This is a genomic window from Bacillus luti (genome assembly GCF_009739945.1).
Classification (GTDB): Bacteria; Bacillota; Bacilli; order Bacillales; family Bacillaceae_G; genus Bacillus_A; species Bacillus_A luti.
The window spans coordinates 490,001-547,671 of the sequence record NZ_CP040336.1; the positions used below are offsets into that span (position 1 = coordinate 490,001).

The window sequence follows — 57,671 nt, forward strand, 5'->3', positions numbered from 1 at the left end:
GTGAATAGGCCCAAGCGACTGTTTAGCAAAAACACAGCTCTCTGCGAAGCCGTAAGGCGAAGTATAGGGGGTGACACCTGCCCGGTGCTGGAAGGTTAAGGAGAGGGGTTAGCGTAAGCGAAGCTCTGAACTGAAGCCCCAGTAAACGGCGGCCGTAACTATAACGGTCCTAAGGTAGCGAAATTCCTTGTCGGGTAAGTTCCGACCCGCACGAAAGGTGTAACGATTTGGGCACTGTCTCAACCAGAGACTCGGTGAAATTATAGTACCTGTGAAGATGCAGGTTACCCGCGACAGGACGGAAAGACCCCGTGGAGCTTTACTGTAGCCTGATATTGAATTTTGGTACAGTTTGTACAGGATAGGCGGGAGCCATTGAAACCGGAGCGCTAGCTTCGGTGGAGGCGCTGGTGGGATACCGCCCTGACTGTATTGAAATTCTAACCTACGGGTCTTATCGACCCGGGAGACAGTGTCAGGTGGGCAGTTTGACTGGGGCGGTCGCCTCCTAAAGTGTAACGGAGGCGCCCAAAGGTTCCCTCAGAATGGTTGGAAATCATTCGTAGAGTGCAAAGGCATAAGGGAGCTTGACTGCGAGACCTACAAGTCGAGCAGGGACGAAAGTCGGGCTTAGTGATCCGGTGGTTCCGCATGGAAGGGCCATCGCTCAACGGATAAAAGCTACCCCGGGGATAACAGGCTTATCTCCCCCAAGAGTCCACATCGACGGGGAGGTTTGGCACCTCGATGTCGGCTCATCGCATCCTGGGGCTGTAGTCGGTCCCAAGGGTTGGGCTGTTCGCCCATTAAAGCGGTACGCGAGCTGGGTTCAGAACGTCGTGAGACAGTTCGGTCCCTATCCGTCGTGGGCGTAGGAAATTTGAGAGGAGCTGTCCTTAGTACGAGAGGACCGGGATGGACGCACCGCTGGTGTACCAGTTGTTCTGCCAAGGGCATAGCTGGGTAGCTATGTGCGGAAGGGATAAGTGCTGAAAGCATCTAAGCATGAAGCCCCCCTCAAGATGAGATTTCCCATAGCGTAAGCTAGTAAGATCCCTGAAAGATGATCAGGTTGATAGGTTCGAGGTGGAAGCATGGTGACATGTGGAGCTGACGAATACTAATAGATCGAGGACTTAACCATATAATATGAAGCAATGTTATCTAGTTTTGAAAGAATATAAAAAACTTGTTGACTTTAAAAGTTAAATAAGTTACAATAATTCTTGTCTTAAATGAATACAGTCTGGTAATGATGGCAGAGAGGCCACACCCGTTCCCATACCGAACACGGAAGTTAAGCTCTCTAGCGCCGATGGTAGTTGGGACCTTGTCCCTGTGAGAGTAGGACGTTGCCAGGCAAATGGAGGATTAGCTCAGCTGGGAGAGCACCTGCCTTACAAGCAGGGGGTCGGCGGTTCGATCCCGTCATCCTCCACCATTTAGCCGACTTAGCTCAATTGGTAGAGCAACTGACTTGTAATCAGTAGGTTGGGGGTTCAAGTCCTCTAGTCGGCACCAGAAATCATGGCGGTTGTGGCGAAGTGGTTAACGCACCGGATTGTGGCTCCGGCATTCGTGGGTTCGATTCCCATCAGTCGCCCCATTTTTTCTTGAAATATTAATATGCGGGTGTGGCGGAATTGGCAGACGCACTAGACTTAGGATCTAGCGCCTTTGGCGTGGGGGTTCGACTCCCTTCACCCGCACTTTTAATTAAATAACTCATACATGTCTTGCGGAAGTAGTTCAGTGGTAGAATACAACCTTGCCAAGGTTGGGGTCGCGGGTTCGAATCCCGTCTTCCGCTCCAATTTTCAATATGACATGCCGGGGTGGCGGAACAGGCAGACGCACAGGACTTAAAATCCTGCGGTGGGTGACCACCGTGCGGGTTCGACCCCCGCCCTCGGCACCATATGCGCCCGTAGCTCAATTGGATAGAGCGTTTGACTACGGATCAAGAGGTTAGGGGTTCGACTCCTCTCGGGCGCGCTTTTATTAACGGGAAGTGGCTCAGCTTGGTAGAGCACCTGGTTTGGGACCAGGGGGTCGCAGGTTCAAATCCTGTCTTCCCGATATTCCCAAAAATATGGGGCCTTAGCTCAGCTGGGAGAGCGCCTGCCTTGCACGCAGGAGGTCAGCGGTTCGATCCCGCTAGGCTCCACTTATTTTAATATCATTTATGGCGGTGTAGCTCAGCTGGCTAGAGCGTACGGTTCATACCCGTGAGGTCGGGGGTTCGATCCCCTCCGCCGCTACCATAAAGGACCTTTAGCTCAGCTGGTTAGAGCAGACGGCTCATAACCGTCCGGTCGTAGGTTCGAGTCCTACAAGGTCCACCATTAGACGTTTATATCTCGGAGGTATACCCAAGTTCGGCTGAAGGGATCGGTCTTGAAAACCGACAGGCGGCGAGAGTCGCGCGGGGGTTCGAATCCCTCTACCTCCTCCATTTTTTTCTAAAGTAAATATTTTATCATCGCGGGGTGGAGCAGCACGGTAGCTCGTCGGGCTCATAACCCGAAGGTCGCAGGTTCAAATCCTGTCCCCGCAACCAAATGGTCCCGTGGTGTAGTGGTTAACATGCCTGCCTGTCACGCAGGAGATCGCCGGTTCGACCCCGGTCGGGACCGCCATTTTAATAAGGCTCGGTAGCTCAGTCGGTAGAGCAGAGGACTGAAAATCCTCGTGTCGGCGGTTCGATTCCGTCCCGAGCCACCATTTTGAAGTCGCAAGCCGACTTAGCTCAATTGGTAGAGCAACTGACTTGTAATCAGTAGGTTGGGGGTTCAAGTCCTCTAGTCGGCACCACTTTCAAAATGAGCCATTAGCTCAGTTGGTAGAGCATCTGACTTTTAATCAGAGGGTCGAAGGTTCGAGTCCTTCATGGCTCACCATTTACAATTTAATGCGGGTGTAGTTTAGTGGTAAAACAAGAGCCTTCCAAGCTCTGGTCGAGAGTTCGATTCTCTTCACCCGCTTTTCAATTATGGGCCTATAGCTCAGCTGGTTAGAGCGCACGCCTGATAAGCGTGAGGTCGATGGTTCGAGTCCATTTAGGCCCACCATAATTGTTCCGCAGTAGCTCAGTGGTAGAGCTATCGGCTGTTAACCGATCGGTCGTAGGTTCGAGTCCTACCTGCGGAGCCATATTATAGAGAAGTACCCAAGTGGCTCAAGGGGCTCCCCTGCTAAGGGAGTAGATCGCTAACGCGGTGCGAGGGTTCGAATCCCTTCTTCTCTGCCAGTAACTGGCCCGTTGGTCAAGTGGTTAAGACACCGCCCTTTCACGGCGGTAACACGGGTTCGAATCCCGTACGGGTCATACTAAAAGAGATAGCATAATCTGCTATCTCTTTTTTGTTGTGTAAAAGTGGACTTTGGATAGTCTGCTTTTTTTTTTTATGGATTTCTTGTATACTTTTTTCTATTTGAATTTCGGGTATCTTTTCTTTAATGCTGTATTTAATCATTGCAATAAATTGTAGAAGATTTATATATATGCACTTATTTTTGCAACCTTTTTATTCTCTCATTCGACTATATTAGTAAAGGGAGGAAGAAATAAAAATGGACATAGCCTATCTAGTAAAACAAGCAACAAGGGGAAATGATCAAGCATTTGAACAACTCATTACTTTTGTTCGTCCGAAATTATATCGAACAGCCTATTCTTATGTAAGAAATGAACAAGATGCACTGGATATATACCAAGAAACAATTTATGAAGCGTATCTTTCATTGAAAAAATTAAAAAAGCCCGAGAAATTTCAAAGTTGGATTACTAAAATTCTTGTTTTTAAATCCATTGATTTTGTAAGAAAATCCTCTAGACAATTTGTTGCGAATGATGAAATGTTTTCTAATTTATGTACGGAAGAGAGCATGAATAAATTAGAACAATCTTTGGATTTAATCGAGGCATTTAATTTTTTAGATCCTACTTACAAAACTATTATTTTATTAAGGTATTATCACGATTTATCTATTAAGGAAATTGCTGAGGTTCTTAATTCTCCAGAAGGAACGGTAAAATCTCAATTACATCGAGCAAAGCAAGCTTTACGCCCCATTTTAAAGGAGGGATATAGTTATGAATAAAGAAGAATTTAATCACCATATCAATGATATTCCTATACCAGAAGATCGGTTAATTCAAAGAGAAAAAACAGCCATGCTTCAAGCTAAGAAAAATGGATACCGTAGAAAAAAAACAATCAAGTATTCTAGTCTTGTTGCTTGTGGAATATGTGTTTCTCTCTTAGGTTTTGGATTCATTTCTCCTACTATGGCAAAGACATTATCGAGTGTTCCAGTTATAGGCCCCATTTATGCACAATTTAATGATATTGCTGCTGATAAAATCGAAAAGGATGAGCTGGCTACATCAATTGAGAGACAAGATAACCATAGTGGTTTAACGATGAAGGTGAAAGAAGCTGTTTACGATGGTGGACGTTTAGTGATCACGGTGGAATACAAAGGAGAAAATACTATTTCAAATAGCAATGAAGAGAAAGCTGGATTTAGTTATGTAACCATTAATGGGAAAGAGGTCAGAGCTGCAATTAGTTCTACTTCACAGAAGCCAAAAGGACGAAACAGCATTATTGAGCAGCATGAATTCACTCTGGCTAATTACGGTGAATTTGGTGATAAAATTGATGTTTCCGTCCATGGGAAAAATTTATTTGGACAAACAGGAACATGGAACGTAGCATTTCCTCTTACAAAAGTTGAAGATGAGATTCGTAAATTCACTCCTAATATAAAAACATTAACGAAAGATAATCTGTATGCATTAACAGTAAATCAAGTAACCTTTTCTTCACTTTCAACGAGGGTTGATTTGACCTTTGATTATCCAAAAGAAATGGAAGTTAATGATAGCTGGCCAGCACTTGATTATACTGTCACTGATGATAAAGGAAAAATTTACGAAGGAGTCAGCTTACAAGTTGGTAGCACGGGACTATACGGACACCATATTGTTTTAGCCCTTCCACCAATGGATAATCCTCCAAAATCCTTAACAATTGAACCTTCGTATCTTAGTGGTCTAAATGATACATTAAAAAATGGGGGTGCTCTAGATTTGAAAACGACTGTGTTGCTACAATAATTGAAGAGCTTTGCTAGGTTATTGACTGTTATTAAGTGATGGTATGTTAATTTGACGTGTATGAAAAAATATCGCTATCCAACTAAGATAAATTTGTATCCATATAATCAAAAAAGGCTATTCTTTTTGTAGAAATATACAGAAAGGATGGCGTTTTTTATGCTGTCATTATTGTTGAGTTATGTTGGTAAGTGGATATATTGCAAACATCGCCGATATAATTTCACTTACTGATAAAATCCCTTTCACAATCTAAAGAAAACGCCTCCATTGAAATGGATTCCACACCTATTCCAACAACTTTACACTCTATGTGAAAAAGTTCACAAATAGGTCATAATTTGTGAAGTAATTCACAATAATACGTGCTACAATATGAATGTAAAGAAGTTAAACAACATTAAATTAGTATTTTAATTAATTACTTAAACAATTATAAAAAAAATATATGTAAACAATTGAGAGGGGAAATTACCATGAAAAAAGGTATCAATCGCGTAGTATTAGTAGGAACAGGAGCTGTAGGTTGTAGTTACGCTTACTCAATGATCAATCAAGGTGTAGCTGAAGAATTCGTATTAGTAGATGTTAATGAAGCAAAAGCAGAAGGGGAAGCAATGGACTTAAGCCATGCGGTACCATTCTCTCCAGCAGCAACAAAAGTTTGGAGCGGTAGTTATGCAGATTGTAAAGATGCAGATTTAGTTGTTATCACTGCTGGATTACCACAAAAGCCAGGCGAAACTCGTTTAGACTTAGTTGAGAAAAATACAAAAATCTTTAAACAAATCGTTCGCGGTATTATGGATAGCGGATTCGATGGAATCTTCTTAATCGCAACAAACCCAGTTGACATTTTAACTTACGTAACTTGGAAAGAATCTGGTTTACCAAAAGAGCGCGTAATCGGTTCTGGTACTACTTTAGACTCTGCTCGTTTCCGTTACATGTTAGGTGACTACTTAGATGTAGATCCACGTAACGTTCATGCTTACATCGTTGGTGAGCACGGTGACACTGAACTTCCAGTATGGAGCCATGCTACTGTAGGTGTACAAAAACTAGAAACAATTTTAGCTAACAACGAACAGTACAAACAAGAAGACTTAGATAAAATCTTCGAAAATGTACGTGACGCAGCTTACCATATCATCGAGCGTAAAGGCGCAACTTACTACGGAATCGGTATGTCACTACTTCGTGTAACTAAAGCGATCTTAAGCAACGAGAACAGCGTATTAACTGTATCTGCATACCTTGAAGGTCAATATGGTGAGAAAGATGCTTACGTAGGTGTTCCAGCTGTTATTAACCGCCAAGGTGTACGTGAAATCGTAGAACTTGAGCTAAATGAAGAAGAAAAAGCGAAATTCGCTCATTCTGTAAAAGTGTTAAAAGAAACAATGGCACCAGTACTATAATAATTGCTAAATAATTCAGAGGCGGGAAACTGCTTCCTACCTCTGAGTTTTTATATAATTTAAATATAAATTCCTTTTCCGGTTTCCCTTGTATATCCCCAATATACCCCTTTTGCTGGATAAGGGTCGTTTATAGAAAAGAGCACTCTACGTAAAGTAGAGTGCTCTTTATTATTATTTTTTAGGCGTTAATCCTAATTTCTTTAAAATATCTGCAAGTGTACCGCTTTTTGATTTTTCAACAGGTGTTTGTGATTTAGATGCATCAGGACCTTTTTTCAAGAAGTTCTTTTCAACGAAGCGAATATCTTTTTCGTCAACAATGCCATCTTTGTTAAGGTCACCGTCTTTTACAGATAGTCCTTTTTTACCGTAGTTGCCAGCGATAATTTCTGCATCTTTAATATCAATTACTTTATCGCCATTTACATCACCTGCAAGGTTTTCATCAAAGCGTGCATAATAATATTGGCCGAGCAGTTTACCATCTTTTTCAGTACCTAGTTTCGTAGTTAGGCGGCTTGTTAAGTGCCCTGGTACTTCTACATATAAGTTGTAGTCGCGTTTATTAACAGGAAGTCCATTTAGCTTGAAGTATCCGTATTTATCAAGTGAACCTTCAAACTTATGACGGTAAGAATCAGTTGCATATACTTTTACGCCAAGTTTCGTATAATCGAACTTTTCATCTAAATAGCCACGTTCATTTACGAATGCGCCAGGTTTAATATTGCCTTCTACTAGTGAGTTTAAGGACATAACTGAGAATGTTTGATCTTGAAGGACACGCATTCTATTTGGCTCTGATTCACCTTGTTTCCAGTAAGCAAACACTGATAAATCTAACTGGGCGTTTGTTTCATAAAACTCATCATTTTCTACTTTGAAAGTTACATCAATGAATGGGAAATCACCATCTAATCCAGCGAAGTTTTTGTCATCAATAGCTCCGCCAACTGTAACAGAACCCTCTTCTAATTTCGGCTCGTTCACTTTTGCAGTTACACCTTTTTCAGAAAGGAGTTTTTCAAAAGCAGGATTGAATTTCGCATTTGCAAATTTGAAGTTCTTCTCTAGGAATTTCACGTTAAATTCCCCAGAAACAAACTGTTTTACGTGTTTCGCGTTTAGTGTTACAGTAAGTTCATCATTTTTGTATACTTCTTTTTTATCATAACTAGTTTTCGCATATTGGGCTCCTTGTGGGATAAACCAATAGTTATTTACCCCGTTTGGATAGTCAGGTCCCGCAGTTGCATAATCGAAAATATATACCCCTGTATTCATTGGACCTTCCACTTTAAAGGATTCAGGAGTAATACCAACTTTAAAGTCACCATTTGCATTAATAGGTAAAAACTTATGCAAGTATGGGGAATAGTCATAGTACATAACTCCGTTCGCTTCTTGCGTAATGTTTAACCCTTTTCCTTTTAAGTAGTCAACGTTTGAATCGTACACATTACCTTTAATCCATAACGCTTTTTTACCATCTTCTACTGTATAATTCTCTTCATTTAATTCATAAATACCAGGTTGTAATCCAGTTAATTTCACTTCTGGTGGTGTATTATCGATTACGACATAATCACCTTTTACACGTGCTTTTCCAGCTTTATCGTAGCCAACAAACTCAATTGTGTAGTCTCCTTCTGGCAAGTTGATTTTCTCATCACCAATTGGTTTTGCAGGATCATTTGTAAAAGGATATACTTTTCCGTTAAAGAATGAATCTAAGTAGTAATACACATCCGTCTTTAGGCCACTCGTGTTTAATGTTCCAATGAAGCCGAGTGCTTTATTTGTTTTGGAATCTTTCACGATAAGATCTAACGTTTCAAGTTCGCTGTTTAATTGGAACGCTCCGTGAACATATGATTCACCGTATGGATTAAATTTAGATGTATCAGTTGAAATTGCTTTTCTTGATAGTATCGCATTTTCAATACCAGGCTCTGATACACGAATAGAGAACGGAATTTGATATGTTTCTTCTTTATTTTTCGTGTTCGTAATATGAATATATCCTTCATATCGGCCTTGTTTCACACCGGCTGGAACATTAATTTTTGCTTCAATTTCATCCGTCTTTCCAGCATCAAGAGTAATTGTTTCTGGAACAGAGACTTTTACACCGTTTGCGGTAGCATCGTTAATAGTAGAAGAAGCTGGTGTATAAGAAATTTCTGTTTTAAATTCTTTTTTCTCTTGTTTATTATGGTTGGCTACTTTTATATTTCGTTTTTGTTCAAGAGCTTCACCGTCTTTTTGATAAAACTTACCGAATGCAATAGATCCAGTTTCCTCGGGTACTTCAATTACTTCATTATTCACAACAGTTTTTGTCGTATCTAATACTTTAAAGCTTGCTTCTGTATGAACGGCGTTGTACGCATCTACTCGCCCAGCTCCAACTTCATATACAGAATACTTTTCTTTTAAATCATCAGCCGTGTTCATAAGAGATGCTTTCACATCAAACGGAGAGTATTCTGGGTGTTCTTGTAAAATAAGAGCAGCAACGCCCGCAATATGAGGAGAAGCCATAGATGTTCCTTGCATACGTTCGTAGGAAACACCATAGTTTTCGCCTTCTTGTGGATCGTTAATATATTCAGGTACTGTTGAAAGTACAGCAACACCAGGCGCTGTAATATCAGGTTTAATATCATCATTTGATGTAACAGGGCCACGTGAGCTAAAGTCTGCAAGATGATCACCTTCTGTTTGAACGTAACTAAGTTCGTCAAAAGTAAAGGATGTATTACCTTGTTCGATTTGAGCTTTTAGTTTTTCACCGTCTTCTTTTGTTAGGCGGAATGTTGGAATGTATTTTGTGCTTTCGCCAACGTAGTAAGGAATTTCTCCATCTACATTGTTATAAATAATAACGGCTTTCGCACCAGCTTGTTTCGCATTCGCGATTTTTTCATCAAATGACAGTGTGCCACGTGCAACGAGAGCGATTTTACCTTTGACATCTTTTTTACTAAACTCGTCAGGAGTACCGATTCCTACAAATTCAATAGGAAGAGATTGTCCTTTGAAATCTTCTATTTTATCAGTGAAGTTTTTGCCGAATAAAATCAAGTTAGGAAATTGTACTGCTCCAGCATGACCTGATAGTTTTGGTAAGGAAATAGAGCTATCGCTTGCCCCAACTGTAATAGCAAATGGAGAAGCGCCTGGTGATCCGAGTGTTGCTGGATTTGGTCCAGAGTTCCCAGCAGCAACGACTGTAACAACGCCGGAAAGCATCGCATTATTGACAGCAATAGATGTTGGATCAAGCGGATTGTTACTATCATCACCTAACGATAAGTTAATAACGTTCATACCGTCAGAAATAGATTTATCAATTGCGGCGATAATACCTGAACTATCGCCGCTTCCGTATGGACCAAGTACACGATAGTTATATAGTTCGATGTCAGGTGCAACACCTTTTACTGCTGAATCGGATTGGTTTTTCTTTTGAGCAGAAACGATACCTGCTACGTGAGTACCATGCGCTGTGTAGAAGGAAGAACCACGGTCATCAAATTCAGGAGCGCCAGATTGCTGCCATTCTGAATACGTTGTTTCCATCGGGTCTGCATCGTTATTAATAAAGTCCCAACCTTTTACGGAGTTTGGGTCTACCTTAGTAGAATCTTCGCCAGGTTTTGCACGATAGCCTTTATACACGTCTTTTAAGTCAGGGTGATTGTAGTCAATACCTGTATCTAATACCCCAACTTTAATTCCTTTTCCGGTAATGCCCTCATTATGTAACTTATCCACACCAATTTGCGGAATGCTATCTGTTAGTTTTTGAGGTGCTTTTTGCTCAGCTTGTTTCGGTAAATTTAATTTCACCTCATAATCTTTCCAAATACGTTTTACAACACCGATTCGTAACAATTCTTCAACTGTATTTGCCGGTAATGTCAGTGCAACTCCATTTATCGCATGCTTATAAGAACGTTTAATTTGTACAGACTGGAAATTTCCAGACTTCACGGATGGGCTGAATTGACGTAGATTTTTTAGACCTTTTTGGAATTCTTCATGCTCTTGATCAATGCGTGCCTTTACATTTTCAGGTGCAGCTTGCAACCCTTTTGCTTTTTGTTTTAATTCATTAATCTTTACTGGTGCTGTTTGAAATTCTACAATGATATTTACAGGCTCTGAACTACTTGTATTAATATCTGGCGAAATCGTAAAACCAGGATTGGCATCTAACGTTTGCAATGCTTGGCGTTGTTCTTTAGAAAGTTTTGATAGTAAAGACTGGGCGTTTGAAGAGTCAATTTGGTTAATAGGGTTTTCAGCAAGTACATTGAACGGAAGGGCAGTTGAAAATAGAACGCCAGCCGTTACAATTCCGGTAATGAAATGATTTTTCTTTTTCATGTATAGGCCTCCGATAATTTATATTTTAAAAATTATTTCTCCACGCCTGGTGTTTGCTCTGCATGGAATGTCCAGTTTAGCTGTAAGGAATCACCCTGGAATTTATTTTGATCTTGTTCGTTTTCTTCAAAGGAGAAGAGCACGTGTAAAGAATCTGTTTCACCAGATTTAATACCGTCTATTAAGTTATGACGTTCTAGAGATGTAGCTACATCTTCTGGTTTCATAGTTTTTAATTCTGATAGTTTTGTTTCCCACAAAATTTCATGATCATCGTTTGGATTAGATGGCTGTCCGTCATTTACTAGAAACTGGACGACAATGTGATCGCCTAAATCTTCACCGTCATTATTTTGCTTTGCATCTGTAACTTCATAGGATGTTTCAAGCGCTACCTTTGCGATATCCAATGTTCCTTTATTTTCAAGCTTGAAATTCTTTTCAATAAAATCACCTGGTTTTAAATCTTTCACATCAACAATTACACTTGGGTTAATAGAAAGATCTAGTGTACCAGCTTGAAATGAGTTACTAGATGTTTCAGAATCACTGAAATAGGCGAATACACCGCCGAATGTAAGGGATAAACCAAGTGAAGCTGTGACAACTCCCATTCCAACCTTTTGTTTTAATGACATAAGAAAGCCTCCTAGTGAAAAATTTTTATCGAACTTTCGCATGAAGTATAGATAGGGTAAACAGAGTAGTTCAGTATGAATTATATTTACGAAGGTTCGATGTTCTTTATTGAGAACAAGTATATGCCTATGAATTTTTCAATTCAATAAAATTGTGACAAAAAATGTTGAGAAACATTTTTTTATGACAGATTATTTCGCGCCGTTTTTGGGTGAAAGTAGCATGGAAAATAGGATAAATCTAATAAAATAAGGGTTGAGAAATAAATAAGAGTATGAAAAGTGAAGCGTTTTCAATGAATATTCGTCAAAATTCGATATTTTATATGGAAATGTGGAAAAATTTAAACATTTTTAAGAAAAAAACGTATATTTTTTAGAAATTAACAAGGATATTTCAGTTTTTTGCAGAAATAGTTAAAGTATAAAAAATTCTGTCATCTTAGTGAGGTGAGCATATTGAGTGTAATAAATTGTGAAGAAGTGAAACGAGATGAGTTTCATACAGAAAAGTACTATGAGAGCTATAACATCTTTGGCGCACATGTTGTGACGGAAGATGAGATGCGAGGGGTACGATTTACAGTATGGGCTCCTCATGCGAAAGCAATGAGTGTTGTTGGAGATTTTAATGAGTGGGATTATGAGCAACATAAGATGCTACAAGTGACAGAAGAGGGAATTTGGTCTTTGTTTATACCGCATATTGAAGAAAAAGAAATATATAAATATGCGATTGAAACGATGACAGGTGACGTCATTTTAAAGGCAGATCCGTATGCCGTATATGCCGAAGTAAGACCAAATACGGCATCTGTAGTTTTTGATATAGAGGGATATGAATGGAATGATAAAAACTGGAATCGTAAGAAAAAGAAAAAATCGGTTTATAAAGAAGCGATGACAGTTTATGAATTGCATTTCGGCTCTTGGAAAAAGAAAGAAGATGGAGCCCTGTACTCTTACAGGGAAATGGCAGAAGAACTCATTCCGTATGTGGTGGAACATCAATTTACACATATTGAAATTATGCCGCTTGTTGAGCATCCATATGATCGTTCCTGGGGGTATCAAGGAACGGGATATTATGCAGCGACGAGTAGATTCGGCACGCCACATGATTTGATGTATTTTGTCGATGAATGTCATAAATATGGAATCGGTGTCATTTTAGATTGGGTGCCGGGGCATTTTTGTAAAGATGCTCACGGTTTATATTTGTTTGATGGGACACCGACCTATGAATATAAAGATAAAGATGTACAAGAAAACTCAGTATGGGGAACTGTCAATTTTGATTTAGGAAAGAGAGAAGTACGTAATTTCTTAATTTCAAATGCGTTATTTTGGATGAGGTATTTCCATATTGATGGTTTCAGGGTAGATGCGGTTGCAAATATGTTGTTCTGGAATAAAGAAGGACAGGAGCAAAGTAATGAGCATGCTGTTTCATTTTTACGAGAGTTAAATGAGGCGGTGTTTGCAGAAGATGAAGACTTTCTTATGACAGCAGAAGATTCAACAGCTTGGCCACTTGTAACAGCTCCAACGTATGAAGGTGGGCTTGGGTTCAATTACAAATGGAATATGGGCTGGATGAATGACGTGCTGAAATATATGGAGTGTGCACCTGAATATAGGAAACACATTCATGAAAAAATGACGTTTTCTTTACTATATGCTTACTCCGAAAACTTCATATTACCGCTTTCTCATGATGAAGTCGTTCATGGGAAAAAGTCATTATTAAATAAAATGCCAGGAGATTACTGGGATAAGTTTGCTCAACTTCGTTTATTATATGGATATTTCTTTACTCACCCAGGAAAGAAGTTACTTTTCATGGGAGGAGAATTTGGGCAGTTTGATGAGTGGAAAGATCTCGAAGATTTAGATTGGAATTTACATGATTTTGAAATGCATCGTTATATGCATGATTACTTTAAAGAGCTCATAGCATTGTATAAGCGCTCAAAACCACTTTGGCAGCTTGATCATTCGCCTGAAGGTTTTCAGTGGATTGATGCTAATAATAATGAGCAAAGTATTTTCACATTTATCCGCCAAGGGGATAAGAAAGAAGATGCGTTAGTTGTCGTATGTAATTTTACAAAAGCTACATATGAAAACTATAAAGTAGGTGTACCAGATTTTGAGCATTATAACGAGATTTTAAATAGTGATGCCGAGCAATATGGCGGTTCGGGTCAAGTGAATAAGAAACGTCTCAAGACGATTCTAGAACCGTATCATAATCAAGCGGCACATGTAGAAATTACAATTCCACCATTTGGCGTATCCATATTACGACCAGTGAAGACAAGAAAGGGGAGCAAAAAACAAGATGGCTCAAAAACAAAAGTGCGTAGCAATGTTACTAGCAGGGGGAAAAGGTAGTCGTTTAAGTGCATTAACAAAAAATTTAGCCAAGCCAGCTGTTCCATTTGGTGGTAAATATCGCATTATTGATTTTACGTTAAGTAACTGTGCGAATTCTGGTATTGAAACAGTTGGGATTTTGACGCAATATCAACCACTCGAACTTCATAACTATATTGGAATCGGAAATGCATGGGATTTAGATCGAGTAAGCGGCGGAGTCACAGTGTTACCTCCTTATGCGGAGTCTTCAGGTGTGAAGTGGTATACAGGTACGGCAAGTGCCATTTATCAAAACTTAAACTATTTAAGTCAGTATGAACCGGAATATGTCCTTATTTTATCAGGCGATCATATTTATAAAATGGATTACAGTAAAATGCTAGATTACCATATTGAAAAAGAATCAGATGTTTCAATTTCTGTTATTGAAGTGCCTTGGGATGAAGCGAGTCGCTTTGGCATTATGAATACGAATGAAGAGATGGAAATTGTTGAATTTGAAGAGAAACCGCAATTCCCAAGAAGTAATCTTGCATCAATGGGAATTTATATTTTTAACTGGGCAATTTTGAAAGAGTATTTAGAGATGGATGCGAGAAATCCTGAATCTAGTAATGATTTCGGAAAAGATGTACTTCCGCTTCTATTAGATGAAGGGAAGAAGCTGATGGCGTATCCATTCGAAGGATATTGGAAAGATGTTGGGACAGTGAAAAGCTTATGGGAAGCGAACATGGATTTACTTCGTGATGAAACGTCACTGAACTTAAACGACCGTAATTGGCGCATTTATTCCGTCAATCCAAATGAGCCGCCTCAATATATTGCACAGCAGGCAAAAGTGGAAGAATCACTTATTAACGAAGGGTGCGTCATTGAAGGGGACGTGAAGCATTCTGTCTTATTCCAAGGAGTAACGGTGGAAGAAGGTAGTATGGTAATTGATTCAGTCGTTATGCCAGGAGCGAAGATTGGTAAAAATGTTGTAATTGAAAGAGCCATCGTTGGATCAGAAATGGTTATTGAAGATGGAACAATCATTCGTCCAGAAAAAAATGTTGACGATGTAGTACTAATTGCTGAAGGGAAATAGAAAAGGGGGATGAAATGAATGGGAGAAAAAATGTTAGGAATTATTAACGCAACGGGAAGTTTTCCTTCCTTAAAGAAAGTAACAGGGCATCGCTCACTAGCGGCGTTACCGTTTGGGGGCCGTTATCGACTCATTGATTTCATGCTTTCAAATATGGTGAATTCTAATATTCATAGTGTGGCGGTTTTTACAAGTCATAAAAACCGTTCATTAATGGACCATGTTGGGTCAGGAAAACAGTGGGATTTAGATAGAAAACGAGACGGATTGTTTTTATTCCCGCCAAATTGCCAATGTGACCAAGATGAGTTTGGGTCATTTGCACACTTTAGAAGACATATTGATTATTTTCTAAGAGCCAGAGAAGAATACGTTGTTATTACGAATAGCCACCTCGTAACAGCATTAGATTTCCAGGCGGTGTTAGAGCGACATATACATACGTCAGCTGATATTACTGAAGTTTGTCATGAAGGGGTTTCGCTTCAAACATACGTGTTAAAGAAACAATTATTATTAGATTTATTTGAGACATATAAAGATGTGGAGCAATATAGTTTATTCGATGTAGTGAGAGAAAAGCGCGGAAAATCACTGCATATTGCTACATATGAGCATACAGGATATGTAGCCATTATTGACTCAATTGAAAGTTACTATAAACATAGCTTAGAAATTTTGAAACCTGCTATTTGGAAACAATTATTTAAGAAAGAAGCACCGATCTTTACGAAAGTAAAAGATGAGCCGCCAACACGTTACGTAAAGGGTGCAGTCGTGAAAAATACAATGATTGCAAACGGCAGTATTATTGAAGGGGAAGTAGAAAATAGTGTGGTTTCCCGTTCTGTTAAAATCGGAAAAGGTTCAATTGTTCGTAATAGCATTATTATGCAAAAGAGCCAAATTGGAGATAACTGTATAATAGACGGTGTTATTATTGATAAAGATGTGAAAATTGGTGACGGTGTCGTGTTAAAAGGAAACATCGATGAGCCATATGTTGTAGAAAAAGGAAGCGTTCAAAACAGTACGATTAAAAGCTATTCTTAAAGTGAAACTGTAATCAGCGGGGATTTTTTCACTGATTATTAGTTCACAAATAGCGGGATGAAGAATCAGTGGGGGAGTTCCTCCACTGATTAAAGTTTTAATTTAAATGAAAACTCGAAGGGAGGAAGCTGCAAGAAGAGTCATATATGCTTTTCGCGCAGTGGGACAACAAGTGAATATATTATTTGCAGTATCAGAATGTGTACCGTTTGTGAAATCTGGAGGATTAGCCGATGTAGCGGGTGCGCTCCCAAAAGAGCTGAAAAAATTAGGTGTGGATGTTCGCGTTATACTTCCGAATTATAGTCTTATTCCGAAAAAATTAAGAGATGGATGCACGCTTCATAAAGTAATTAACGTTCCGCTTGGCTGGAGAAATCAATATTGCGGCATTTTAAAAGGTGAACAAGAAGGGATAACGTATTACTTAATAGATAACGAATATTATTTTAAGAGAGATTCTCTATATGGCCATTATGATGATGGGGAGCGTTTTTCTTATTTTTCGAAAGCAGTTTTAGAGTGTATTCCGCATCTTGATTTTGAAGTAGATGTTCTTCATAGCCATGATTGGCATACAGCTATGGTTAATTTCTTACTTCGTGAAAAGTATCAAGATAACCCGTTATATGAGCATATTAAAACGGTATATACAATTCATAACTTGCAGTTCCAAGGAGTATTTCCTCCTGAAGTGATGTACGACTTGTTAGAGCTTGGTGATGAATATTTGCATAGTGAGCAGCTAGAGTTTTATGGAAATGTGAACTTTATGAAAGGCGGTATTATCGCTTCGGATCAAATTACAGCGGTTAGCCCGACATATAAAGAAGAAATTCAATATGAATTTTTCGGTGAGAAGTTAGATGGATTACTGCGAAAATATAATGATAAGCTTAGTGGCATTGTAAATGGAATTGATACGAGCGTATATAATCCAGCAACGGATTCGTATATTAAGGCTCAGTATGATGCAGAGTCACTAGAGGAAAAGAGTGAAAATAAACGCGCTTTGCAGCGTTATTTTGGTTTGCCAGAAAAAGAAGATACACCAATCATTTCGATGGTAACACGATTAACGAAGCAAAAAGGACTTGATTTAGTACGTACTGTATTCCGCGAAATAATGGAGGAAGATGTACAATGTATTATTTTAGGTTCGGGCGATTCGGAATATGAGCAGTTCTTTGAATGGATGGCATATGAGTATCCAGAAAAGGTGAAGGTGTATATTGGATTTAATGAGGAACTTGCGCATCAAGTGTATGCAGGAAGCGATCTATTTTTAATGCCTTCACTGTTTGAGCCGTGTGGACTTGGACAACTTATTGCATTAGCGTACGGTACGATTCCGATTGTAAGAGAAACAGGTGGATTAAACGATACTGTACAATCTTATGATGAAGAAACCGGAGAAGGAAATGGTTTTAGTTTCACGAATTTCAATGCACATGACATGTTGTATACAGTTCACCGTGCAATTGAGTTGTATCACGATAAACCGGTGTGGGATAGTCTTGTAAAGCAAGCGATGACTGAAGATTATAGCTGGGGGAAATCAGCTCTTGCCTATAAGAAATTGTATAAAAGTCTCATGGAATAACATGTAGGTGGTGAAGAAATGTTTACTCATGTTGAAAGTTTCAAATCAGCTTTTCTAGAAAAGTTAGAGACGATGTACGGAAAAAGTTTCAAAGACTCTACAACTCGTGATCAATATAATACGCTCGGCCATATGGTACGAGAGTATATGAATAGTCAATGGATTGCAACGAATGAAAGTTACCGAGCTGGTGAGCAAAAGCAAATGTATTACTTATCCATTGAATTTTTACTTGGACGTTTGCTTGGAAGTAACATATTGAATTTAGGCATCAGGGATGTATGTGAGCAAGGACTGTCTGAGCTCGGGATTTCTTTACACGATTTAGAAGAGGTGGAAGCAGATGCAGGTCTTGGTAATGGTGGACTTGGACGTTTAGCAGCCTGTTTCCTTGATTCACTCGCTTCTTTAAACTTACCAGGACATGGCTGTGGAATTCGTTACAAACATGGCTTATTTGATCAAAAAATTGTTGATGGTTATCAAGTTGAATTTCCAGAACAGTGGCTTCTTCATGAAAACGTATGGGAAGTAAGAAGATATGATCAAGCCGTAGAAGTAAGTTATTTTGGCAGTGTTGAACCGTTAGACATTGACGGACGTTTAGAGTTCAGACATACGAATGCAGAAGTGATTATGGCAGTGCCATATGATGTTCCAGTAGTAGGTTATGAGACAAGTACTGTAAATACACTTAGACTTTGGAATGCTGAACCAGTTCCTTTCCCGCAAAATTGCAAAGATATTTTGAAATATAAGCGTGAAACAGAGGCTGTATCTGAGTTTTTATATCCAGATGATACGCATGATGAGGGGAAAATACTTCGCCTAAAACAACAGTATTTCCTCGTATCAGCCAGCTTGCAAAATATCGTTCGTATGCATAGAGAAAGATACGGTAGCCTTCGTCAGTTGCATGAAAAAATTGCAATTCATATTAACGATACCCATCCGGTTTTAGCAATTCCTGAACTGATGCGTATTTTATTAGACGAGGAAAAGTTAGCATGGGAAGAAGCTTGGCATATAACGACGCAGACGATTTCTTATACAAATCATACGACGTTATCAGAAGCACTTGAGAAGTGGCCAATTCACATTTTTAAACCGTTATTACCGAGAATATATATGATTATTGAAGAGATTAATGAACGTTTCTGTCATGAGCTTTGGGAACGTTATCCTTATGAATGGCATCGTATTGAAGAGATGGCAATCATTGCGCATGATCTTGTGAAAATGGCTCATTTAGCAATTGTCGGAAGCCATAGCGTCAACGGTGTAGCGAAAATTCATACGGAAATTTTAAAACAGCGTGAAATGCGATTGTTCTATGAGTTTTACCCAGATAAGTTTAATAATAAAACGAATGGAATCGCTCATAGGCGCTGGCTCATGAAGGCGAATCCGCAGCTGACGAATCTTATTTCGGAAGCGATTGGAACAGAGTGGAAGAAAGAACCGATTAAACTGCAAGCATTGCAAACTTTTCAGTACGATGCTAGTTTCCAAGAGAAGCTTGCGGGTGTAAAGCAAGAGCGGAAGATTATTTTAGCGGAGCGCATTCATAACCAAATGGGGATTACGATTGATCCAAATTCTATTTTTGATGTGCAAGTGAAAAGACTGCATGCTTACAAACGACAATTATTAAATGTTCTTCATATTTTATATTTGTATAACCGTTTGAAAGAGGATGCTAGTTTTTCATTTTATCCGCGCACCTTTATTTTCGGAGCAAAAGCATCACCAGGCTATTATTATGCGAAGAAGATTATTAAATTAATTAATGAACTTGCAAGAAAAGTAAATAACGATCCGTACGTAAGTCAATTTATGAAAGTTATCTTTCTAGAAAACTACCGAGTTTCTTTAGCGGAAGATATATTCCCAGCAGCTGATGTAAGTGAGCAAATTTCAACTGCAAGTAAGGAAGCATCAGGAACAGGGAACATGAAATTTATGATGAATGGTGCAATTACGCTCGGAACGTTAGATGGAGCTAATATTGAAATAAAAGACCGGGTCGGTGATGCAGCCTGTTTCATTTTCGGCTTAACGGCGGATGAGGTTCTTCATTACTATCAAAATGGTGGATATCGTGCAAGTGATTATTATCACCACAATATGCACATTAAAAAAGTAGTAGACCAGCTAACGAATGGTTTCTTTACACATGTGGGGGCTGAATTTGAAGCGATTTATGATTCTCTCGTTATTCAAAATGACGAATATTTCGTTCTTCGAGATTTTGGTCCATATGCGGAAAGACAGGAAGCTGTCGGTAGAGCTTATGAGAATCGAACGAAGTGGCTAGAAATGTCGATTTTAAATATTGCACAATCTGGTCATTTCGCGAGCGATCGAACGATCTTGCAGTATAGCAATGAGATTTGGGGTATTGGTAATACCGTTAAACTATATTAAGTGAAAGTCCCTTTTGAAGGGACTTTTCTTTATTATGTTAAGGTTTGGTGAATTGCATATGAAGGATATATATGAACAAGCCGATTTAAAAACAGATAGATTAATTTTAACGAAGATACACCAGTCGCATGTAGACGATTTATTTAAAGTGTATCCTAATTCGAAAACAGCTACCTATGTGCCTCGGGAAGTGCATAAAACGAAAGAGGAAACGCATAGTTTGTTAGGAACTATGCTTGTAACGATAAGCGAAGGTAAGGCTCTTATATGGTCTATTATGCTGAAGGACACTCAAAAAGCGATTGGAACGTGTGGAATATGGCTCATGCCACATAATAGTGCATCGATTGGAGCTGTAATTAGCACGGCGTATTGGGGAGAAGGATTTATTGTTGAAGCTTTCGAACAAATTATTAAAGTTGGTTTTCAAGAATTAAATTTGAATCGCATTGAAGGAAGATGTGATGTGAGAAATATAGCTTCTGAACGTGTAATGCAAAAGTTAAAGATGGTATATGAAGGAACATTGAGGCAAAGTGTACAAATGAATAATACGTATAGTGATGCTAAAGTATATTCACTTTTAAAACAAGAATATAATCGTTTAAAAAACCGAGCTTAATTTCATTAAGCTCGGTTTTTTTACTTTGCTCAAGAAAGAAATGGTGTAGCGGTATATATGATACCTGTTCCACCATATTCTCCTGTCGCAAAGTATGAAAATGTAAAGAAACCTGTAAACGAAAAAATTATAATGAGAAAAAGTGCAAGGATAAATTTTAGCATGTAAGGTCCCCTCATCCAAAGATTATTTCATATATTATTATAGTATAAGGATATTAAATTTCCAATTAATTACTGGTTAAAAATGAGAAGTCAGACATGTTTTGTATGTTGTAATGGAATGATTATTCGTAATAGATTTTGTGTTTTTCGTAAAAGTCATGTTGTGATGAACATGAGCATATTCCCAATCACGATCATTAAAATTTATATTTCGGGGAGGGAGAAGTGGAACGACATCGAATAAGTTGACGAAACGAAAGCTACTAGCTACTTGTAGTTTATAATAATTTCGAAAAGCGATATCTCCTACTTTTGGAGAAGCAAATGTATAAAGTCCATACTGTGCGAAGGCTGTGTTGATTCGTGCATCTAATATGTGTAATGTGGCAAGCGCACCACCTAAACTATGTCCAGTAGCTAATAGTTTTTTGTGTGCTGGTAACGATACGAGCATATCCATAATAGAATCTCGGAAAGATTCGTAAATAGAAAGAAAGCCATTATGGACATTTCCGCTGTTTAAAGCATATGGATATGGTTTTTGGTTGACGAGTGAATCGATAATCCAATCTGTATCTGTTTGTGTGCCTCGAAAAGCTACAATAATGGTATCCTCAGATTCTAATATAAATCCGAACCATTCTGTCGTTTGAATGGCTTTCCCTTGAAAGCCTTGTACATATTGAAAACCATCCGGTATTTTGAAAATCCCATTTTGTTTATATTGTTCATACGTTAGCTCACAACAAGAAGCTAACAGTAGGGCAGTATCTTTATCAAAGGATAAAGGAGTACGCATTAATGGGGCCCTCCTTACGAAAAGGTATAGTTCAATATATGCAGTGAGGGACTTGATTCATTCGTTTTGAAAAAAGGCTTGAACCTACAGTTACGTGAGGAAGAAGAAGAGAAGTGGCTAAATGAAGCGATGGAATACTATATGATCCAAACTGGTTTGTATAGTCCGCCTAAATAAAAAGTGCCCAATAAGGGCACTTTTTACTCTTTTCCATCTAATAAACGACCAAGTCCACCTAAAACACTACCTTCGCCACTGCCTTGAGCTGCTGGGCTTGTAAGGCGTGCTGCTAAGCGGCTAAGTGTTAAGGATTGGATCCAAACTGTTCCAGGTCCTTCTAATGTTGCGAAGAATAAACCTTCGCCGCCAAATAGAGCTGTTTTTACTTTTCCAACGAACTCGACATCATAGTTAATGTCTTTTGTCATGGCAACAAGACAGCCTGTATCAATACGAAGCTTTTCACCAGGTTTCAATTCACGCTTATATACAGTTCCGCCTGCGTGCATGAAAGCAAGTCCGTCACCTTCAAGTTTCTGCATGATGAAGCCTTCACCACCGAAGAAGCCAGTTCCAATTTTCTTTGTAAACTCGATTCCGATAGAAACGCCTTTTGCTGCGCAAAGAAATGCGTCTTTTTGACAAACTACTTTTCCTTGATATTCTGTTAAATCAACAGGAATAATTTTACCAGGATAAGGAGCAGCAAAGGATACGTGGCGTTTGCCGTGACCTGTATTTGTAAATACGGTCATAAACATGCTTTCACCTGTAACGAGACGTTTACCAGCGCCCATTAATTTGCCGAATAAACCGCTAGATGGTCCAGAACCGTCTCCGAAGATTGTTTCCATTTCGATGTAATCTTCCATCATCATCATTGCGCCAGCTTCAGCGATAACGCTTTCTTTTGGATCTAATTCAATTTCAACAAACTGCATATCATCGCCATATAACTTATACTCGATTTCATGTGCTTGCATCTTTTCACCTCATAATTATGTAGTAATTATATTGTACAGAAGTTAAAAGAATTAGAGTACTGTATTTTTGTTAATTTTTGAATAAAAATAGAATGAAAATTTAAGGTTATACTAGTGTTATAAAAAATAATGAAATGAAAGTGTTCTCATTTGACGTTTTTAATATAGCGTGATATAGTGAAATCACTATTGAGCTACATAATGTGGTACGGAAATAAAGCACGTTGAATTAAAGGCTGTAAGCTTGTTATACATTCATGTCCTTTATATCCACCTTTTCATGTGGATTCATAGTTTCATTTTTATTTAGGAGGTACATGACATGCAAACAGGTAAAGTTAAATGGTTTAACGGCGAAAAAGGTTTCGGTTTCATCGAAGTTGAAGGTGGAGACGATGTATTCGTTCACTTCTCAGCTATCCAAGGTGAAGGTTTCAAAACTTTAGAAGAAGGTCAAGAAGTTTCTTTCGAAATCGTTGAAGGCAACCGCGGACCACAAGCAGCTAACGTTACAAAAAACTAATTAGCTAGCGATAAAAAGCATTCCGATTTTCGGAATGCTTTTTTTTATTCTTTGGAACTAGATTCATTTGAAGATAATTCGCCTTTAAAGGTACGTTCTTCAAAGTCATCGAGCATTTGTTCATATTCCTCGTGTTCTTCTGTTGCGAAAACTTGCGGATTTTTCCCATACATATCCGTACCGATAAAGTTTTCGAAATCTTCTACGTATCCTACGTTTTCCTCACTATTTACGTACATACCATTATAGTTTTTGGAATCTTGTCTTTCTAGATCGGACGGTGTTTCGGACGTTCCGTAATTTGCGACATCTTGCCAAGCATCTTCTGCATCGTACTCCACAGAATGGTCTTCATCGTGCTTATGGAAAGAAGGAGATAACACTTCTTCTTCAACTGGACGAGTTTCCATATTTAATTTATTTGTCGCGTGCTGAACGCATGTTGTAGCAGTTGGCATTGCTTCTAATCTTTCAAACGGAATTTCCTCACCAGATACTTCACAAATGCCGTACGTACCACCTTCTATTTTTTGCAGGGCATTTTTCGTATCTTCTAGCTGTTTATGCCAAAGTTCGATGAGTCCAAAATCCTTTTCACGTTCATATAATTCTGTTGCCATATCAGCTGGATGGTTATCATAGCTAGATAATTCTCCAACAGAATCGCGTTCAGATGCACGATCTTCATTTTCATGTGTTTGTATCGTTTGCTCTAGTTCTTGTTGTTGTTTTTCTAAAACGGATTTAAATTGATTTATTTGTTGTGGAGTTAACATAGTCGTCCACCTTCCTACAATTCAGTTTCTTTACATAGTATGAGCGTTGCGAGTAGGAATTATGAGCTGAAATTGGTATATGAAAAAAGAGCCGCGTTAGCAGCTCCTTTCTATAAGAAATATCCAAGCAATAATCCGATTCCCATGAGGAGACCGAAAATTGTATTTGTTTTTGCTGTTGCAATCATCGCAGGTGCCATTTCCATTGGAAGGCTTTTGCCGATGAAACCTTTTGTTGCTTTAAATGCTTTCGGGGCACTTAGAAATACGATGAGCATCCATGGTGATACGATGTTCACAATAATTAAAGCAATTGTCCAAATGTAGGAAACGATGAACATAGAAGCGAGAACACCGATGGCTCTTTCATGTCCAACGAGAATTGCTAGCGTTTTACGACCGTTTTCTTTATCGCCATCCAAGTCACGAATGTTGTTAGCTAGTAAAATGGCACCAATTAAAATGGAGCTTGGGATAGACAGTAAAATGACTTCTGATGTTACAGTTCCAGTTTGGATAAAGAATGAAATACCGATAATAATGACGCCCATAAATAATCCTGCTGTTAGTTCTCCAAATGGTGTATATGCAATTGGAATTGGTCCACCTGTATAAAGGTAAGCAACGGCCATACAAACAAGACCGATTGCAGCAAGCCACCAACTAGAGTTCATACAAATATAAACACCTAATAACATTGCGACACCAAAAAATCCAAATGCTAAGTTCAGTACTGTTTTGGGCTGAATACCATCGCGAACGATAGCGCCGCCGATACCAACTGAACCTTCATGATCTAATCCTCTTTTATAATCAAAGTATTCGTTAAACATGTTCGTTGCTGCTTGAATGAGAAGACAAGCAAGAAGCATCATAAAGAAAAGAGGAAGATGTATTTGATTTATACCGCCGACCTGCATCGCATATGCTGTTCCGATGAAAACAGGAACGAAAGCGGCTGTTAATGTATGGGGACGTAGTAAACTCCACCAAATGCGCCAGCCTGTTTGTTTACTTGGCTTTGGCGCCGTAGGAGAGGAATTCGTTTCGACGTTCATTTCCATGTTGAATCCTCCTTAGGTCACATATTGTACACAATTAAGTGTAGAAAAAGCATCATTTAGTGTCAACGTTTATTTTCTAGGAAGAGAAGGTGAATTTCTCAGAAATGCTAAACGTTGACAGGCCTTTCGTTTGAGGTGTATCTTAAAATCAAGCGTAATTATGACTATTTTTCGCCCATAGGGGGGAGACAATTGTGATTCAAACGAAACAAAAAGGCTTGCAAGAAGTTTTGATTGCAGCCATTAAGCGTACAACTAATGAAAAAACATTAGTTAGTTTTGTAAAACAAATAGACTGGGTGGATCCACTTCTGTTTTATGCAGCAGGAAAAAGGACTTCATTCGAAAATAGATGTTATTTTGCAGACCCAGCTCAGCATGTAATATTTGCAGGACTTGGTTCTGTTTTCACTATAGCCAATTCTTCTCATAAGCGCTTTCAAACTGCTCGTAATGAGTGGGAGAAAGTAAAAGAGAAAGCAATTGTACAAAGGGATAAATATGAATTTGGTACCGGCCCTCTTTTATTTGGTGGATTTTCATTTGATCCAGAAAAAGAGAAAACGGACTTATGGAAAGAATTTAAAAATACGACGTTTTCACTACCAGCATTTTTATTAACTGTAAAAAATGAAAAAGCATGGTTAACGATGAATACATTTGTTTCAGCGACAGATTGTGCAGATACTCTTTATAACGAAATTGTTTCTTTAGAAGAGAAAATTTTGGGGGAGAGTAAATGTGCATTAGAAGGATCGAAATTAACAGTTACTTCTAAAATAGAAGTGGATCCGAAAGGCTGGATGAAGGCCATTGAGAAAGTGCAAGGTGAGATGAAGCAGGGGAACGTACAGAAGGTTGTATTAGCGAGAGAGTTAAAAGTAGAGATGAATCAAAATATTGATTCTGCTCTTGTTTTAGAAGCGCTTCGCATGGGACAACCGGATTGCTACGTATTTTCTTTTGATTATAAAGGAGCATGCTTCTTAGGAGCGACGCCAGAACGATTGATTCGTAAGGAAGATGAGAAATTTACATCGATGTGTCTTGCTGGTTCAATCGGTCATGGTCATTCTATAGAAGAAAGTGAACGAAATGGTAATACGCTTCTTCATGATGAAAAGAATTTAGCTGAACACGGTTATGTTGTGAATATGATCAGGTCGGTATTAAATGAGCATTGCGAATCCGTTAATATTCCGGAAAGTCCTGGCTTATTAACAACGAAAAACTTAATTCATTTATATACGCCTGTAGAGGCAAAAGGCGATGCGAGTCTTTTAACAATGGTAGAAGAATTACATCCAACACCAGCTCTTGGCGGGACACCTCGTTTGGAAGCGATGAAACTGATTCGTGATGTGGAATTGTTAGACAGAGGATTATATGGTGCACCGATTGGCTGGATAGATGATGAAGGAAATGGTGAATTCGCGGTTGCGCTTCGCTGTGGTTTATTAAATGGCAAGAAAGCATCCTTATTTGCCGGTTGCGGGATTGTAATCGATTCAGTACCGCAACTTGAATATGAAGAAACAAGTTTGAAGTTTAGACCGATGCTTGGTGCTTTGGAGGAATTAATGAAATGAACAATCATATAGAAGCATTATCATATTATTTAGGCGCGTTCGTGGATGAACTGACGCGTCTAGATGTATGTGATGTTGTCATTAGTCCAGGCTCACGGTCAACGCCGATTGCTTTACTAATGGAACAACACGAAGGAATGAACACATATTTACATGTGGACGAAAGGTCTGCAGGTTTTTTTGCGCTTGGTATCGCAAAGGCGAAGAAGCGTCCAGTAGCATTATTATGTACGTCAGGAACAGCGGCAGCGAACTATTATCCTGCTGTATGTGAAGCTTTTCATTCACGAGTGCCACTTGTCATCTTAACAGCGGATAGACCACATGAATTAAGAGATGTGGGTGCACCACAAGCGATGAATCAATTCAATTTATACGGCACTTTTGTGAAGCAATTTACAGAGATGGCAATTCCAGAAACGAGTGAAGTGATGTATCATTACGCCCGGATGACAACGCAGCGTGCGATAGCAAATGCTTGTTTAGCGCCGCAAGGACCTGTTCATCTTAATTTTCCAGTTCGTGAACCGCTTATCCCGGACTTTTCATTAGAAAGTTTATGGGATAAAGGACGCGGGGAATATACAGGAGTAGTTCAGCAAGGGAACGTGACGATGCCGAGTGGATATGTAGATTCTCTTGTAGGGCGCCTTTCACATATGGAAAAGGGGCTTATTATTTGTGGGGATGATAGTCATTCAGAAATCGCAGCGTTTGCAACGCAACTAGCTGAGAAAACAGGATATCCAATATTAGCAGATCCACTTTCTAACATCCGTAGTGGACATCACGATAAAACGATGGTAATCGACTGTTACGATACATTTTTACGAAATGAACTGTTAAAAGAAACGTGGAAGCCAGACGTGATTATTCGTTTTGGCGGAATGCCTGTTTCGAAAGCATTAACGCAGTTCATAAAAAAACAAACGAAAGCCGTTCATATCGTTGTTGATGAATCCGGACAATGGAGAGATCCAGCTCTAGTTGCAACAGAAGTTGTACAAGCAAGTGATGTTGCATTCTGTAAGGCACTAATAGAAAAAATGCCAGCTATGAAAAAGAATGATTGGTCTCAAATGTGGAAACATATAAACGAAAAAACGAAGGAAACGCTTCGTGAAATGGAAACATATGAAACGGCATTTGAAGGGAAAGTTATTACGGATATTGTCCGCGTATTACCAGAAGGGGCAACATTATTTGCGAGTAATAGTATGCCAATTCGTGATACAGATTCATTTTTCTTTACGTCGGATAAAAATATTCAAGTAATGGCAAACCGCGGTGTAAATGGGATTGATGGAATCATTTCGACAGCTTTAGGAGCGAGCATTATTTGTGAACCGCTCGTATTAGTGATCGGTGATTTATCATTTTATCACGATTTAAACGGATTATTAGCCGCAAAATTACACGAATTAAACATAACAATTGTCGTTGTAAATAATGACGGTGGCGGTATTTTCTCATTCTTACCACAGTATGAGAAAAAGGAACATTTCGAATCATTATTTGGAACTCCAATTGGTCTTGATTATGAGCATGTTGTCAAAATGTATGGTGGTTCATTTAGCCGTGTAAATGGTTGGGAGCAATTCCGTGAAGAGGTACAAAAAGGAACAAGGGCGAAAGGTTTACATGTTGTAGAAATTTGTACAAATCGTGATGAAAACTTAACATTGCACCGTACGTTATGGGCAAAAACGCAGGACGTAATTACTACATCGTTGCAAGGTGAATCAAAATGAACGTAACGCTGCAAGGTGTATCGTATGAATATGAAGTAATCGGAAGCGGGGAACCACTTCTACTTCTTCATGGTTTTACGGGAAGCATGGAAACGTGGCGTTCCTTCGTTCCTTCTTGGAGCGAGCAGTTTCAAATCATTTTAGTAGACATTGTTGGGCATGGAAAAACGGAAAGTCCTGAAGATGTAACGCATTATGAGATTCGAAATGCAGCGTTGCAAATGAAAGAACTACTAGATTACCTTCATATTGAAAAAGCGCACATACTTGGCTATTCAATGGGCGGTAGACTGGCGATTACGATGGCATGTCTATATCCAGAGTATGTATATTCTCTTTTATTAGAAAATTGTACAGCTGGGCTCAAAAGTGAAGATGAGAGAGAAGAACGCCTGGAAAAAGATGAGCGACTTGCCGATAAAATCGAGCGAGAAGGCATCGAAAGCTTTGTAACGATGTGGGAAAATATTCCGCTGTTTGAAACGCAAAAACGTCTAGCAAAAAACGTACAAGAAGCAGTGCGAAAAGAACGACTTGCTAACGATCCAAAAGGACTTGCAAATAGCTTGCGCGGCATGGGAACAGGGGCTCAGCCTTCATGGTGGAACGAGCTGCAAAACTTAAAAATGCCTGTTCTTTTAATGAACGGGGAGCATGATGAAAAGTTCTTTCGCATATTAAAAAATATCGAAAAATGCGTCTCTGATGCGAAATTTGTCAAAATTGATGGTGCTGGCCATGCAATTCATGTGGAACAACCGGAAAAGTTTGATACAATAGTAAAGGGATTTCTAAAAACTATGCAGTGATGCTTTTTTCATCTAAGAAGGAAGACGCACTTATAGAGGAGATCAGAAATATACAAGGAGGTAGTTGTAATGGCTATTGAATGGGTAAAAGAAGGCAATTACGAAGATATTATTTATTCAACATACAATGGTATCGCAAAGATTTCGATTAACCGCCCTGAAGTACATAACGCATTCCGTCCAAAAACGGTAATGGAGTTAATCAACGCTTTTGCACATGCTCGTGATGATGCAAATGTTGGCGTTATCATTTTAACAGGTGAAGGTGGACGTGCATTCTGTTCTGGCGGCGACCAAAAAGTTCGCGGTCATGGTGGATATGTAGGTGACGACCAAATCCCTCGTCTAAACGTATTAGACTTACAACGTCTAATTCGCGCAATTCCTAAACCAGTTATCGCAATGGTAGCAGGTTATGCAATCGGTGGAGGACACGTACTTCATATCGTATGTGACTTAACAATCGCTGCAGACAACGCTGTATTCGGACAAACAGGTCCTAAAGTAGGAAGCTTTGACGGTGGATACGGAGCTGGTTACCTAGCTCGTATGGTAGGCCACAAGAAAGCTCGTGAAATTTGGTACCTATGCCGTCAATACAATGCACAAGAAGCGCTTGATATGGGCTTAGTAAACACAGTAGTACCATTAGAAGAGCTTGAAGCAGAAACAGTACAATGGGCACAAGAAATCTTAGCAAACAGCCCAATGGCACTTCGTTTCCTAAAAGCTGCATTCAACGCAGACACAGACGGTCTAGCTGGTATTCAACAACTAGCTGGAGATGCAACGTTATTGTACTACACAACTGACGAAGCAAAAGAAGGTCGTGACGCGTTCAAAGAAAAACGCAGTCCGGACTTCGGTCAATTCCCTCGTTTTCCTTGATCAAAAGCGAAAGCAGCTCGTTCAGAATGTGAGGGGGATGGAGCTTCTGACGTAGAGGCGTTTTTTGCCTCGTAGGAAGAAGTGAAGCCACCGAACATTCTAGCTGCTGTAGCTGGATGTTTTAAAAGCGGAGCCGACTGTTTAGCCTCGTAGGCTAAGGTTCTTTCGCACAGAAAGTGTTTTTTACTTTCTCGTGCGGAAGGTTCTTAGACGGAAGGGGCTAGGAGGCGTAGCTGGACGTGATCAAAAGCGGAAGCGGCTCGCCAATAAAGTGAGACGCAACGAAAAGATCAAACCGGAAACAAAACAACTAAGAGACTTGATGTCATATCAAGTCTCTTTCTTTCATGAAAGGAGAATGAATGATGGAGACGATGCCAAATTGGTTAAAGCAGCGTGCATTTTTAACACCAGATCGCACTGCAATTGAAATAGAGGAAGAGAAAGTTACTTTTATGCAGCTGCATGAGAAAGTAGTATTTGTTTGTGAACAGCTTTCACATGTTGGAGTGAGGCAGGGGCAAAAGGTGGCTGTTCTGATGAAAAATGGTATGGAGATGATTACAGTAATTCACGCCCTATCGTACATAGGGGCAGTAGCTGTGCTTTTAAATACGCGTCTTTCAAGAGAAGAGCTACTTTGGCAAATGGATGATGCTGAAGTTGTTTGTTTAGTGACGGATCAAGATTTTGATGCTAAAGATGTTCCCGTTTATTCATTCGCCGAAGTGATGAATGGACCGAAGGCGGAAGCATCTATACAAGAAGAATTCTCTTTAGAAGAAGCGATGACAATTATTTATACGTCTGGGACGACAGGAAAACCGAAAGGCGTTATTTTAACGTACGGCAATCACTGGGCAAGTGCAGTTGGTTCTTCGCTTAATTTAGGCCTTCGTGATGATGATTGCTGGTTAGCTTGTATGCCTATGTTCCATGTTGGCGGATTATCTCTTTTAATGAAAAACATTATGTACGGAATGCGTATTTTACTCGTTCCGAAATACGATGCTGATTTTATTCATAAAGCACTTCAAACGAGAGGCGTAACAATTATTTCTGTCGTTTCTAAAATGTTAACTGATTTATTAGAACGACTTGGAGAAGAGACCTATCCATCTTCTTTACGATGCATGTTACTTGGAGGAGGACCAGCGCCGAAACCACTATTAGAAACGTGTGTAGAAAAAGGAATTCCTGTATATCAAACGTACGGCATGACAGAAACGTCTTCACAAATTTGTACGTTATCCGCAGATTACATGTTAACGAAAGTAGGATCAGCTGGAAAACCACTATTTCAGTGCCAACTTCGTATTGAAAAAGATGGCGTAGTAGTACCGCCATTTGCGGAAGGTGAGATTGTAGTAAAAGGACCAAACGTAACAGGCGGTTACTTTAACCGTGAAGATGCGACGCGTGAAACAATTCAAAACGGATGGCTTCATACTGGCGACCTCGGTTATTTAGATGAAGAAGGATTTTTATACGTATTAGATCGCCGTAGTGATTTAATTATTTCTGGTGGGGAGAATATATATCCAGCTCAAATTGAAGAAGTGTTGCTTTCTCATCCGATGGTAGTGGAAGCAGGTGTTGTCGGTATGACTGATGATAAATGGGGACAAGTACCTGCTGCTTTTGTTGTAAAAAGCGGGGCGGTAACAGAAGAGGAAATTCTTCATTTTTGCGAGGAGAAATTAGCGAAATATAAAGTGCCGAAAAAAGCATGTTTCTTAGAGGAATTACCACGAAACGCTTCGAAAAAATTGTTAAGACGAGAGCTAAGACAATTAGTGGAGGAGAGGTAAGTGGAAATAAAAAAAGCGACACTTCATATAACAGAAATGCCACTCGTAATCCCGTTTGCTGCGAGCTACGGAACGTATGAAAAGCGTGAGAGTATCGTCATTGAATTAGAAGATACGGACGGGTGCATTGGTTTTGGCGAAGTCGTTGCATTCTCTGAACCGTGGTATACGGAAGAAACAGTGAAGACAGCGCTGCATGTACTACAAGACTTTTTATTACCTGATTTATTAAAGGCTGAAATTTCTCATCCGAATGAGGTACCGGGTCTATTTCAACATATAAAAAGAAACCGAATGGCAAAGGCGGGAATTGAAGGGGCTATTTGGGATTTATATGCGAAGCGTCAAAAGAGATCACTTGCGACACTGCTTGGCGGAACGAAGTCTGAAATTGAAGTCGGTGTTGTGATTGGGCTTAATCCGATTCCAGTTATGTTAAAGCAAATCGAGAAGTATGCGGAAGAAGGGTACGAGCGTTTTAAAGTGAAAATAAAGCCAGAGCATGATTACGAGTTATTGAAAGAAATTCGTAAAGAGTTTCCGAATATCCCGTTAATGGCCGATGCGAATTCAGCGTACACGTTAGCTGATGTAGAGAAGTTAAAACGGTTAGATGAATTTCAATTAATGATGATTGAGCAACCGTTAGCGGATTATGATTTTCTTGATCATGCACAATTGCAAAAGAAAATTGAAACGCCAATCTGTTTAGACGAAAGTATTCATAGTTTAGAAGATGCGCGCGTTGCGATTACACTTGGCAGCTGCCAAATCGTTAACATTAAACCAGGCCGAGTGGGTGGATTAACAGAATCAATCCAAATCCATAACTATTGCATGGAGCATAATATACCAGTTTGGTGCGGTGGGATGGTGGAAATGGGAATTTCACGCGCACAAAATGTCGCCCTCGCTTCTTTGCCGAACTTTACGATTCCTGGAGATATATCAGCTTCTAGTAGACATTGGGAGAAGGATATTATTTCGCCGGAAGTGACGCTTGAGGGCGGGAAAGTGATGGTACCGCAAAGTGTTGATGCTGAGTATGAGGTAGATCGCGGGAGACTGGCGGAAATCACGAAGCAGCGGATTGTGTTTGAAAGATGAAATAACAAAGGTTACTCTTATGAGTAGCCTTTTCGTATTGTACAAATTGGATAGACTAGTTTAAAATCGAGCGTATAAAGGGGGAGTAAAATGAAGCGCATTTCAATTTTAATAGCGGATGATGAGGCAGAAATTGCTGATTTAATTGAGATACATTTAGAAAAAGAAGGGTACCACGTCGTGAAAGCAGCGGACGGGGAAGCGGCAATTCATATTATTGAAACGCAGCCAATCGACTTAGTGGTTTTAGATATTATGATGCCAAAAATGGATGGGTATGAAGTGACGCGCCAAATTCGCGCGAAGCACCATATGCCAATCATTTTCTTAAGTGCAAAAACGTCTGATTTTGATAAGGTGACAGGTCTTGTATTAGGTGCAGATGATTATATGACGAAGCCGTTCACGCCGATTGAATTAGTCGCGCGCGTAAATGCACAATTACGCCGATTTCTTACGTTAAATCAGCCGAAAGTAGCGGAGAATAAATCAGCTTTAGAGGTAGGTGGAGTCGTTATTGATCCGGAGCGAAGAACAGTAAATGTGTACGGAGAACAAGTTGAATTAACGCCGAAAGAGTTTGATATTTTATATTTATTAGCGAGTCATCCGAAGAAAGTATACAATGTGGAAAATATTTTTCAACACGTATGGGCAGATGATTATTATGAAGGCGGAAATACAGTAATGGTACATATCCGCACATTGCGTAAAAAACTTGGGGAAGATAAAAGAAAGGATAAATTAATAAAAACAGTGTGGGGAGTAGGGTATACTTTCAATGGCTAAACAAATGAGAAGTTTTCGCTCGAAGATGGTTATGCTATTTTCGTTAAGTATGATATTAGCTGCTGGCATAACATATTTCATTTATGAAGGATTAAGGATTTATTATAAATTAGTCGTTCGCTATGAGGATCCGTTAGCTCAATTTCGTTCCATGATAAGACAAATTGGGGATGTTAATTTCTTTTTAATTATTTTCATCCCTCTGTCCATTATGTTTTTCTTCTTCCTTACTAGGCCGTATTTAAAATATTTTGATGAGATTTCAAACGGAATTCATCATTTGGCGAAAGGAGATTTTACAAATCAAGTTCGCGTTTCATCAAATGATGAGTTTGGATATATTGCAAGTGAAATTAATGTAGCGAGTGAAAAATTAAAGGAAGCAGTAGAACGAGGAGACTTTGCGGAAAGTAGTAAGGACCAGCTTATTGTTAACTTAGCTCACGATTTAAGAACGCCGTTAACATCAGTGTTAGGATATTTAGATTTAATTCTTAAAGATGAAAATTTAACAAAAGAGCAAATTAAACACTTTTCCACAATTGCTTTTACGAAATCTGAAAGGCTGGAAAGTTTAATTGATGAATTATTTGAAATTACACGTATGAATTATGGCATGTTACAACTAAATAAAAAGCAGATTGATATAAGTGAGCTGCTTATACAGCTAGATGAGGAATTATATCCGCTATTAGAGAAACATCATTTAGAAGCTAGATTGAATATTGATCCGCATTTGCCGATTAACGGTGATGGAAAATTGTTAGCTAGAGTATTTGAAAACTTGTTAACAAATGCCGTTCGCTACGGGTATGATGGAAAGTTTGTTGATATGAACGGATATATTGAGAGTGAAGAGGTAGTCGTACAAATTATTAATTACGGAGATAGCATTCCAGAAGAAGATTTACCGTATCTTTTTGATATGTTTTATACAGGTGATAAGGCAAGATCAGAGCAGCAAGGTGGGACAGGCCTTGGGCTATTTATTGCGAAAAATATTGTTGAACAGCATGATGGGAAGATTTCTGCTGAAAGTAATGTGATTAGAACGATGTTTGAAGTGAGATTGCCAAAAGAAGAGAATGTAACAATTTAATAAAAATTTAAACTTTACCCCACTTTTTATTTTAATAGTTTTTTCTATTCTATACGTAAGTTACGTTAAGGAGGAACTAGAAATGAAAAAGTGGGTATTTATTTCTCTTTTTATAGCATGCACAATCTGTGTAGGTTTTTATATATCACCGTTATTTCAAAAAGAAATTGATGTGAAAATCGGTGGGGAAAATAGTACAGTAAAGAATGCAAATATGGAGCAGGTAGAGGTTACAAAAGAACAAATTTATAAAGGGGATCTATTATTAGTTAACAAAGATTACCCAGTAAAAAAAGATAGTATTAGGTCTGACATTATAAATGTAAATCACACCAGTGAATTAGTAAGAGGTTACGTAATATTTGATAGAAATCTTCGTTTATCAAAAGATGTTGTAAAAAAGTTTTTGAACGTTGTCGATGCGGCTGGAAAAGATGGCGTACAACACTTCTTAATGAATAGCGGGTATAGAGATTTTAAAGAGCAAAGTAAATTATATAAAGACATGGGATCTGATTATGCACTTCCAGCAGGATACAGTGAGCATAATTTAGGGTTATCACTGGACGTTGGATCTACGCAAAAGAAAATGGAGAAAGCGCCTGAAGGAAAATGGATTGAAGAGAACGTATGGAAGCACGGATTTGTGTTACGCTACCCGAAAAATAAAAGTAACATTACAGGCATTCAATATGAGCCGTGGCACATTCGTTATGTCGGCCTACCTCATAGTGCGATTATGCAAAAAAAGAAAATTACGTTAGAGGAATACTTAGACTTCTTAAAAGAGAAAAAAGAAATCACAACCGATGTGGAAGGTAAGAAATATACGGTTTCTTATTATAAAGTTTCCGGGAACATGAAAGTGGATGTTCCGGTTAATAAGCAGTATGAAATTTCGGGGAACAATATGGACGGGGTTATTGTGACGGTTCAGGAATAGGGAAAGAGGTTGTTCCGTTTCGGAGCAGCATCTTTTTATCCCGCTTTAACCGGCAGTAAGCTCCCCCCTCAAAATTCAGCGGAAGCAAAGAAGTTAGGTGGGGGGGCAACTGTCCATAAAAGTCCGATTGGTGAGGGCTGATTAAAGTTTCACTTTATTTACTCTTAAACATTATAACGTTATATTTACTTCTCTCTTTTTTTGTGCTACTCTAAATATGTGAAAGAGATAAATAAAAATGAAACTTTAATGTAAGCGTATTCTTATGGCTTCTTATAGAAAAGGGTGGAAATACAATGACAGAACGATTCGTACTACGTAATGTGAAACGTGTGAACGGGGAAGAGATTGACATTGTAATTGAAAATAATAAAATCGCACAGGTGACGAAAGCTGGTGCTGGCGAGGGTGGAACAGTTCTTGATTACTCAGGTACTTACGTATCGAGTGGCTGGATTGATTTGCACGTTCATGCTTTTCCAGAGTTTGATCCGTATGGCGATGAGGTCGATGAAATTGGCGTTAAGCAAGGGGTAACGACAATTGTTGATGCGGGTAGTTGCGGTGCTGATCGCATTGCAGATTTAGTAAAAAGTAGAGAGCAGGCAAAAACGAATTTATTTGCCTTTTTAAATATTTCTCGCATCGGTTTGAAACGAATTGATGAATTATCCAATATGGAATGGATAGATAAAGAGAAAGTAATAGAAGCAGTAGAAAAATATAAAGATGTAATCGTTGGGTTAAAGGCGAGAATGAGTAAAAGTGTCGTTTGTGATAGTGGAATTGAACCGCTGCATGTAGCGCGCTCTTTATCCCGTGAAACATCATTGCCAATTATGGTACATATCGGTTCAGCACCTCCTCGCATTGAGGAAGTTGTACCGCTTTTAGAAAAAGATGATGTCATTACACATTACTTAAACGGGAAAGAAAATAATTTATTTGATGAAGAAGGCAAACCGCTACCTGTGTTACTAGATGCAGTGAAACGTGGTGTTCATTTAGATGTTGGTCACGGTAATGCTAGTTTTTCTTTTAAAGTAGCAGAAGCAGCGAAGCGTCATGATATTGCTTTTAATACAATTAGTACAGATATTTACCGGAAGAATCGTATACACGGTCCAGTGTATAGTATGGCTCACGTTCTTTCGAAATTCCTTTACTTAGGGTATCCGCTAGAAGAAGTAATTGATGCGGTTACGAAAAATGCGGCAGAGTGGCTGAAAAAACCAGAGCTTGGTCGTATTCAGGAAGGCGATATTGCAAACTTGACTTTATTTACGGTGAAAGATGAGAAGGTTACGTTAATTGATTCAGAAGGGGATCAACGTATTGCTGAAAGAAGAATTGATACGAAAGGGGTTGTAATCAATGGTTCATTCATTGAATGCTAAGTACGGATTAAAAAGAGTGATTAATGCGAGCGGTAGAATGAGTATTTTAGGTGTATCCGCTCCGACAGATACAGTTATGGATGCGATGAAACATGGTGGACAAAATTATGTGGAAATTGCTGATTTAGTAGATAAAGCAGGAGACCATATTGCGAGAATTCTAGATTCAGAGGCAGCGGTCGTTGTGAATTCAGCATCGAGCGGAATTGCGCTTTCTATCGCTGGTATCGTTACAGAAGGAAATCGCCGTAAAAGTGAAAGACTTCATCAAGAGGTCATCGCGAAAAACGAAGTGATTATGTTAAAAGGTCATAACGTGCAATACGGTGCTCCTGTTGAAACGATGATCTATTTAGGCGGAGGAAAACTCGTAGAAGTTGGTTATGCCAATGAAGGGAAAGCAGAGCATATTGAAGATGCGATTGGTGAAAATACAGCAGCAATTCTATATGTAAAATCCCATCATGCTGTGCAAAAAAATATGATTTCTGTTGAAGAAGCATGGGAAGTCGCGCAGCGAAATAATGTACCACTTATTGTCGATGCGGCAGCTGAAGAAGATATTCAAAAATATGTGAAGTATTCAGATCTTGCGATTTATAGTGGTTCAAAGGCGATTGAAGGGCCTACTTCTGGTATTGTTGGCGGGAAACGAAAATACATCGAGTGGCTGAAAGTACAATTACATTGCATTGGAAGAAGTATGAAAGTTGGGAAAGAGACGACTTTCGGTTTACTTCAAGCGCTTGATGAGTACGGAGTAAAAGAAGATAAGAGTGAGCAAGAAAAAGAGCTATTACAAGTACTTATGCCGCTAAAAGAATTAAACGGTGTAAATGTAACGATCGTTCAAGATGAAGCAGGAAGAGCGATCTTTAGAGCACGTATTCACATTAACGAGAACGAGTTAAATAAATCAGCAAAAGACGTTGTAACTGCATTACGTGAAGGGGAAATCGCAATTTACACACGTGATTACGGAGTAAGACAAGGATTCTTTGATATCGATCCACGTCCACTTCAAGGTGATGACATACATGTAATTGAAGAAAAAATGAGAGAAATTGTAGGGGGAAACTAAAATGACAAACATTCAAAAACGTTTTTATAAAGGCCGCGTAGCATTAAACGTATTAGCGAACAATATCGAGAATGCGAAAGACATTTTTGAAGCAGCAGAGGGTTATGTAGTAGTAGGAGTGTTATCAAAAGACTATCCAACAGTAGAAGAAGCTGTTACAGCGATGAAAGCATACGGAAAAGAAATTGATGACGCTGTATCAATCGGATTAGGAGCAGGAGATAATCGCCAAGCGGCAGTTGTAGCTGAAATTGCGAAGCATTACCCTGGTAGCCATATTAACCAAGTATTCCCTTCAGTTGGAGCGACACGTGCAAATCTTGATGGAAAAGATAGTTGGATTAATAGTTTAGTATCGCCAACAGGAAAAGTAGGGTACGTAAACATTTCTACTGGTCCAATTAGTGCGGCTGGAGAAGAAAAAGCAATCGTTCCAATTAAAACAGCGATCGCACTTGTACGTGATATGGGCGGAAATTCATTGAAATACTTCCCAATGAAAGGTTTAGCTCATGAAGAAGAATATCGTGCAGTTGCGAAAGCTTGTGCAGAAGAAGGATTCGCATTAGAGCCAACAGGCGGAATTGATAAAGAAAACTTCGAAACAATTGTACGCATTGCGCTTGAAGCAAACGTAGAGCAAGTTATTCCGCACGTGTACTCTTCTATTATTGATAAAGAAACTGGCAATACGAAAACAGAAGATGTCCGTGAATTACTAGCGGTAGTGAAGAAGTTAGTTGATCAATATGCGTAAGAAAATTGCAGCATTTGGCGAAGTAATGATGCGCCTGCAAGTACCGGGATATGAATTGTTATCGCAAGCTAACACATTAAATTATTCATTTTCTGGTACAGGTGTGAACGTTGCAGCAGCACTTTCTCATCTAGGGCATGAAGGGTTTCTTATTTCAACTTTACCAGAAAACTCGGTTGGAGATGCTGCGGTATCGCACATTCAGAAATTAGGTATTCGCCCTTCGTTCATTTCACGAGGCGGAAAATATGTCGGTATGTACTTTTTAGAAAATGGATTTGGAGCACGTGCAAGCCGCGTTACATATTCGAATCGATTAGAAAGTAGCTTTAATACGGCGTCTGAAGAAATGTATCAATTTGAAGAAATCGCTAAGGAAATTGATATCGTTCATTTTTGCGGGATTACACTTGCGATGAATGATACTGTGCGTCATCATATGAAATCTTTAGCGAAAGCAGTTAAAGAAAACGGAGGCACTGTCGTTTTTGATTGCAATTATCGTCCCTCACTTTGGGGAGAAGATGGATATGAACAGGCGAAACCGCATTATGAAGAAATGCTTAGTCTTGCTGATATCGTTATGATGAATGAAAAAGATGCAATGTTCGTTCTTGGAATGAAAACAGAAGAGACAGAGCGAGAGGCTCAACTTGTTGACCTTATTCCACAAGTGGCTGAAGCATATCATATCACTACAATTGCTGGTACACATCGCTCTATTAATAGCGATAATACACATTCACTTCGCGGATTTATATGTAAAGATGGTGCGTTCACTTTTGCAAAAACACTTACGTTTTCTGTATATGATAGAATAGGTGCTGGAGATGCTTATACGAGCGGGATTATTCATGGCGAGATAGAAGAGTTTGCACCAGAGAAAGCTGTTTCATTTGCGTCAGCAGCTGGAATGCTTGCACATACAATCGTCGGTGATACGCCAATGTCATCAGAGAAGGATATACTTCGGGCAATGACGGCATCAGTAGGTGATGTAGAAAGGTAGTGGGTGTAACGGTGAACGTAACGAGGAAAAAAGGACCATTATATTTACAAATAAAAAACATTATTCGTGATCGAATATTGCATGGTATATATGCCATTCATACGAATATTCCTTCCGAGCCGCAATTAGAGGAAGAGTTCAAAGTGAGCAAAATTACAGTGCGTAATGCGATTAAAGAACTTGCTCAAGAAGGATATTTGGAAAAGAAAAGCGGTAAAGGAACGAAAGTGATCCGTAATACTTCGGCGACAAAACTGTCAAAGGGTAAGAAGTTTACTGAAGTGTTAGTGGAAGAAGGATATAAAGTACAAAAGAAATTGCTAAAGGCAGAAATCGTTCAGAATGAAGAAGGAACAGTGCCATTTCGATTATTCGGGAAAGAGAGTTTTCGTATTGAGCGCTTATATACGTTAAATGATGCGCCGTACATTCATTATACGCACTATTTCTCAGCGAAAATGGCAAGTACAGATTTATCGGACTTTGACTTGCAATCGCTTTACGATTTAGTTGAGGACCGAGGTATACATTTAGAAAACTTCAGAGATGAATTTGCAGTTGGACTTGCGCCTAGTTTCGTTGCAAAATCGTTAGGTGAAAAAGAAGGAATGGCGTTATTAAAACGTATGCGCTACTCCTACGATGAAGTTGGCGAAGTAATTGAATATAGCGAAGGCTACTACAATACAGAAATGCAGCATTATGTAGTGAATTATGACGTATAAAAAAGAGGGTATTCGCCCTCTTTTTTTATAAAGTAAGGGGTAACTAACTGTTATGATTTATTTAACCAATTATAACGAAAGTTAATTAAATATATCAGTAAGCCCTGCTAGTCAAGTGATTGGCTAGTAGTGAGGGTTAACTGCGGGCAATCCCTAAAGCTGATTGAACTACAACGTGGCTAGAAATGGCGAGCGTGAATGTTGCGAAAGCAGAAAAAATCAATCAGATCGTGCAAGGTTAAACCCTAAACACTAGAACAATGGGTCTTCCGCCTCGAATCATCTAAGTCAAAAGTGATAAGATGAACGTTCAACGACTATCTCGTATAACTGACGAGAGTACATCACAAGCCTATGGTGATGGAAAAATCCTCTATCTCTAAAGAGATAAACATATAGTCTGCGCTCATGTGAAAACATGAGAAGTTCATAAGAGAACTGGCTAAGGAATTGCGCCCTTAGTTGAACGAGATAAATATAATTAAATCTATTAAACCTCATTGAATGCATCAAACGTATGTGCTATGTTAGATTCAATGAGGTAAGAATAATAATGAAATTTTTACGAGTTAGTCAAGTATCAGAATTAACAGGTTTGCATCCGAGTAGTCTCAGGAGAATGCTGGTGGAACACGCTACGATTCAGAAGAACAAATCTTTCATTAAAGGAGTTACATTCTGATGATATTGGCGAAGAAAGTTAGACTGATTCCAACGCCTGAACAAGAAAAAGTGCTTAGAAACCATGCTGGTGCTGCAAGATTCGCTTATAACTATTGTAAAAGAATGAGTGATAGATACTATAAGCTATTTGGAAAATCTGTTTCACAGTTAGCTTTACAGAAACGATTTACAAAGATCAAGAAGCGAAAGAGATATGAGTGGTTAAAAGACATTAATGCACAAGTTCCCAAACAGGCTTCAAAAGATTTTGATACGGCGAGAAAACATTCGTTCAAAAAGTACAAAAATGGGTATCACACTTCTTATAAATCCAAAAAAGATGTAATCCAAGGATTTTATGCCAATTATGAAAGACTGGCTATAGGAAAGAAAGTCGTTCATATTCAGTCTATTGGAGAAGTGAAAACAAGCCAACAACTACCAAGAAATAAAAAACCATCCAATCCAAGAGTTACATTTGATGGTCGTCACTGGTGGATTAGTGTGGGGTTCCAAGAAGACTTTGAATCACAAGAACTAACCAATGAGTCAATCGGTGTGGATGTTGGTTTAAAAGAGCTGTTTGTAGCTTCTAATGGTACGAAAGAACGAAATATAAACAAAGACGCCAAGGTTAAAAAACTTTTGAAAAGGAAAAAGTCAGCGCAAAGAGATATGTCTAGGAGAGTTAAAAAAGGTGTGAAAATTCAATCTGCTGGATATGAAAAAGCGAAAGCGGAGCACCTGCGGTTATCTAGGAAAATTATGAATATCCGAAATAACCATATCCATCAAGCAACAGCTAAATTGGTGAAAACCAAACCAATGAGGATTGTTGTGGAAGACTTATCTATCTCAAACCTGTTAAAAAACAAAAAACTATCGAAAGCATTTTCATTTCAAAAATTAAACTTCTTCTTTCAATGTTTATCATACAAGTGCGAGAAGTATGGCATTGCGTATGTAAAAGCTGATAAATGGTTCGCCTCAAGCAAGGTTTGTTCATGTTGCGGAGTTAAATACGACCACTCAGTTCAACCAGAAGGACAGTGGAGTTTAAAGATTCGTGAATGGCGTTGTGCTTCATGCAATAGCTATCACGATAGGGATGTAAATGCTGCGATAAATTTATCAAGATGGGTAAAATAAATGCTTGATAATAGGAGGTAACGATACTGCCTCGTGTGGAGTGTTATACCCCTCGTCCCTTTGGGGCTGCGAGAACACGATGAAGCACTAACTTGTATAAATTTGATTGAATTGTATAGATTTAGTTAAGTTTATCGTATCGGAATGAGAGATGGATATATACTTATTAATCGTCACGTTACTTGCAATTGCAATTGTTATTTTAGGGGTATCATGGTGGAAATGGCATGCATTTATTAGTTTAACAGTTGCTAGTTTGTTTTTAGCTATTATGTCTGGACTGAATTTAACGAAAATAGTGGCTGCCTATGAAACTGGTGTTGGTAGTGTACTAGGGCATTTAGTTGGTATTTTAGCACTCGGGACAATTTTAGGGAAAATGATGTCTGACTCAGGCGCAGGCATGCAAGTTGCAGATTTCTTTATTCGATTTTTCGGTGTGAAGAAACTACCTTGGGCAATGTTATTTGCAGGGTTTGTTATAGGGATTCCAGTCTTTTTTGAAGTAGGGATCGTCATTTTATTACCACTCGTTATTTCAATTCGAAAAACGACGAAACAAAACATATTATTAATTGCGTTACCTGTTATTGCTGGATTATCTATTGTACATGGGCTAGTGCCTCCGCATCCAGGTGCGATGACTGCAATTGGTATTTATAATGCGAATTTAGGGAAGGTATTATTGTATTCATTAATAATTGCATTACCAACCGCTATTATTGCAGGACCATTATTTGCAAAGTGGGTACATAAGAGGGTTATACCTGAAAATGAGCCGGAGCTTATTCGAGTTACGACTGTATCAACTGATTTACCGAGCCGTAAAGTTTCGTTTTTTATTATTTTACTGCCGGTCGTTTTAATGATTTTATCAGTAGTTGCACCGTATATTTCATTATCAGTTAAAATGACAGAATTTTTAATTTTTGTAGGAAGTCCAGTAATCGCTTTACTCATTTCATGTTTCGCGGCATTCTATTTACTTGGAATGAGACAAGGTATTAATAAAAAGATGATTAAAAAATTAACAGATGAAAGTTTATTACCTGTAGGTTCTATTATTTTAATAATTGGTGCAGGTGGTGGGTTTAAACAAATATTAATTGAAAGCGGCGTTGGAACGGCGATTGCGCAAATGGCAGAACATATATCGTTATCACCAATCGTACTTGCTTTCATGGTAGCTGGTTTAATTCGAATCGCGACTGGATCAGCGACAGTAGCATTAACGACAGCGGCAGGAATTGTTTCACCGGTTATTCAGCACATGTCTGGCGTGAATTTAGAGCTACTCGTTATTGCAACCGGAGCAGGTTCATTAATGTTTTCTCACGTAAATGATGCTGGGTTCTGGCTTGTAAAAGAGTATTTAGGTTTGACAGTGAAGGAAACGTTTAAAACGTGGACGGTGCTGGAGACATTGTTATCATTTATTGCATTCGGTTTTGCCCTTTTGTTGAATATGTTTCTTTAGGGGATTCAAAAGTGAAGGAGCAATCTTCATATTTATAGATTTTGAAGTTTCGTATATAACTATACGAATATGCGGGATGAAACAATTTTTTTGTAAAAAGAAAAGGTCTATCCATAAGTCGATTTCACTGACTTATGGATAGACCTCTTTTTTATAGTTGCTCTTTCTGTCGTTCTATTACTTAATAGAACGAATATACTGATCTTCTCCTTCGTCTTTGACAAAGACCCCTAGTTCATTTAAATCTTTACGTAAATGCTTCTTTTTTTTCGAGTTTCCTTCCCGAATTGCATTTCGTCTTTTATATAAAATCGCATTTACACTTTTACTAAGTCGCTCATCTTCTAATTTCCATAGACTATATTCTTGCTTATAAGGATCTTGCTCTACCCATGGGAAGTCATGTAGTAAGAAAGTATCTTTAATTTTATTTGGGCTAATATCAGAAGTTTCACGTAACCATTCTCGGTCCTCTTGATCAATGACCACCACTTGACGATTCTCTACAAAAACGACTTTTACATTCGCCTTTGTAATTTGTTTTTCTTGATCATCTTTACTCATATGAATACTTTCTGAATTGATCTTCATCTTTAAAGCGTCACTATAAATAATTAAAGAAAATAAAATTCCTGCAATAGCGCCAATTAACATGAGGATAATTGGAAGCCAGAAAGGGTTAATAGAATGTAAAAGTTCTATAATTTTCGAATCAGAAAAAAGAGGAATTCCTTTTATAATTTCTATTAATTTAGGTGAAAAATATCCGATGATGCCTAAAAGGATTGGGCTTACTATCGTAAGTAGCTTTTCTAAAAAGCCTAATCCAATGACAGACGTATTTTTCATGTGTAGTTCATCCTTTCTTGATATATTTTTATTTTCAAGATCATGACATGTTTAAACAGTAAGTTTCTTTACCATTTTTATGAGCTCATCTGAGTAAATTTCTATAGATATAGATGAATTCGCTTGTAGCATTCTTTCTTCAATTGCTCCTAAAATAAACGAAGCTAATGTGTCAGTTTGAAAAGAATTAGAAAACGTACCATTTTGTTGACCAGTCTTCAAAATATCCAATAACATCGTTCTAAGAGCGTCATCTTCTTCGTCTTCGATTCTGTAATAAGGGATATTCTCTTCATTTCTCGCATTAAAGACAATCTCAATTAAGGCAATATTATTTTTATAATGAGTTTCTTGATAGGCCAAATGCGCTTCAATAAAAGCCTCTAGTTTTTTTATTTCAGATTGGGCTAATAGTACCCGATTACTAATAAATTCATGTTGTTTGTTAACTAAAAACTGTAATGTACGATTCATAAGATAAAGCTTATCGTTAAAATGATAAGAAATCAGTCCAGTGCTAATCTTAGCCTTTTTTGCTACCTTCGTTAAGCTTAAGTTGTTATATCCCACTTCTTCTAATGTATCGATACATGCAAGAATAATTTGTTCACGTCTAGCCTCTGCAATAAAAGAATCAGTCATGCTTTTCAACTCCTGATTTATACAATTTGAATAATCAATCAAAAAATTGATTGGTCGTTCAATTAATTTTAGTAAGAAATTAAGAGTATGTCAAATGCTTTATGCTTACGTTTTGATAAGGCCGATCCTCTGTTTAAAGAAGCTTGCTTACCTAAAACAAGCCCGTTTTTAGGTAAGCCAAGCTTCCTATTCGCCCTGAAAACATAATATAAATGGAATCCCCTCATTTAGAACAAGAGGAACTTGTTATGAATGATACTAAAGGAGGAATAGAGTAATGAGCGAAAAGTGTGAACACAGACATGATGATTGTAACCGTAGACATGGTTGCGGAGGCGGTTTTGCGCTTCTAATCGTATTGTTTATTTTATTAATTATCATCGGTGCTAGCTGCTTCGGCGGAGGCGGCGGTTGTGGCTATGGTGGTTATGGCGGTTACGCAGGCGGCTATGGTGGATATTGCTGCTAATTAAAAACTATTGAAAATGGCCTTGTGCGATACGCACAAGGCCATTTTATTCATATTTTTATATGCTGTGATAATTTATTGATGTAGAGAGAACGGATTAAGAAGAAGAAAATGATCTCGATAATCCCGAACAATGTAAGTATAATGATTAATTCTTTTAATAAAGAGAAAGCAAACATGCTTTGTAAAAACTGAATCGCAAATATTGTATGAATACCAGCAACGATATAAGGAATGAAAAATAATATTCCTAATTGAATCGTTGCAGAACGAAACATTTCCGATTCTGTTAGGCCGAGTTTTGTAATCGTAATGTATTTTTGTTTTTCAATCGTTAAGTCATTATACATACGGAAGTATAAAACACTAGCTGCCCCGATAAAGAACATAAAGCCAAGAAATGTCCAAATAAAGAAAGTAGCAATTGAATTGCCTTTACTGTAGTTTAGATCCACCGCAGCTGTATCAATATCAAACGGGGGAGAAGGAGCCAGTTCGGTATCTTTATATGCCTCATAGAAGGTATCTCTATCCTTCTTAATATGTTTTAACATATTTTTCGTCGGAACAACTGCATCTTCCCAATTCTCAACGAAGTAGTTATACACTATGGTCGTTTCAATATGAGGAATCATATTATCAAATACATAATCTTGTACAACAATTACATGTGGGAATGTAAAGGCTGGCAAGATCCCTTTATTAATAAATCCTTTAATATGAAATTCCTTTTTATTTGATCCGAGTGTAATTGTATTTTGTTTTGCAAATGGATTTGATACAAGATTTACGAGTTCTGGCGAGAACCGAGAAATAATATAAACTTGTGTAGAATCAAGGGCTATTTCCGGCCTCTTTAACTGTTTCGCAAGGGTATTATAGTCACTCATTTTCATAAGAGTAATGTTTTCTTTTAAAGCGGTATCTTGTAATACTGTAAACTTATGCTTATTGTATTGAAAATTAGCCTTTGTAAGCTCCGTTTCAATTGTAGCAATGTGCTTTTGTTCCAATTGATTTTCACCTTTGGACGTATACGTGAAGGGGAAAGGATATCGTTCTAATATTGCTGCTTTCGTATTATTATTAGCAGCAAATAAACCGATAATAATTGTAAATGCAAGTGCAGACAACATAGAAACGATAAAGAGCACATTAATATTACTACGTGTACGGCTAGCTAAATCTGAAATCCATAACATGTTTATTTGTTTCATATAAAATTTTCTTCGCTTTTTTAAGATAAAGATAAAGAGGAGAAACGTCTGTGAAAAGAATAAATATGTTCCGACTATTACGAGCGGTAAAATAGATAACATGATAAGGTATACAGATCCATTTCGGGCGTTTTTTTCTGTTACGTAGCCTTGCGGATAACCAGCGATATAATAGCACAGCCCTAAACAAATTAAGGCAAACAATGAAATGAATATAGATGGCCTTTTTTCGTCTTTTTTATTTTTATTATTTTTAATTAATCGTGTTGTTTTCCGAGTACGAATGAACATCGGTGTAAACGTAGAAACGATGAAAAATAAAATAATAAACGTTACGGTTGTAACGATAATTGCTTCTGTTGGCCAATATAAATAGAGGCCTTTAGCATTTGTTAATTTAGAAGTAACGAGTAAGAAAAAATTAGAAAATACAAGCCCACCTTGAATACCAGCAAAGATAGCTAGTAGTCCAATAATCATATTCTCAGTAAACAAAAGACGTTTTAATTGTTTTTGGGATATACCGAGAACAGTTAAAATGCCAAATTGTTGTTTCCGTACATTTAAAAATGTCCCGATAGAATATAAGAGAAAGAAGAACGAGAACAAAACGATAACAAACTGTGCCATGCCAGCTAAGTTCATGAGCGGATCTTGTTCTTGTAATTTATTCATAATTTGTAAGCGTGGATGATACGCGTATACAGTGAATGAAAAGAAAACCATGATAGAAAACGCACTACTTACAAAATAAGCGAAATATGCTTTCGAATTACGCGAGACATTTTTAAATGCAAATTGCCAAAATGTCATCCACGTCTTCCTCCTAGTAATGCTAGGACATCTAATATTTCTTGATAAAATTTCTCACGGTACAATCCGCGGTGCAGTTCATTGTAAAGCTCGCCATCTTTAATGAAAATAACACGGTTACAATAACTTGCTGCAAATGGATCGTGCGTAACCATCAAAATCGTTGCATCTTCTTCTTTATTTAACTTCGTAAATAACTCCATTACATCGATAGCTGCTTTTGAGTCCAAGTTTCCTGTCGGTTCATCAGCTAGTAAAAGAGACGGATGATGAATAACAGCACGTGCTACTGCGGTACGCTGTGCTTGTCCTCCAGAAACTTCAAAAATACGTTTGTCCAAAATATGATCAATTCCAAGTTTTTTTGAAATGTTATCAAGCTTTTCGTCCATTTCTTTTAATGGAACATTATCTAATGTTAAAGGTAGTACGATATTTTCGCCGATTGTTAGTGTATCTAGTAGGTTAAAGTTTTGGAAAACAAACCCTAACTCTTGTCGGCGGAAAATAGCTAACTTCTCTCGACGAAATGTGTGCGGTTTTTTTCCGTTAATAACGACATCACCAGAAGTAGGAGAATCAATTGTAGAAATAACGTTTAAAAACGTAGATTTACCGCTACCAGATGGCCCCATGATAGCAACGAATTCACCTTTATCTACGTGTAAATTTATATTTTTTAAAGCGGTATGAGGGACCTTTCCCTCATACACTTTTGAGACGTTTTTAATGTGTAATACTTCTTCCATAGTAATCACCTTTCTATCATTTAAAACTTAATGTGTTGTGATAATTTTTGCATATAAAAGGAACGAATTAAAAGGAAAAATAAAATTTCAACTGTTCCAAAAATCATAAGTACGACTGTAATTTCAGCGAAGAACGAGAGATGTAATATTTCTTGTAGCATCTTTGTCGCAAACATCGTATGGATCGATGCCATAATGTAAGGGACGAAGAATAAAATAGCGAGTTGAATAGTAGCAGATTGTTTCATCTCATCTTCTGTTAAGCCGATTTTCGTAATCGTTATATACTTTTCTTGCTCAGTTGTTAAATCTGTATACATGCGGAAATAAAGAACACTGCCCGCACCGATAAAGAAAATAACACCAAGGAAAGTACCAATTAAGAAGAATGAAGCGACATTTTGTTTGGTTTTGTATAGAGAGTCACTTGCTTCACTGGCATGGAACGGTGGGTGCTCTGCTTGAATCGCTGCATTGTCGTTATCGATTTTTGTTATAAATGCTGAACCGATATTATGTGCTTTTTCCCAATCGTAAACTTTAAAGCTATATACACTCATCTGTTTTGAAACAGTGGATAATGCTTCTACATTTTCATCAGATAGTATGAGTAATTGGTATATTAAGCTATTTGGGAATGGGTTATAACTTTTATATTCTTTCACCTGTAGTTGTAAATTGTTTTGAGTAAGTGTAAGAGTATTTTTCTTTTCGTTATTTTGAAGTGTTCCAAAGACTTGATCATCTAAGTCTTTCATAAGAATATAAGATTCATTCTTATTCACCGTGAGAGTTTCCCAATTTAATGCCTTAGCAAGTGTATGATAGTCACTTTGTTTAATGGCATAGTAGAGCTGTGAGTTATCTTCAGCTGAAGATACTTCATATATATCCGTTTTAAATTTTGTATAAGTAAAGTGCTCTTCATTAAATTTTTGTTCTAACCAGTTTAAATGTTCGTTAGCCAACGTATTTTCAGTATGTGATAAATATGTAAACGGGAAAGGGTTTTGCCTAATTTCATCAAACTTTGTAAATTTCCCGAATCCATATAAGAATGTAATCATTGTAAAAGCGAGCGTTGATAGCATTGCGACTATAAACAACATATTAATATTTGTTCGAATGCGCGTTGCTAAATCAGAAATCCAAAGCATGTTAATTCGTTTCATATAAAACTTTCTTCTTGTCTTTAATATACGAATGAGTAAAAAACTAATCTGTGAAAAGAAAAAATATGTTCCAGCTGCAACGAGTGATGGAATGACAAATATACTAGAGACGGCGTACAAAAGTCCAATTACAGTTCCAAATGACATGAAATATAATGGATTTGCTGCTAATACGTATCCAGATATTAAACATAGCGCACCAAATAAAGAAATAAGCACGGATGCTTTTCGCTCTTTATGTTGTTTCCCTTCTTTTAAAAGTCGTACAGCTTTTCTCGTGCGGATCAGCATTGGTGTAAAAGAAGATACGAGAATAAAGAGACCGAGAAAGATTACAGTTGTTAAAATAATAGCGCCTGTAGGCCAATATAAATATAGACCAGGTACATGTGTAATTTTTGCGGTAACTAATAAAAAGAACTGTGAAAAAACAAGTCCGAGTTGTATGCCAAAAAATATAGAAAGAATACCGATTAACATGTTTTCTAAAAAGACGAGTCTTTTTAATTGTTTTTGGGATATGCCAAGTACTGTTAATATCCCGAATTGTTTTTTTCGTACTTTTAAAAACGTACCAATTGAATAGAGTAAAAAGAAAAATGAAAAGAACACAATGACAACTTCTGAAATTGTCATTAATATGTTCAAAGCATAATTTACGTCTGTCATGTGCAATTTCGGATGAAATAAATAAACTGCAAATGAGAAAAAAATGGCGATGGAAAACGCACTGCTTACAAAATAGGCGAAATAAGCTCTGGCGTTCCGTGTGACGTTTTTAAATGCAAACTGCCAAAATGTCATTGCGCCTGAACCTCCTAGTAGGGTGAAGATGAAAAGAGTATAAGAAATACCCTTTTCATCAAATTTGTTTTAAATACTTTGTCCACTCGTGTACTGTGATAATTTTTGCATATAAAGCGAACGAATGAATAAGAAAAATACGATTTCAACGACTCCAAAAATAATAAGAACAGCTGCAACTTCAGTAAATAACGATAAACCGATGATATCTTGTAGCATTTTCGTTGCAAACATTGTATGAATGGATGCCATAATGTAAGGAACGAAGAATAAAATACTAAGTTGAATGGTTGCAGATCGTTTCATCTCTTTATCTGTCACACCGATCTTAGAAATCGTTATATATTTCTCTTGTTCGTTCGTCAAATCTGTATACATTCTAAAGTAAAGAACGCTACCTGCTCCAATAAAGAAAATGACTCCTAAAAATGTCCCGATTAGGAAGTACGCGGCACTACCAGATGTTATTTTGTATAACGACCCTGCCGATTCAAAGTAGCGAATGAGAGGCCCTTCATATTGAAAATTATCTCGATCTTTTTGTACTTTTTTTATAAAATTATCAGCAATTTCATATGTCTGTTCCCAGTTTTGAATTTTGAAATTGTATGCTGATATATGCTTTACTGTGTTAGGTAAGTTGTTCACGATAATATCAGGCAAAACTATCGTTTGATATGAAAATTCAGATGGAATTGCATTGACATGCTCATAGCCTTTTACTTTTAATTTTGTATTTGTACTAGAGAGTGTAATGTAATCTCTTTTGTAGCTTTGCTCAAATTCGTTGAATATAGTGAAATAAGATGTCCCCGTTAAAACATATGCTTCGTTATCCTCCACGAATAGTTGTTTCATACGTAAAGAATCAGCGAGTTTGTTATAGTCACTTTGCTTAATTGCGTATACGTCATTATAAATAGCTATATCTTTATCTTCATTTAGTGGTGTTTCATATATATCAGCTTTTATTTTGTCATAAGGGAAATGTTCTTTTTGTAATTGTTGCTCAAGCCAATTTAAATGCTCTGTAACAAAAGGATTCGCATCATACGAAAAATAAGAAATTGGGAAAGGAGAAGTTCTATTAACCTCTAGCTTAATAAATTTCCCGAATCCATATAAGAACGTAATCATTGTGAAAGCAATTGTAGATAGCATTGCCACAATAAAAAGCATATTAATATTCGTTCGAATACGGCTTGCTAAATCTGAGATCCAAAGCATATTAATTCGTTTCATATAAAACTTTCTTCTCGTTTTTAAAATGTAAATAAGTAAAAAACTAATTTGTGAAAAGAAAAAATATGTTCCGATTGTAACAAGCATTGGGATAACGAAAATACTTGAAACCATATATATAACACCTATTTGCGGGCTTATTGATACGAAATATTTAGGATTTCCAGCTAAAGCATACCCACCAAATAAACAAATCGCACCAAATAAAGAAATGAGTATGGACGGTTTTTTTTCTTTTTGTTTTCCCACATTTGTTTTTAAAAGGCGTACCGCTTTTTTTGTACGGATAAGCATTGGTGTGAATGTAGATACAATGATAAAAAGACTAAGGAAGACAATGGTTGTTAAAATAAACGCGTTAATAGGCAAGTATAAATATATGCCTGGTACGTGCGTAATTTTTGCTGTGACTAATAAGAAAAATTGCGAAAAGACAAGTCCAAACTGCATGCCAAAAAAGATAGATAAAATACCGATTAACATATTTTCCATAAAAACGAGACGATGTAATTGTTTTCTCGATATTCCTAAAACGGTTAAAACGCCGAATTGTTTTTTTCGAACTTTTAAAAAGGTACCAATGGAATATAGTAAAAAGAAGAAAGAGAAAAATACAATTACTACTTCTGAAAATATCATTAATCCTGAAATTTCAGAGAACATGCCAAAGCTTTGTAATTTCGGATGAAATAAGTAAACAGCAAACGAAAAGAAAACAGCAATGGAAAAGGAGCTGCTTACGAAATAAGCAAAATAAGCTCTGGAATTACGTGTTACATTTTTAAAGGCAAACTGCCAAAATGTCATAATACGTACCTCCCGCTAGAAGGAAAATATGTAGTTTTATTGCAAAAAATGTATGAGAGTAAGTTCTCATACATTTTGCTAGCATATGTTACGATCATGCCTCGGTCACCTTCTCCGCAGTTTCTGCTTGATTATTTGCAGCGTTGTGGAAGATGATTTTAATCGTCGTTCCTTTACCGACTTCAGAATCTAGTTTGACAGAGTGACCTAAATAATCACAAATTTTACTTACAATATAAAGTCCCATACCAGTAGACTCTCCGAATGTACGACCATTTTTTCCAGTGTAAAATGGTTCAAATACTCTTCGAATATCTTCTTGCGGAATACCTACGCCTTCATCACGAACTTCTAAAATAATATCTTTTCCGTTTCGATAAGCAGATAAGAACACTTTCTTTCCGCGCTCACCAGAGTAACGAACAGCATTTGTCATTAACTGATAGATGATAAATTTTAGCCATTTCGCATCAGAAGCAACCTTTAAATCAGAATGAACTTCTAAAACAGGGAAGACCCCGTTTCGAATAAATAGTTCTTTTAGACCGTTAATGTTTTTTGTTACAGTATCTTTTAATGAAATCGTCTCGACATGGAAGTCTTCATGGAAGTTATTTAATCTTGCCATATATAAAGCCATATCAAGCCCTTGGTTTAGACGTTCTAATTCCTTTTTAAATTTCGGAATTAAATGCTCGTCTTCCATTTCTAGCACCATAAGCTGCATAACAGAAACGGGTGTCTTCATTTGATGCACCCAGTGGTTAATGAATAATTGATGTTCTTGTTGTTTCACTTCATACGATTGTAGTTCTTTTTGGAAGAGACGATACTGCGTGCGCACGAGTTCATTTACACCGTGAGGCATTGGAGCGGTCGCTCTTTCAATAAATGCATCTTCCATTTTTTCTGGTTGCTCACTTAATCTATGATACATTCTACGATTGCGAACGTAACGGTAAGCGAGGAAACAGATGAATAAATATAAGCTTAAAACGACGAAGTAAAATTTATTATTTTGAAATCCATCTACTGCATCATAGAGAACGAAAATGATACCGAAGTTTAATACGTACAGTAGAAAAAATGCAAAATGATCACGTAAAAATAGCTTCATGCTTATTCACTCCAAGTTGCGTTAAAACGATATCCAAGTCCACGTACTGTTTCAATAGAGTTCTCAATACCAAGCTCATTGAACTTTTTGCGAAGACGCGTAATGTTTACGTTTAATGTATTTTCCTCAACGAAACTTTCGTCATCCCATAGAGCAGCTAATAAATCTTCACGGCTCGCCGTACGAGGGAATTTAGATAATAACATTTCTGCTAAAATTGCTTCTTTCTTCGTTAAAAGAACTTGCTCAGATCCAAAATGAATTTCTGGACGTTCTGGGAATAGTTTTAAACCTTCTACTTCAACGATACGTTCAGAAATATTTGGTGCATAATCACCGTAAATACGGCGTAATTGTCCTTTAATTTTCGCCATTACAACGTCATAGTGGAACGGTTTTGTAATATAATCATCCGCGCCGCTTTCAATCGCCATAATTTGTTCCATTTCACCAGCACGAGCTGAAATGAAAATAATAGGACAAGTAGATTCATGACGAATTTGACGGCACCAGTAGAACCCATCGAATTTCGGTAAGTTTACATCAAGTAAAACAAGATGTGGCTTTACAGCGTTAAACGATTCCATAATATCATCGAAGTTCTCTGCAACAACAGCTTCATAGCCATATTTTTGAATGTGAGATTGTAGTAATGATGAAATATTTGGATCGTCTTCAACGATTAAAATTTTATACATATGTATATTCCTCCTAAAAAAACAATTGTAGCTATAGTGTATCATGTGTTTCAAGTCTTTTCATTATGTTGAAAGATAAGCTAGTAAACAGTATAGGTTAAAAATGAGAAAAGTAAAAAGTATTATAGGAATAATTCAATATATTTTCCTTTTAAATATATGAATGGATAAAAGTATTATATTTTTTTATGAAATTTGGAACTTTATTTTGCTTACCGTCCAATATATAGTGAGAACATCGTTAAGGAGGGGGCACTACTTGGCAAGTAATGAAGATATACATATCTGGATAGAACGCTTATTAAAAGGTGATGAGGAGGCTTTTGAATTTATATTTAACTTAACAAGTCAGAGAATCTATGAAACCGTCTTTGCTATAGTTAAAAATCGGCATGATACAAATGAAATCGTAAATGAAATCTACTTTCAACTTTGGAAATCTATTTCAACATATGATCAATCTAGACCGTTTCTATTTTGGTTGAATGGAATTGTTTACAAACAGATTAGTCAATGGAGAAAACACATATGGAAGAGGATGCGCTTATTTGAAAAACAACAACTAAGTGATGATCCTGTTGTAGAAGTTCCAGAAAAAGTATTATTAAGAAAAGAAACAGAAGAGCAGTTATTAACAGTGATACAAGAACTACCATTTAAGTTTAGAGTAGTGATCGTTTATCGCTTTTATCACGATTACACATATGAAGAAATTGCAGAACTATTACAAATTCCTATAGGCACAGTAAGATCTAGAATTCACAGAGCGTTAGAAAAAATTCGGAATCAATCTAGTATAGAAATAGATGAGGAGGAATCTAATTCAAATGTCGTTTTCAAATGAATGTAAAAAAGCAATGAAACAAGAGGTCCCAAAAGAGGTTAAAGAGCGCGCTTATCAATCCTTTAGTCAAATGTATAAAAAAGATAATAAAAAGAAAAAGAAAAAGAAAAAGAAAAAGAAATTATTAATAGCAGGTTTAATAGCGGCTGTCATTATACCGACGAGTACAATGGCATTAAACAATTCTTATTTTGCAAAGCCAGAGGTAAAGTTAAATGAAATGATTGGTGAAGAAGTTAAAAAGGATGCTGCGAATGGAAAGTCCATACAGTTAAACGAAAAAGTAGTAGATAATGGTATTACTCTTCATGTAAAAGAAATATTAATTCAAGATGCTAAAATACTTGTTTATTATCGATTTGAACAGCAAGATGGATCGCTTGTTCCTTATAAATTTAATACAACTGGACTTGAGATTACAAACGATGGTAAAGAAGACGGGAAACAAATAGAGAGCCCGCATTATAAAAATAAGAAATTTAATGCTGTCCAATATTTGCATTTTCTTAGTAACACTCATATGGATAATTTTCAAAAAGATCGTATTGGTAATCCGGATGCAATAGAGAATAGTACATTTTATTTAACGAATCAAGCGGGAGAAAGTTTTGACACGGTGTTAGCTGCTCATGATAAACCAGAAGGAGTAATGGTTTTTGAACCGTTAGAAGGTGAAAGATTTCCAGACTTCTTATCTGTAAATATTAATATTAACAGAATTGGAGGAACGGAAGGAACTTGGACAACGAAAATCCCAGTGGATATGGCGCATAAAACTGTCCAAAAGGACTCTACAAAGAACGAATAATTTCTTACTTATATGTAATAGAATCCATACTAGGTGTGTGAAAGCGTGATTAGTTATTGGTTAGATGAATTCGGAACGATAGTAGGTATGTCCTTTATTATAAGCTTGATAATCTTTTCGATTTCTTCGTTTGTTAATAAAATAATAAAGTTTAAATAAAAACAGCTCTTCCTTTATATTAGAAGAGCTGTTTTATTTTTTTACCCTCCGTAATCTTTAGATTTTACTCAATATAGTAATTGAAGTAGGGCAGGAGCGGAAAAATAAAAAAGGCTGTATATATAATTGACAATTAACTGAAATCATTTTAACATTTAGATAAATATCTAAATGTCTAATTATCGAAAGGAAGAAAGACATTGAATCAAGCATTCAAAGCATTAGCAGACCCAACAAGGCGAAAAATTTTAGACTTATTAAAAGAAGGTGATTTAACCGCTGGTGAAATCGCTGAACATTTCAATATGACAAAACCAAGTATTTCACACCATTTAAATGCACTTAAAAATGCTGAACTTATTCAAGATGAGAAGAAAGGGCAATTCGTTGTGTACTCTTTAAACACAACGGTCTTTCAAGATTTGTTGACTTGGGTGTTTACGTTTACGAATAAGGGGGAGGAAGGGAAATGAGGAAGCATATATTTCCGTTATTATTAATCGCTTTAACGATTATTGCATGGTGCGCTGCATGGCCTTATTTACCGGGAGAGGTTCCGAGTCATTGGAACATTGATGGCGAAGTAAATGGGCATATGTCAAAAATGGGAATGATGATTTTTGATATAGCAATTATGGTTTTTATATATGCATTAGTAACTGTATTGCCTAAGATAGATCCAAGGTATGAGAACTATAAAAAATTTCCTAAAGCACTTGGAAGGATTAATGGAGCAATTTTATTTTTCTTATTTACTATTAATATGATGACACTAGCAAATGCTTTAGGGTATAACGTTCCAATTGGAATTGCTGTGAACATAATGGTAGGTATCCTTTTTGTAGTACTCGGTAATTATATGCAGCAATGTAAACCGAACTTCTTCATGGGAATTAAAACACCGTGGACGTTAAGTAGTGAGGAAGTGTGGAGAAAAACACATCGGTTAGGATCAAAGATTATGACGATTGGCGGTATTGTAATCATAATTTCCTCATTTCTACCGGGAATGTGGAAAATGATTAGTTTGTTAAGTGTTACTGCTGTATTGGTTGTTGGTACGATGGTGTATTCGTATGTTGCTTATAAAAAAGAACTAAAAATGTAAACAAAGCTGCTTTTCCTTTCATGGAAAAGCAGCTTTATTTTTATCATTTCTTCAAAAC

The 57,671-nt window shown here is 37.6% G+C and carries 47 protein-coding genes, 22 tRNA genes and 2 rRNA genes (2 of these 71 running past the window's edge); 55 read left to right on the forward strand and 16 right to left on the reverse strand.

The window, feature by feature from the left end; genetic code table 11:
- The 27 genes from EUC40_RS02485 to EUC40_RS02615 form a co-directional block, all read left to right on the forward strand.
- Positions 1–1,144: ribosomal RNA gene (locus EUC40_RS02485) — 23S ribosomal RNA — on the forward strand; it begins 1,778 nt to the left of the window's first position.
- A gap of 101 nt (positions 1,145–1,245) precedes the next feature.
- Positions 1,246–1,361 (forward strand): 5S ribosomal RNA (gene rrf, locus EUC40_RS02490).
- 4 nt (positions 1,362–1,365) lie between these two features.
- Positions 1,366–1,441: transfer RNA gene (locus tag EUC40_RS02495), tRNA-Val, on the forward strand.
- 4 nt (positions 1,442–1,445) lie between these two features.
- Positions 1,446–1,521, forward strand: a tRNA-Thr gene (locus EUC40_RS02500).
- Positions 1,522–1,530: 9 nt separating this feature from the next.
- Positions 1,531–1,606 (forward strand) — tRNA-His (locus tag EUC40_RS02505).
- A 22-nt stretch (positions 1,607–1,628) separates the two neighbouring features.
- Positions 1,629–1,709: transfer RNA gene (locus EUC40_RS02510), tRNA-Leu, on the forward strand.
- A 29-nt stretch (positions 1,710–1,738) separates the two neighbouring features.
- A tRNA-Gly gene (locus EUC40_RS02515) sits at positions 1,739–1,813 on the forward strand.
- A gap of 16 nt (positions 1,814–1,829) precedes the next feature.
- Positions 1,830–1,918: transfer RNA gene (locus EUC40_RS02520), tRNA-Leu, on the forward strand.
- A 3-nt stretch (positions 1,919–1,921) separates the two neighbouring features.
- Positions 1,922–1,995 (forward strand) — tRNA-Arg (locus tag EUC40_RS02525).
- A 10-nt stretch (positions 1,996–2,005) separates the two neighbouring features.
- Positions 2,006–2,079: transfer RNA gene (locus EUC40_RS02530), tRNA-Pro, on the forward strand.
- A gap of 15 nt (positions 2,080–2,094) precedes the next feature.
- Positions 2,095–2,167, forward strand: a tRNA-Ala gene (locus EUC40_RS02535).
- Between the two features lie 20 nt (positions 2,168–2,187).
- Positions 2,188–2,264: transfer RNA gene (locus EUC40_RS02540), tRNA-Met, on the forward strand.
- A 4-nt stretch (positions 2,265–2,268) separates the two neighbouring features.
- Positions 2,269–2,345 (forward strand) — tRNA-Ile (locus tag EUC40_RS02545).
- A gap of 17 nt (positions 2,346–2,362) precedes the next feature.
- A tRNA-Ser gene (locus EUC40_RS02550) sits at positions 2,363–2,455 on the forward strand.
- A gap of 28 nt (positions 2,456–2,483) precedes the next feature.
- Positions 2,484–2,560 (forward strand) — tRNA-Met (locus EUC40_RS02555).
- 3 nt (positions 2,561–2,563) lie between these two features.
- Positions 2,564–2,639: transfer RNA gene (locus EUC40_RS02560), tRNA-Asp, on the forward strand.
- Positions 2,640–2,648: 9 nt separating this feature from the next.
- Positions 2,649–2,724 (forward strand) — tRNA-Phe (locus EUC40_RS02565).
- Positions 2,725–2,738: 14 nt separating this feature from the next.
- Positions 2,739–2,814: transfer RNA gene (locus tag EUC40_RS02570), tRNA-Thr, on the forward strand.
- A 10-nt stretch (positions 2,815–2,824) separates the two neighbouring features.
- Positions 2,825–2,900: transfer RNA gene (locus EUC40_RS02575), tRNA-Lys, on the forward strand.
- A gap of 13 nt (positions 2,901–2,913) precedes the next feature.
- Positions 2,914–2,984, forward strand: a tRNA-Gly gene (locus tag EUC40_RS02580).
- 10 nt (positions 2,985–2,994) lie between these two features.
- Positions 2,995–3,071 (forward strand) — tRNA-Ile (locus EUC40_RS02585).
- A gap of 7 nt (positions 3,072–3,078) precedes the next feature.
- Positions 3,079–3,153 (forward strand) — tRNA-Asn (locus tag EUC40_RS02590).
- Between the two features lie 6 nt (positions 3,154–3,159).
- Positions 3,160–3,250, forward strand: a tRNA-Ser gene (locus EUC40_RS02595).
- 6 nt (positions 3,251–3,256) lie between these two features.
- Positions 3,257–3,328, forward strand: a tRNA-Glu gene (locus EUC40_RS02600).
- Between the two features lie 245 nt (positions 3,329–3,573).
- Positions 3,574–4,104 (forward strand): sigma-70 family RNA polymerase sigma factor, encoded by a 531-nt coding sequence (locus EUC40_RS02605; RefSeq protein ID WP_156573499.1) that lies wholly within the window; start codon positions 3,574–3,576, stop codon positions 4,102–4,104.
- Positions 4,097–5,125 carry a DUF4179 domain-containing protein gene (locus EUC40_RS02610; protein ID WP_156573501.1) on the forward strand — a complete coding sequence of 343 codons (1,029 nt, stop codon included), beginning with the start codon at positions 4,097–4,099 and terminating at the stop codon, positions 5,123–5,125. Before EUC40_RS02605 ends, EUC40_RS02610 begins: the two co-directional genes overlap by 8 nt.
- 476 nt (positions 5,126–5,601) lie before the next feature.
- Positions 5,602–6,546 (forward strand): L-lactate dehydrogenase, encoded by a 945-nt coding sequence (locus EUC40_RS02615; RefSeq protein ID WP_000715331.1) that lies wholly within the window; start codon positions 5,602–5,604, stop codon positions 6,544–6,546.
- Positions 6,547–6,720: 174 nt separating this feature from the next.
- On the opposite strand, the gene EUC40_RS02620 is transcribed toward EUC40_RS02615, so the two are convergent.
- Positions 6,721–10,944 carry a S8 family serine peptidase gene (locus EUC40_RS02620; protein WP_156573503.1) on the reverse strand — a complete coding sequence of 1,408 codons (4,224 nt, stop codon included), beginning with the start codon at positions 10,942–10,944 and terminating at the stop codon, positions 6,721–6,723.
- A 32-nt stretch (positions 10,945–10,976) separates the two neighbouring features.
- Positions 10,977–11,582 carry a CalY family protein gene (locus EUC40_RS02625; protein WP_156573505.1) on the reverse strand — a complete coding sequence of 202 codons (606 nt, stop codon included), beginning with the start codon at positions 11,580–11,582 and terminating at the stop codon, positions 10,977–10,979.
- Positions 11,583–12,041: 459 nt separating this feature from the next.
- Between EUC40_RS02625 and glgB the strand changes: the two genes are divergently transcribed.
- From glgB to EUC40_RS02655, 6 genes are all read left to right on the forward strand, one after another.
- A complete protein-coding gene (gene glgB, locus EUC40_RS02630; RefSeq protein WP_071710894.1) occupies positions 12,042–13,979 on the forward strand; it encodes a 1,4-alpha-glucan branching protein GlgB in 1,938 nt (645 codons plus the stop codon).
- Entirely contained in the window at positions 13,927–15,057 is a 1,131-nt protein-coding gene (glgC, locus tag EUC40_RS02635) for a glucose-1-phosphate adenylyltransferase (protein ID WP_000057617.1), read from the forward strand. Before glgB ends, glgC begins: the two co-directional genes overlap by 53 nt.
- Positions 15,058–15,075: 18 nt before the next feature.
- Positions 15,076–16,110 (forward strand): glucose-1-phosphate adenylyltransferase subunit GlgD, encoded by a 1,035-nt coding sequence (glgD, locus tag EUC40_RS02640; RefSeq protein ID WP_071710896.1) that lies wholly within the window; start codon positions 15,076–15,078, stop codon positions 16,108–16,110.
- A gap of 172 nt (positions 16,111–16,282) precedes the next feature.
- A complete protein-coding gene (glgA, locus tag EUC40_RS02645) occupies positions 16,283–17,713 on the forward strand; it encodes a glycogen synthase GlgA (protein ID WP_156573507.1) in 1,431 nt (476 codons plus the stop codon).
- Between the two features lie 18 nt (positions 17,714–17,731).
- The gene (gene glgP, locus EUC40_RS02650; protein WP_071710897.1) at positions 17,732–20,140 is read left to right on the forward strand and encodes a glycogen phosphorylase; all 2,409 of its coding nucleotides are present in this window, start codon (positions 17,732–17,734) and stop codon (positions 20,138–20,140) included.
- Between the two features lie 58 nt (positions 20,141–20,198).
- The gene (locus EUC40_RS02655) at positions 20,199–20,762 is read left to right on the forward strand and encodes a GNAT family N-acetyltransferase (protein ID WP_156573510.1); all 564 of its coding nucleotides are present in this window, start codon (positions 20,199–20,201) and stop codon (positions 20,760–20,762) included.
- Between the two features lie 29 nt (positions 20,763–20,791).
- Here EUC40_RS02655 and EUC40_RS27390 read toward each other — a convergent pair whose 3' ends face one another.
- From EUC40_RS27390 to EUC40_RS02665, 3 genes are all read right to left on the reverse strand, one after another.
- Positions 20,792–20,926 carry a hypothetical protein gene (locus tag EUC40_RS27390; RefSeq protein ID WP_280115267.1) on the reverse strand — a complete coding sequence of 45 codons (135 nt, stop codon included), beginning with the start codon at positions 20,924–20,926 and terminating at the stop codon, positions 20,792–20,794.
- A gap of 76 nt (positions 20,927–21,002) precedes the next feature.
- Entirely contained in the window at positions 21,003–21,725 is a 723-nt protein-coding gene (locus EUC40_RS02660; protein WP_071710899.1) for a lipase family protein, read from the reverse strand.
- A 200-nt stretch (positions 21,726–21,925) separates the two neighbouring features.
- Positions 21,926–22,708: a TIGR00266 family protein gene (locus EUC40_RS02665; RefSeq protein ID WP_156573513.1), complete on the reverse strand. Its 783-nt coding sequence runs from the start codon at positions 22,706–22,708 to the stop codon at positions 21,926–21,928.
- Positions 22,709–23,030: 322 nt separating this feature from the next.
- Between EUC40_RS02665 and cspD the strand changes: the two genes are divergently transcribed.
- Positions 23,031–23,231: a cold-shock protein CspD gene (cspD, locus tag EUC40_RS02670; RefSeq protein ID WP_001193050.1), complete on the forward strand. Its 201-nt coding sequence runs from the start codon at positions 23,031–23,033 to the stop codon at positions 23,229–23,231.
- A 44-nt stretch (positions 23,232–23,275) separates the two neighbouring features.
- On the opposite strand, the gene EUC40_RS02675 is transcribed toward cspD, so the two are convergent.
- Both EUC40_RS02675 and EUC40_RS02680 read right to left on the reverse strand, forming a co-directional pair.
- The gene (locus EUC40_RS02675) at positions 23,276–24,007 is read right to left on the reverse strand and encodes a yteA family sporulation protein (protein ID WP_156573515.1); all 732 of its coding nucleotides are present in this window, start codon (positions 24,005–24,007) and stop codon (positions 23,276–23,278) included.
- A gap of 110 nt (positions 24,008–24,117) precedes the next feature.
- Positions 24,118–25,071 carry a 1,4-dihydroxy-2-naphthoate polyprenyltransferase gene (locus tag EUC40_RS02680; protein WP_156573517.1) on the reverse strand — a complete coding sequence of 318 codons (954 nt, stop codon included), beginning with the start codon at positions 25,069–25,071 and terminating at the stop codon, positions 24,118–24,120.
- A gap of 194 nt (positions 25,072–25,265) precedes the next feature.
- Between EUC40_RS02680 and EUC40_RS02685 the strand changes: the two genes are divergently transcribed.
- The 16 genes from EUC40_RS02685 (at position 25,266) to gntP (ending at position 44,115) form a co-directional block, all read left to right on the forward strand.
- Positions 25,266–26,660, forward strand: a complete 1,395-nt coding sequence (locus tag EUC40_RS02685) for an isochorismate synthase (protein WP_156573519.1) — start codon at positions 25,266–25,268, stop codon at positions 26,658–26,660.
- Positions 26,657–28,411: a 2-succinyl-5-enolpyruvyl-6-hydroxy-3-cyclohexene-1-carboxylic-acid synthase gene (gene menD / locus EUC40_RS02690; RefSeq protein WP_156573521.1), complete on the forward strand. Its 1,755-nt coding sequence runs from the start codon at positions 26,657–26,659 to the stop codon at positions 28,409–28,411. The genes EUC40_RS02685 and menD overlap by 4 nt, the downstream gene beginning before the upstream one ends.
- Positions 28,408–29,220 (forward strand): 2-succinyl-6-hydroxy-2,4-cyclohexadiene-1-carboxylate synthase, encoded by an 813-nt coding sequence (menH, locus tag EUC40_RS02695; protein WP_156573524.1) that lies wholly within the window; start codon positions 28,408–28,410, stop codon positions 29,218–29,220. Before menD ends, menH begins: the two co-directional genes overlap by 4 nt.
- A gap of 69 nt (positions 29,221–29,289) precedes the next feature.
- Positions 29,290–30,108: a 1,4-dihydroxy-2-naphthoyl-CoA synthase gene (gene menB, locus EUC40_RS02700; RefSeq protein WP_016079909.1), complete on the forward strand. Its 819-nt coding sequence runs from the start codon at positions 29,290–29,292 to the stop codon at positions 30,106–30,108.
- Positions 30,109–30,473: 365 nt separating this feature from the next.
- Positions 30,474–31,919 (forward strand): o-succinylbenzoate--CoA ligase, encoded by a 1,446-nt coding sequence (locus EUC40_RS02705; RefSeq protein ID WP_156573526.1) that lies wholly within the window; start codon positions 30,474–30,476, stop codon positions 31,917–31,919.
- On the forward strand, positions 31,920–33,026 hold the full coding sequence (gene menC, locus EUC40_RS02710; protein WP_156573528.1) for an o-succinylbenzoate synthase: 1,107 nt from the start codon (positions 31,920–31,922) through the stop codon (positions 33,024–33,026).
- Positions 33,027–33,116: 90 nt separating this feature from the next.
- Positions 33,117–33,815, forward strand: a complete 699-nt coding sequence (locus EUC40_RS02715; protein ID WP_156573531.1) for a response regulator transcription factor — start codon at positions 33,117–33,119, stop codon at positions 33,813–33,815.
- Positions 33,808–34,914 carry a sensor histidine kinase gene (locus EUC40_RS02720; RefSeq protein WP_156573533.1) on the forward strand — a complete coding sequence of 369 codons (1,107 nt, stop codon included), beginning with the start codon at positions 33,808–33,810 and terminating at the stop codon, positions 34,912–34,914. Before EUC40_RS02715 ends, EUC40_RS02720 begins: the two co-directional genes overlap by 8 nt.
- Positions 34,915–34,996: 82 nt before the next feature.
- Positions 34,997–35,857: a M15 family metallopeptidase gene (locus EUC40_RS02725; protein WP_156573535.1), complete on the forward strand. Its 861-nt coding sequence runs from the start codon at positions 34,997–34,999 to the stop codon at positions 35,855–35,857.
- 296 nt (positions 35,858–36,153) lie between these two features.
- Positions 36,154–37,254: an amidohydrolase/deacetylase family metallohydrolase gene (locus EUC40_RS02730; RefSeq protein ID WP_156573537.1), complete on the forward strand. Its 1,101-nt coding sequence runs from the start codon at positions 36,154–36,156 to the stop codon at positions 37,252–37,254.
- On the forward strand, positions 37,232–38,335 hold the full coding sequence (locus EUC40_RS02735) for a DgaE family pyridoxal phosphate-dependent ammonia lyase (protein ID WP_156573539.1): 1,104 nt from the start codon (positions 37,232–37,234) through the stop codon (positions 38,333–38,335). Before EUC40_RS02730 ends, EUC40_RS02735 begins: the two co-directional genes overlap by 23 nt.
- A 1-nt stretch (position 38,336) precedes the next feature.
- Positions 38,337–39,092 (forward strand): 2-dehydro-3-deoxy-phosphogluconate aldolase, encoded by a 756-nt coding sequence (gene dagF / locus EUC40_RS02740; protein WP_156573541.1) that lies wholly within the window; start codon positions 38,337–38,339, stop codon positions 39,090–39,092.
- Positions 39,085–40,101: a sugar kinase gene (locus tag EUC40_RS02745; protein ID WP_156573543.1), complete on the forward strand. Its 1,017-nt coding sequence runs from the start codon at positions 39,085–39,087 to the stop codon at positions 40,099–40,101. Before dagF ends, EUC40_RS02745 begins: the two co-directional genes overlap by 8 nt.
- Positions 40,101–40,826: a GntR family transcriptional regulator gene (locus tag EUC40_RS02750; protein ID WP_156573545.1), complete on the forward strand. Its 726-nt coding sequence runs from the start codon at positions 40,101–40,103 to the stop codon at positions 40,824–40,826. The genes EUC40_RS02745 and EUC40_RS02750 overlap by 1 nt, the downstream gene beginning before the upstream one ends.
- Before the next feature lie 681 nt (positions 40,827–41,507).
- A complete protein-coding gene (locus EUC40_RS02755) occupies positions 41,508–42,638 on the forward strand; it encodes an RNA-guided endonuclease InsQ/TnpB family protein (protein ID WP_156573547.1) in 1,131 nt (376 codons plus the stop codon).
- A 151-nt stretch (positions 42,639–42,789) separates the two neighbouring features.
- Entirely contained in the window at positions 42,790–44,115 is a 1,326-nt protein-coding gene (gene gntP / locus EUC40_RS02760; protein WP_156573550.1) for a gluconate permease GntP, read from the forward strand.
- A 177-nt stretch (positions 44,116–44,292) separates the two neighbouring features.
- Here gntP and EUC40_RS02765 read toward each other — a convergent pair whose 3' ends face one another.
- Positions 44,293–44,964 (reverse strand): YqeB family protein, encoded by a 672-nt coding sequence (locus EUC40_RS02765; protein ID WP_156573552.1) that lies wholly within the window; start codon positions 44,962–44,964, stop codon positions 44,293–44,295.
- Positions 44,965–45,015: 51 nt separating this feature from the next.
- On the reverse strand, positions 45,016–45,606 hold the full coding sequence (locus EUC40_RS02770) for a TetR/AcrR family transcriptional regulator (protein WP_156573554.1): 591 nt from the start codon (positions 45,604–45,606) through the stop codon (positions 45,016–45,018).
- A 277-nt stretch (positions 45,607–45,883) separates the two neighbouring features.
- Between EUC40_RS02770 and EUC40_RS02775 the strand changes: the two genes are divergently transcribed.
- Complete coding sequence (locus tag EUC40_RS02775) at positions 45,884–46,075, forward strand: YjcZ family sporulation protein (protein ID WP_001290392.1); 192 nt, start codon at positions 45,884–45,886, stop codon at positions 46,073–46,075.
- Between the two features lie 50 nt (positions 46,076–46,125).
- On the opposite strand, the gene EUC40_RS02780 is transcribed toward EUC40_RS02775, so the two are convergent.
- From EUC40_RS02780 to EUC40_RS02805, 6 genes are all read right to left on the reverse strand, one after another.
- A complete protein-coding gene (locus EUC40_RS02780; protein WP_156573556.1) occupies positions 46,126–48,105 on the reverse strand; it encodes an FtsX-like permease family protein in 1,980 nt (659 codons plus the stop codon).
- A complete protein-coding gene (locus EUC40_RS02785) occupies positions 48,102–48,854 on the reverse strand; it encodes an ABC transporter ATP-binding protein (RefSeq protein WP_000393250.1) in 753 nt (250 codons plus the stop codon). Before EUC40_RS02785 ends, EUC40_RS02780 begins: the two co-directional genes overlap by 4 nt.
- A gap of 20 nt (positions 48,855–48,874) precedes the next feature.
- Positions 48,875–50,830, reverse strand: a complete 1,956-nt coding sequence (locus EUC40_RS02790; protein ID WP_156573558.1) for an FtsX-like permease family protein — start codon at positions 50,828–50,830, stop codon at positions 48,875–48,877.
- Between the two features lie 69 nt (positions 50,831–50,899).
- The gene (locus EUC40_RS02795; RefSeq protein WP_156573560.1) at positions 50,900–52,879 is read right to left on the reverse strand and encodes an FtsX-like permease family protein; all 1,980 of its coding nucleotides are present in this window, start codon (positions 52,877–52,879) and stop codon (positions 50,900–50,902) included.
- A gap of 94 nt (positions 52,880–52,973) precedes the next feature.
- Complete coding sequence (locus tag EUC40_RS02800) at positions 52,974–53,996, reverse strand: sensor histidine kinase (RefSeq protein WP_156573562.1); 1,023 nt, start codon at positions 53,994–53,996, stop codon at positions 52,974–52,976.
- Positions 53,997–53,998: 2 nt separating this feature from the next.
- Complete coding sequence (locus EUC40_RS02805) at positions 53,999–54,694, reverse strand: response regulator transcription factor (protein ID WP_000276738.1); 696 nt, start codon at positions 54,692–54,694, stop codon at positions 53,999–54,001.
- A 259-nt stretch (positions 54,695–54,953) separates the two neighbouring features.
- On the opposite strand from EUC40_RS02805, the gene EUC40_RS02810 reads away from it, so the two are divergent.
- The 4 genes from EUC40_RS02810 (at position 54,954) to EUC40_RS02825 (ending at position 57,613) form a co-directional block, all read left to right on the forward strand.
- On the forward strand, positions 54,954–55,538 hold the full coding sequence (locus EUC40_RS02810) for a sigma-70 family RNA polymerase sigma factor (protein WP_156573564.1): 585 nt from the start codon (positions 54,954–54,956) through the stop codon (positions 55,536–55,538).
- Positions 55,522–56,346, forward strand: coding sequence for a DUF4179 domain-containing protein (locus EUC40_RS02815; RefSeq protein WP_156573566.1), 825 nt, complete (start codon positions 55,522–55,524; stop codon positions 56,344–56,346). The genes EUC40_RS02810 and EUC40_RS02815 overlap by 17 nt, the downstream gene beginning before the upstream one ends.
- 359 nt (positions 56,347–56,705) lie before the next feature.
- Positions 56,706–56,978 carry an autorepressor SdpR family transcription factor gene (locus EUC40_RS02820; RefSeq protein WP_001070526.1) on the forward strand — a complete coding sequence of 91 codons (273 nt, stop codon included), beginning with the start codon at positions 56,706–56,708 and terminating at the stop codon, positions 56,976–56,978.
- On the forward strand, positions 56,975–57,613 hold the full coding sequence (locus EUC40_RS02825) for an SdpI family protein (protein ID WP_156573568.1): 639 nt from the start codon (positions 56,975–56,977) through the stop codon (positions 57,611–57,613). The genes EUC40_RS02820 and EUC40_RS02825 overlap by 4 nt, the downstream gene beginning before the upstream one ends.
- A gap of 43 nt (positions 57,614–57,656) precedes the next feature.
- On the opposite strand, the gene EUC40_RS02830 is transcribed toward EUC40_RS02825, so the two are convergent.
- Positions 57,657–57,671: the 3' portion of an AraC family transcriptional regulator gene (locus tag EUC40_RS02830; protein ID WP_156573570.1), read on the reverse strand. Its footprint extends 858 nt past the window's final position; only the last 15 of its 873 coding nucleotides appear in the window; its start codon lies beyond the right edge, outside the window — the gene reads right to left on this strand; the stop codon is at positions 57,657–57,659.

Excerpts from the sequence above, each read along its gene's own strand:
- EUC40_RS02680 (WP_156573517.1), bottom strand. The coding sequence starts at position 25,071 with ATGGAAATGAACGTCGAAACGAATTCCTCTCCTACGGCGCCAAAGCCA.
- cspD (WP_001193050.1), top strand. The coding sequence starts at position 23,031 with ATGCAAACAGGTAAAGTTAAATGGTTTAACGGCGAAAAAGGTTTCGGT.
- EUC40_RS02620 (WP_156573503.1), bottom strand. The coding sequence starts at position 10,944 with ATGAAAAAGAAAAATCATTTCATTACCGGAATTGTAACGGCTGGCGTT.
- EUC40_RS02780 (WP_156573556.1), bottom strand. The coding sequence starts at position 48,105 with ATGACATTTTGGCAATTTGCATTTAAAAATGTCTCGCGTAATTCGAAA.
- EUC40_RS02770 (WP_156573554.1), bottom strand. The coding sequence starts at position 45,606 with ATGACTGATTCTTTTATTGCAGAGGCTAGACGTGAACAAATTATTCTT.
- menB (WP_016079909.1), top strand. The coding sequence starts at position 29,290 with ATGGCTATTGAATGGGTAAAAGAAGGCAATTACGAAGATATTATTTAT.
- glgD (WP_071710896.1), top strand. The coding sequence starts at position 15,076 with ATGGGAGAAAAAATGTTAGGAATTATTAACGCAACGGGAAGTTTTCCT.
- EUC40_RS02815 (WP_156573566.1), top strand. The coding sequence starts at position 55,522 with ATGTCGTTTTCAAATGAATGTAAAAAAGCAATGAAACAAGAGGTCCCA.
- gntP (WP_156573550.1), top strand. The coding sequence starts at position 42,790 with ATGGATATATACTTATTAATCGTCACGTTACTTGCAATTGCAATTGTT.
- EUC40_RS02825 (WP_156573568.1), top strand. The coding sequence starts at position 56,975 with ATGAGGAAGCATATATTTCCGTTATTATTAATCGCTTTAACGATTATT.
- menD (WP_156573521.1), top strand. The coding sequence starts at position 26,657 with ATGAACAATCATATAGAAGCATTATCATATTATTTAGGCGCGTTCGTG.
- EUC40_RS02605 (WP_156573499.1), top strand. The coding sequence starts at position 3,574 with ATGGACATAGCCTATCTAGTAAAACAAGCAACAAGGGGAAATGATCAA.
- glgP (WP_071710897.1), top strand. The coding sequence starts at position 17,732 with ATGTTTACTCATGTTGAAAGTTTCAAATCAGCTTTTCTAGAAAAGTTA.
- EUC40_RS02755 (WP_156573547.1), top strand. The coding sequence starts at position 41,508 with ATGATATTGGCGAAGAAAGTTAGACTGATTCCAACGCCTGAACAAGAA.
- menH (WP_156573524.1), top strand. The coding sequence starts at position 28,408 with ATGAACGTAACGCTGCAAGGTGTATCGTATGAATATGAAGTAATCGGA.
- EUC40_RS02790 (WP_156573558.1), bottom strand. The coding sequence starts at position 50,830 with ATGACATTTTGGCAGTTTGCATTTAAAAACGTCACACGGAACGCCAGA.
- EUC40_RS02625 (WP_156573505.1), bottom strand. The coding sequence starts at position 11,582 with ATGTCATTAAAACAAAAGGTTGGAATGGGAGTTGTCACAGCTTCACTT.
- EUC40_RS02705 (WP_156573526.1), top strand. The coding sequence starts at position 30,474 with ATGGAGACGATGCCAAATTGGTTAAAGCAGCGTGCATTTTTAACACCA.
- EUC40_RS02730 (WP_156573537.1), top strand. The coding sequence starts at position 36,154 with ATGACAGAACGATTCGTACTACGTAATGTGAAACGTGTGAACGGGGAA.
- EUC40_RS02745 (WP_156573543.1), top strand. The coding sequence starts at position 39,085 with ATGCGTAAGAAAATTGCAGCATTTGGCGAAGTAATGATGCGCCTGCAA.
- EUC40_RS02720 (WP_156573533.1), top strand. The coding sequence starts at position 33,808 with ATGGCTAAACAAATGAGAAGTTTTCGCTCGAAGATGGTTATGCTATTT.
- EUC40_RS02765 (WP_156573552.1), bottom strand. The coding sequence starts at position 44,964 with ATGAAAAATACGTCTGTCATTGGATTAGGCTTTTTAGAAAAGCTACTT.
- EUC40_RS02660 (WP_071710899.1), bottom strand. The coding sequence starts at position 21,725 with ATGCGTACTCCTTTATCCTTTGATAAAGATACTGCCCTACTGTTAGCT.
- EUC40_RS02735 (WP_156573539.1), top strand. The coding sequence starts at position 37,232 with ATGGTTCATTCATTGAATGCTAAGTACGGATTAAAAAGAGTGATTAAT.
- EUC40_RS02725 (WP_156573535.1), top strand. The coding sequence starts at position 34,997 with ATGAAAAAGTGGGTATTTATTTCTCTTTTTATAGCATGCACAATCTGT.
- EUC40_RS02805 (WP_000276738.1), bottom strand. The coding sequence starts at position 54,694 with ATGTATAAAATTTTAATCGTTGAAGACGATCCAAATATTTCATCATTA.
- EUC40_RS27390 (WP_280115267.1), bottom strand. The coding sequence starts at position 20,926 with ATGCTAAAATTTATCCTTGCACTTTTTCTCATTATAATTTTTTCGTTT.
- glgC (WP_000057617.1), top strand. The coding sequence starts at position 13,927 with ATGGCTCAAAAACAAAAGTGCGTAGCAATGTTACTAGCAGGGGGAAAA.
- dagF (WP_156573541.1), top strand. The coding sequence starts at position 38,337 with ATGACAAACATTCAAAAACGTTTTTATAAAGGCCGCGTAGCATTAAAC.
- EUC40_RS02715 (WP_156573531.1), top strand. The coding sequence starts at position 33,117 with ATGAAGCGCATTTCAATTTTAATAGCGGATGATGAGGCAGAAATTGCT.
- EUC40_RS02615 (WP_000715331.1), top strand. The coding sequence starts at position 5,602 with ATGAAAAAAGGTATCAATCGCGTAGTATTAGTAGGAACAGGAGCTGTA.
- EUC40_RS02800 (WP_156573562.1), bottom strand. The coding sequence starts at position 53,996 with ATGAAGCTATTTTTACGTGATCATTTTGCATTTTTTCTACTGTACGTA.
- EUC40_RS02795 (WP_156573560.1), bottom strand. The coding sequence starts at position 52,879 with ATGACATTTTGGCAGTTTGCCTTTAAAAATGTAACACGTAATTCCAGA.
- EUC40_RS02665 (WP_156573513.1), bottom strand. The coding sequence starts at position 22,708 with ATGCAAGCACATGAAATCGAGTATAAGTTATATGGCGATGATATGCAG.
- EUC40_RS02610 (WP_156573501.1), top strand. The coding sequence starts at position 4,097 with ATGAATAAAGAAGAATTTAATCACCATATCAATGATATTCCTATACCA.
- EUC40_RS02675 (WP_156573515.1), bottom strand. The coding sequence starts at position 24,007 with ATGTTAACTCCACAACAAATAAATCAATTTAAATCCGTTTTAGAAAAA.
- EUC40_RS02655 (WP_156573510.1), top strand. The coding sequence starts at position 20,199 with ATGAAGGATATATATGAACAAGCCGATTTAAAAACAGATAGATTAATT.
- EUC40_RS02785 (WP_000393250.1), bottom strand. The coding sequence starts at position 48,854 with ATGGAAGAAGTATTACACATTAAAAACGTCTCAAAAGTGTATGAGGGA.
- EUC40_RS02775 (WP_001290392.1), top strand. The coding sequence starts at position 45,884 with ATGAGCGAAAAGTGTGAACACAGACATGATGATTGTAACCGTAGACAT.